The 53,917-nt window shown below is 68.6% G+C and carries 59 protein-coding genes and 1 tRNA gene (1 of these 60 cut by a window edge); 24 read left to right on the top strand and 36 right to left on the bottom strand.

The window, feature by feature from the left end; translation table 11 throughout:
- Positions 1-204, top strand: partial view of a hydroxysqualene dehydroxylase HpnE gene (gene hpnE, locus AC07XP_RS10785; RefSeq protein WP_495264632.1) — the end only. Its footprint begins 1,062 nt before the window's first position; only the last 204 of its 1,266 coding nucleotides appear in the window; the start codon falls outside the window, past its left edge; it ends in the stop codon at positions 202-204.
- Positions 201-509, top strand: a complete 309-nt coding sequence (locus AC07XP_RS10780) for a hypothetical protein (protein WP_095745072.1) — start codon at positions 201-203, stop codon at positions 507-509. The genes hpnE and AC07XP_RS10780 overlap by 4 nt, the downstream gene beginning before the upstream one ends.
- An 18-nt stretch (positions 510-527) precedes the next feature.
- Here the strand turns inward: AC07XP_RS10780 and AC07XP_RS10775 are convergent, their stop codons facing one another.
- Entirely contained in the window at positions 528-1,169 is a 642-nt protein-coding gene (locus AC07XP_RS10775) for a LysE family translocator (RefSeq protein WP_062475861.1), read from the bottom strand.
- 108 nt (positions 1,170-1,277) lie between these two features.
- Between AC07XP_RS10775 and AC07XP_RS10770 the strand changes: the two genes are divergently transcribed.
- Positions 1,278-1,583 (top strand): NIPSNAP family protein, encoded by a 306-nt coding sequence (locus AC07XP_RS10770; protein ID WP_062475864.1) that lies wholly within the window; start codon positions 1,278-1,280, stop codon positions 1,581-1,583.
- Positions 1,584-1,586: 3 nt separating this feature from the next.
- Here AC07XP_RS10770 and AC07XP_RS10765 read toward each other — a convergent pair whose 3' ends face one another.
- On the bottom strand, positions 1,587-2,318 hold the full coding sequence (locus AC07XP_RS10765; RefSeq protein WP_095947797.1) for an HAD family hydrolase: 732 nt from the start codon (positions 2,316-2,318) through the stop codon (positions 1,587-1,589).
- A 15-nt stretch (positions 2,319-2,333) separates the two neighbouring features.
- Between AC07XP_RS10765 and hemH the strand changes: the two genes are divergently transcribed.
- Positions 2,334-3,374: a ferrochelatase gene (gene hemH / locus AC07XP_RS10760; RefSeq protein ID WP_495264631.1), complete on the top strand. Its 1,041-nt coding sequence runs from the start codon at positions 2,334-2,336 to the stop codon at positions 3,372-3,374.
- A complete protein-coding gene (locus tag AC07XP_RS10755; RefSeq protein WP_495264630.1) occupies positions 3,371-4,222 on the top strand; it encodes a class I SAM-dependent methyltransferase in 852 nt (283 codons plus the stop codon). The genes hemH and AC07XP_RS10755 overlap by 4 nt, the downstream gene beginning before the upstream one ends.
- 6 nt (positions 4,223-4,228) lie before the next feature.
- Here the strand turns inward: AC07XP_RS10755 and AC07XP_RS10750 are convergent, their stop codons facing one another.
- From AC07XP_RS10750 to AC07XP_RS10705, 10 genes are all read right to left on the bottom strand, one after another.
- The gene (locus AC07XP_RS10750) at positions 4,229-4,735 is read right to left on the bottom strand and encodes a DUF1993 domain-containing protein (protein WP_495264629.1); all 507 of its coding nucleotides are present in this window, start codon (positions 4,733-4,735) and stop codon (positions 4,229-4,231) included.
- A gap of 51 nt (positions 4,736-4,786) precedes the next feature.
- Positions 4,787-5,659 carry an alpha/beta fold hydrolase gene (locus tag AC07XP_RS10745; RefSeq protein ID WP_495264660.1) on the bottom strand — a complete coding sequence of 291 codons (873 nt, stop codon included), beginning with the start codon at positions 5,657-5,659 and terminating at the stop codon, positions 4,787-4,789.
- A gap of 23 nt (positions 5,660-5,682) precedes the next feature.
- Positions 5,683-6,750, bottom strand: a complete 1,068-nt coding sequence (locus AC07XP_RS10740) for a branched-chain amino acid ABC transporter permease (protein ID WP_369632624.1) — start codon at positions 6,748-6,750, stop codon at positions 5,683-5,685.
- Positions 6,751-6,763: 13 nt separating this feature from the next.
- A complete protein-coding gene (locus AC07XP_RS10735) occupies positions 6,764-7,744 on the bottom strand; it encodes a branched-chain amino acid ABC transporter permease (RefSeq protein ID WP_070060451.1) in 981 nt (326 codons plus the stop codon).
- On the bottom strand, positions 7,741-8,469 hold the full coding sequence (locus AC07XP_RS10730; protein ID WP_095745068.1) for an ABC transporter ATP-binding protein: 729 nt from the start codon (positions 8,467-8,469) through the stop codon (positions 7,741-7,743). Before AC07XP_RS10730 ends, AC07XP_RS10735 begins: the two co-directional genes overlap by 4 nt.
- On the bottom strand, positions 8,466-9,230 hold the full coding sequence (locus AC07XP_RS10725; protein WP_062475886.1) for an ABC transporter ATP-binding protein: 765 nt from the start codon (positions 9,228-9,230) through the stop codon (positions 8,466-8,468). Before AC07XP_RS10725 ends, AC07XP_RS10730 begins: the two co-directional genes overlap by 4 nt.
- 49 nt (positions 9,231-9,279) lie before the next feature.
- On the bottom strand, positions 9,280-10,734 hold the full coding sequence (locus AC07XP_RS10720; RefSeq protein WP_495264628.1) for an extracellular catalytic domain type 2 short-chain-length polyhydroxyalkanoate depolymerase: 1,455 nt from the start codon (positions 10,732-10,734) through the stop codon (positions 9,280-9,282).
- A gap of 256 nt (positions 10,735-10,990) precedes the next feature.
- Positions 10,991-12,178 carry a substrate-binding domain-containing protein gene (locus tag AC07XP_RS10715; protein WP_070060448.1) on the bottom strand — a complete coding sequence of 396 codons (1,188 nt, stop codon included), beginning with the start codon at positions 12,176-12,178 and terminating at the stop codon, positions 10,991-10,993.
- A gap of 156 nt (positions 12,179-12,334) precedes the next feature.
- Positions 12,335-12,601, bottom strand: a complete 267-nt coding sequence (locus AC07XP_RS10710) for a hypothetical protein (RefSeq protein WP_095745066.1) — start codon at positions 12,599-12,601, stop codon at positions 12,335-12,337.
- Positions 12,598-14,139 carry a sigma-54 interaction domain-containing protein gene (locus tag AC07XP_RS10705; RefSeq protein WP_062475896.1) on the bottom strand — a complete coding sequence of 514 codons (1,542 nt, stop codon included), beginning with the start codon at positions 14,137-14,139 and terminating at the stop codon, positions 12,598-12,600. The genes AC07XP_RS10710 and AC07XP_RS10705 overlap by 4 nt, the downstream gene beginning before the upstream one ends.
- A 128-nt stretch (positions 14,140-14,267) precedes the next feature.
- Between AC07XP_RS10705 and AC07XP_RS10700 the strand changes: the two genes are divergently transcribed.
- From AC07XP_RS10700 to AC07XP_RS10685, 4 genes are read left to right on the top strand one after another with little or no spacing between them, the layout of a single operon-like run.
- Positions 14,268-14,984: a TetR/AcrR family transcriptional regulator gene (locus tag AC07XP_RS10700; RefSeq protein WP_495264627.1), complete on the top strand. Its 717-nt coding sequence runs from the start codon at positions 14,268-14,270 to the stop codon at positions 14,982-14,984.
- Positions 14,981-16,474: an efflux transporter outer membrane subunit gene (locus AC07XP_RS10695; protein WP_495264626.1), complete on the top strand. Its 1,494-nt coding sequence runs from the start codon at positions 14,981-14,983 to the stop codon at positions 16,472-16,474. The genes AC07XP_RS10700 and AC07XP_RS10695 overlap by 4 nt, the downstream gene beginning before the upstream one ends.
- Positions 16,471-17,646, top strand: a complete 1,176-nt coding sequence (locus AC07XP_RS10690; protein WP_495264625.1) for an efflux RND transporter periplasmic adaptor subunit — start codon at positions 16,471-16,473, stop codon at positions 17,644-17,646. Before AC07XP_RS10695 ends, AC07XP_RS10690 begins: the two co-directional genes overlap by 4 nt.
- Positions 17,647-17,666: 20 nt before the next feature.
- The gene (locus tag AC07XP_RS10685; protein WP_495264624.1) at positions 17,667-20,777 is read left to right on the top strand and encodes an efflux RND transporter permease subunit; all 3,111 of its coding nucleotides are present in this window, start codon (positions 17,667-17,669) and stop codon (positions 20,775-20,777) included.
- 30 nt (positions 20,778-20,807) lie between these two features.
- Here AC07XP_RS10685 and AC07XP_RS10680 read toward each other — a convergent pair whose 3' ends face one another.
- From AC07XP_RS10680 to AC07XP_RS10665, 4 genes are all read right to left on the bottom strand, one after another.
- Positions 20,808-21,143 (bottom strand): DMT family transporter, encoded by a 336-nt coding sequence (locus tag AC07XP_RS10680; protein WP_095745062.1) that lies wholly within the window; start codon positions 21,141-21,143, stop codon positions 20,808-20,810.
- Between the two features lie 208 nt (positions 21,144-21,351).
- Entirely contained in the window at positions 21,352-22,875 is a 1,524-nt protein-coding gene (locus AC07XP_RS10675; protein ID WP_495264623.1) for a tripartite tricarboxylate transporter permease, read from the bottom strand.
- 15 nt (positions 22,876-22,890) lie between these two features.
- Positions 22,891-23,442: a tripartite tricarboxylate transporter TctB family protein gene (locus AC07XP_RS10670; RefSeq protein ID WP_062482508.1), complete on the bottom strand. Its 552-nt coding sequence runs from the start codon at positions 23,440-23,442 to the stop codon at positions 22,891-22,893.
- A gap of 142 nt (positions 23,443-23,584) precedes the next feature.
- Positions 23,585-24,544 carry a Bug family tripartite tricarboxylate transporter substrate binding protein gene (locus AC07XP_RS10665; protein WP_070060440.1) on the bottom strand — a complete coding sequence of 320 codons (960 nt, stop codon included), beginning with the start codon at positions 24,542-24,544 and terminating at the stop codon, positions 23,585-23,587.
- A gap of 132 nt (positions 24,545-24,676) precedes the next feature.
- On the opposite strand from AC07XP_RS10665, the gene AC07XP_RS10660 reads away from it, so the two are divergent.
- Genes AC07XP_RS10660 through AC07XP_RS10645 form a run of 4 tightly spaced genes read left to right on the top strand, consistent with a single transcriptional unit; the run spans position 24,677 to position 28,138 of the window.
- Positions 24,677-25,357 (top strand): response regulator transcription factor, encoded by a 681-nt coding sequence (locus AC07XP_RS10660; protein WP_487847105.1) that lies wholly within the window; start codon positions 24,677-24,679, stop codon positions 25,355-25,357.
- 20 nt (positions 25,358-25,377) lie between these two features.
- Positions 25,378-26,796 (top strand): sensor histidine kinase, encoded by a 1,419-nt coding sequence (locus AC07XP_RS10655; protein WP_495264622.1) that lies wholly within the window; start codon positions 25,378-25,380, stop codon positions 26,794-26,796.
- Positions 26,797-26,815: 19 nt separating this feature from the next.
- Complete coding sequence (locus AC07XP_RS10650; protein ID WP_062481157.1) at positions 26,816-27,283, top strand: RNA-binding S4 domain-containing protein; 468 nt, start codon at positions 26,816-26,818, stop codon at positions 27,281-27,283.
- A gap of 48 nt (positions 27,284-27,331) precedes the next feature.
- On the top strand, positions 27,332-28,138 hold the full coding sequence (locus AC07XP_RS10645) for a PPK2 family polyphosphate kinase (protein ID WP_495261673.1): 807 nt from the start codon (positions 27,332-27,334) through the stop codon (positions 28,136-28,138).
- A 16-nt stretch (positions 28,139-28,154) separates the two neighbouring features.
- Here the strand turns inward: AC07XP_RS10645 and AC07XP_RS10640 are convergent, their stop codons facing one another.
- Positions 28,155-28,835, bottom strand: a complete 681-nt coding sequence (locus tag AC07XP_RS10640) for a hypothetical protein (protein ID WP_062481152.1) — start codon at positions 28,833-28,835, stop codon at positions 28,155-28,157.
- A 173-nt stretch (positions 28,836-29,008) separates the two neighbouring features.
- On the opposite strand from AC07XP_RS10640, the gene AC07XP_RS10635 reads away from it, so the two are divergent.
- Entirely contained in the window at positions 29,009-29,374 is a 366-nt protein-coding gene (locus AC07XP_RS10635; RefSeq protein WP_493192489.1) for a c-type cytochrome, read from the top strand.
- 8 nt (positions 29,375-29,382) lie between these two features.
- Here AC07XP_RS10635 and AC07XP_RS10630 read toward each other — a convergent pair whose 3' ends face one another.
- Together AC07XP_RS10630 and AC07XP_RS10625 are read right to left on the bottom strand one after the other, a co-directional pair.
- Complete coding sequence (locus AC07XP_RS10630; protein WP_307637023.1) at positions 29,383-30,090, bottom strand: winged helix-turn-helix transcriptional regulator; 708 nt, start codon at positions 30,088-30,090, stop codon at positions 29,383-29,385.
- A gap of 372 nt (positions 30,091-30,462) precedes the next feature.
- On the bottom strand, positions 30,463-31,488 hold the full coding sequence (locus AC07XP_RS10625; protein ID WP_062481146.1) for an AraC family transcriptional regulator: 1,026 nt from the start codon (positions 31,486-31,488) through the stop codon (positions 30,463-30,465).
- Between the two features lie 383 nt (positions 31,489-31,871).
- Here AC07XP_RS10625 and AC07XP_RS10620 point away from each other — a divergent pair, with 383 nt between their 5' ends.
- From AC07XP_RS10620 to AC07XP_RS10610, 3 genes are all read left to right on the top strand, one after another.
- Positions 31,872-32,522, top strand: coding sequence for a hypothetical protein (locus AC07XP_RS10620; protein ID WP_495264621.1), 651 nt, complete (start codon positions 31,872-31,874; stop codon positions 32,520-32,522).
- Positions 32,523-32,680: 158 nt separating this feature from the next.
- Positions 32,681-33,391 carry a Crp/Fnr family transcriptional regulator gene (locus AC07XP_RS10615; RefSeq protein ID WP_083259102.1) on the top strand — a complete coding sequence of 237 codons (711 nt, stop codon included), beginning with the start codon at positions 32,681-32,683 and terminating at the stop codon, positions 33,389-33,391.
- 46 nt (positions 33,392-33,437) lie between these two features.
- The gene (locus AC07XP_RS10610) at positions 33,438-34,172 is read left to right on the top strand and encodes an AP2 domain-containing protein (protein ID WP_495261677.1); all 735 of its coding nucleotides are present in this window, start codon (positions 33,438-33,440) and stop codon (positions 34,170-34,172) included.
- Between the two features lie 91 nt (positions 34,173-34,263).
- Here AC07XP_RS10610 and AC07XP_RS10605 read toward each other — a convergent pair whose 3' ends face one another.
- The 9 genes from AC07XP_RS10605 to AC07XP_RS10565 all read right to left on the bottom strand — a co-directional run bounded on the left by AC07XP_RS10605 (position 34,264) and on the right by AC07XP_RS10565 (position 41,456).
- Positions 34,264-34,518, bottom strand: a complete 255-nt coding sequence (locus AC07XP_RS10605) for a hypothetical protein (protein ID WP_495264620.1) — start codon at positions 34,516-34,518, stop codon at positions 34,264-34,266.
- 94 nt (positions 34,519-34,612) lie between these two features.
- A complete protein-coding gene (locus AC07XP_RS10600) occupies positions 34,613-35,224 on the bottom strand; it encodes an alkylhydroperoxidase domain protein (RefSeq protein ID WP_495264619.1) in 612 nt (203 codons plus the stop codon).
- 7 nt (positions 35,225-35,231) lie between these two features.
- Positions 35,232-35,855, bottom strand: coding sequence for a CMD domain protein (locus tag AC07XP_RS10595; RefSeq protein WP_495264618.1), 624 nt, complete (start codon positions 35,853-35,855; stop codon positions 35,232-35,234).
- Between the two features lie 12 nt (positions 35,856-35,867).
- Positions 35,868-36,938 carry a putative FMN-dependent luciferase-like monooxygenase gene (locus AC07XP_RS10590; protein ID WP_495264617.1) on the bottom strand — a complete coding sequence of 357 codons (1,071 nt, stop codon included), beginning with the start codon at positions 36,936-36,938 and terminating at the stop codon, positions 35,868-35,870.
- Between the two features lie 104 nt (positions 36,939-37,042).
- Entirely contained in the window at positions 37,043-37,612 is a 570-nt protein-coding gene (locus AC07XP_RS10585) for a hypothetical protein (protein WP_495264616.1), read from the bottom strand.
- A 38-nt stretch (positions 37,613-37,650) separates the two neighbouring features.
- Positions 37,651-38,409, bottom strand: coding sequence for a DUF899 domain-containing protein (locus tag AC07XP_RS10580; protein ID WP_495264615.1), 759 nt, complete (start codon positions 38,407-38,409; stop codon positions 37,651-37,653).
- Positions 38,410-38,437: 28 nt separating this feature from the next.
- Positions 38,438-39,130 carry a Vgb family protein gene (locus AC07XP_RS10575; RefSeq protein ID WP_070060429.1) on the bottom strand — a complete coding sequence of 231 codons (693 nt, stop codon included), beginning with the start codon at positions 39,128-39,130 and terminating at the stop codon, positions 38,438-38,440.
- Positions 39,131-39,178: 48 nt separating this feature from the next.
- Positions 39,179-40,399 carry a helix-turn-helix domain-containing protein gene (locus AC07XP_RS10570; RefSeq protein WP_495264614.1) on the bottom strand — a complete coding sequence of 407 codons (1,221 nt, stop codon included), beginning with the start codon at positions 40,397-40,399 and terminating at the stop codon, positions 39,179-39,181.
- A 61-nt stretch (positions 40,400-40,460) separates the two neighbouring features.
- Positions 40,461-41,456 (bottom strand): Bug family tripartite tricarboxylate transporter substrate binding protein, encoded by a 996-nt coding sequence (locus tag AC07XP_RS10565; protein WP_495264613.1) that lies wholly within the window; start codon positions 41,454-41,456, stop codon positions 40,461-40,463.
- Between the two features lie 104 nt (positions 41,457-41,560).
- Between AC07XP_RS10565 and AC07XP_RS10560 the strand changes: the two genes are divergently transcribed.
- Positions 41,561-42,490, top strand: a complete 930-nt coding sequence (locus tag AC07XP_RS10560) for a LysR family transcriptional regulator (protein ID WP_159272076.1) — start codon at positions 41,561-41,563, stop codon at positions 42,488-42,490.
- Between the two features lie 18 nt (positions 42,491-42,508).
- Here the strand turns inward: AC07XP_RS10560 and AC07XP_RS10555 are convergent, their stop codons facing one another.
- Together AC07XP_RS10555 and AC07XP_RS10550 are read right to left on the bottom strand one after the other, a co-directional pair.
- On the bottom strand, positions 42,509-44,356 hold the full coding sequence (locus tag AC07XP_RS10555) for a sensor histidine kinase (protein WP_495264612.1): 1,848 nt from the start codon (positions 44,354-44,356) through the stop codon (positions 42,509-42,511).
- A gap of 11 nt (positions 44,357-44,367) precedes the next feature.
- Complete coding sequence (locus AC07XP_RS10550) at positions 44,368-45,084, bottom strand: LuxR C-terminal-related transcriptional regulator (protein ID WP_495264611.1); 717 nt, start codon at positions 45,082-45,084, stop codon at positions 44,368-44,370.
- A 185-nt stretch (positions 45,085-45,269) separates the two neighbouring features.
- Between AC07XP_RS10550 and AC07XP_RS10545 the strand changes: the two genes are divergently transcribed.
- From AC07XP_RS10545 to AC07XP_RS10525, 5 genes are all read left to right on the top strand, one after another.
- Entirely contained in the window at positions 45,270-45,476 is a 207-nt protein-coding gene (locus AC07XP_RS10545; RefSeq protein ID WP_095745046.1) for a hypothetical protein, read from the top strand.
- A 138-nt stretch (positions 45,477-45,614) separates the two neighbouring features.
- Positions 45,615-46,052 carry a hypothetical protein gene (locus tag AC07XP_RS10540; protein WP_495264610.1) on the top strand — a complete coding sequence of 146 codons (438 nt, stop codon included), beginning with the start codon at positions 45,615-45,617 and terminating at the stop codon, positions 46,050-46,052.
- A 59-nt stretch (positions 46,053-46,111) separates the two neighbouring features.
- Entirely contained in the window at positions 46,112-46,645 is a 534-nt protein-coding gene (locus AC07XP_RS10535) for a nucleoside 2-deoxyribosyltransferase (RefSeq protein ID WP_495264609.1), read from the top strand.
- A gap of 131 nt (positions 46,646-46,776) precedes the next feature.
- On the top strand, positions 46,777-47,052 hold the full coding sequence (locus AC07XP_RS10530) for a hypothetical protein (RefSeq protein ID WP_307693824.1): 276 nt from the start codon (positions 46,777-46,779) through the stop codon (positions 47,050-47,052).
- Positions 47,053-47,082: 30 nt separating this feature from the next.
- Entirely contained in the window at positions 47,083-47,304 is a 222-nt protein-coding gene (locus AC07XP_RS10525; protein WP_062480937.1) for a hypothetical protein, read from the top strand.
- A 119-nt stretch (positions 47,305-47,423) separates the two neighbouring features.
- Here AC07XP_RS10525 and AC07XP_RS10520 read toward each other — a convergent pair.
- From AC07XP_RS10520 to cysS, 6 genes are all read right to left on the bottom strand, one after another.
- A tRNA-Ser gene (locus tag AC07XP_RS10520) sits at positions 47,424-47,516 on the bottom strand.
- Between the two features lie 27 nt (positions 47,517-47,543).
- Positions 47,544-48,812 (bottom strand): aspartate kinase, encoded by a 1,269-nt coding sequence (locus AC07XP_RS10515; RefSeq protein WP_062480939.1) that lies wholly within the window; start codon positions 48,810-48,812, stop codon positions 47,544-47,546.
- Positions 48,813-48,867: 55 nt separating this feature from the next.
- Positions 48,868-49,845, bottom strand: coding sequence for a tRNA lysidine(34) synthetase TilS (gene tilS, locus AC07XP_RS10510; RefSeq protein ID WP_495264608.1), 978 nt, complete (start codon positions 49,843-49,845; stop codon positions 48,868-48,870).
- 20 nt (positions 49,846-49,865) lie between these two features.
- Positions 49,866-50,846 (bottom strand): acetyl-CoA carboxylase carboxyltransferase subunit alpha, encoded by a 981-nt coding sequence (locus AC07XP_RS10505; protein ID WP_056582036.1) that lies wholly within the window; start codon positions 50,844-50,846, stop codon positions 49,866-49,868.
- Between the two features lie 157 nt (positions 50,847-51,003).
- A complete protein-coding gene (locus tag AC07XP_RS10500; protein WP_095745035.1) occupies positions 51,004-51,675 on the bottom strand; it encodes a DNA-3-methyladenine glycosylase family protein in 672 nt (223 codons plus the stop codon).
- Positions 51,672-53,048 carry a cysteine--tRNA ligase gene (gene cysS, locus AC07XP_RS10495; RefSeq protein WP_495264607.1) on the bottom strand — a complete coding sequence of 459 codons (1,377 nt, stop codon included), beginning with the start codon at positions 53,046-53,048 and terminating at the stop codon, positions 51,672-51,674. The genes AC07XP_RS10500 and cysS overlap by 4 nt, the downstream gene beginning before the upstream one ends.
- A gap of 196 nt (positions 53,049-53,244) precedes the next feature.
- On the opposite strand from cysS, the gene AC07XP_RS10490 reads away from it, so the two are divergent.
- A complete protein-coding gene (locus tag AC07XP_RS10490) occupies positions 53,245-53,835 on the top strand; it encodes a tetratricopeptide repeat protein (protein ID WP_062480948.1) in 591 nt (196 codons plus the stop codon).
- The last annotated feature ends 82 nt before the right edge of the window (positions 53,836-53,917 follow it).

Below are 53,917 nucleotides of genomic sequence, written 5' to 3'. Positions count from 1 at the left end.
GGGCAACCGGGGCTCACGCCGATCCAGACCGTCGTCGAGAAACGCGCCACCTTCGCCTGCACGCCCGGCCTGGCGCGCCCGCCGGCCGCCATCACGCCGGGGCTGCAGGCCTGCGGCGACTACACCGAAGGCCCTTATCCCGCCACGCTCGAAGGCGCGGTCCTCAACGGACTGGCCGTCGCGCGCGCACTTGCCACCCCATGACAACGACCCTGCGCTACCTGGACTTCGACTACAGCGAAGACACCGAAGACCACGGCACCTTCGACGCCATGGCCTCGACCCCGCCCGAGCGCACGCCCGAGGTGGAAGCCGAGATCGCGCAAGTGCTGGCCTGGGCCGAGGCCACCTTCCCCGGTGCGCGCGGCGCGCTCGACGACGGTGCGGTGTGGGACTGCGACGTGCAGCGCACGCGGGAAGACAACCCGCGCCTGGACACCCTCACGCTCTCGCTCAGCGGCACCGCCGATTTCTGCGCGGCGCTGCGCGAGCGTTTCGGGCTCGACTGAAGAAAGTCTGCGGCCTTTTCAGGCCGTCTTGTTGCGCAAGCGCAGCAGGCTCAACCCCAGCAGCACGAAAGCACCGCCCGACACGCGGTTGAACAGCTGCGCGCGCTTCGGGTTCGCGAACTGCTTCTTCAGCAGGCGCGCCAGCAGCACGTAGGAGCCATGCGCCAGCACCGAGCCGGCCGCGAAGGTCGTGGTGAGCACGGCGAACTGCGTGAGGATCGGCGCGTCGTGCGTGAGGAACTGCGGGAACAGCGCCGAGAAGAACAGGATGCCCTTCGGGTTGGTCAGCGCCACCGTCACGCCATGCCCGAACAGCCGGCGCGCGGAACGCGAAGGCGCCGGCGCGGCCGACGGCTGCAGCTCGGCGAACACGCTCGTGCGGCTGCGCCACTGCCGGATACCCAGGTACACGAGGTAGCCCGCACCCGCCACCTTCAGCACCATGAAGGCCGTGGCCGAGGTGTTGAGCACCACGCCCAGCCCGCCCATCGCGGCGGCTGAGACCAGGAAGAGCCCGCAGGCGTTGCCCAGCGAGCTGATCATCGCGCGGCGCGGGCCGACGGAGATGGCATTGGAGACCGCGAGCAGCACGGCCGGGCCGGGCGTGAAGGCGACGACCAGGGTCACGCCGCAAAAGAGGAGCCAGGTGGAGAGATGCATGGAAGGAAATTCGCGCGAAAGCAATGAAAGGAGGCCGTCGCAAAACTATAGTCCGGGCAGCCGCGCGCCGCTCGGGCCGCGCCGATAGTCCCCTGACATTCCTCACCCATGATCACCTGCTACCTGCGCTACATCGTCGATCCCTTCAAGCTCAAGGAATTCGAGCACTACGGCAAGCTCTGGATTCCGCTGGTCGAGAAGTTCGGCGGCCAGCACCACGGCTACTTCCTGCCGTCCGAAGGCGCCAACAACGTGGCGCTGGCGATGTTCAGCTTCCCGAGCCTGGCCGCGTACGAAACCTACCGCGCCGACTCGATGCAGGACGCCGACTGCCAGGCCGCCTTCCGCTACGCCGAAGAGACCCGCTGCATCGTCAGCTACGAACGCAGCTTCTTCCGCCCCGTGTTCCGCTGAGGTTCAAGCGCCCAGCGCGATGCACAGCGCGTGCAGGTTGGGCACGATCAGCTGCGGACGCGCGCCGTGCTCCCACGGGCGCTCGTCGCGCACCAGCCAGGCGGCCTGCATGCCGGCGTTGAGCGCGCCCACCACGTCGAGCGCGGCATCGTCGCCCACGTGCAGCACGTCTTTCGGCAGCAGGCCGACCGAGGCCGCCGCGGCGCGGAAGATCGGCGCATGCGGCTTGCCGCTGCCGAAGGCGCGCGCATTGAAGGCGGTGCGGAACCACCGGCCGACGCCGGTCTTGTGGATGTCGGCGTTGCCGTTCGACACCGCCACCAGCGGGTAGCGCTCGCTGAGCCACTTGAGCGCCGGCAGTGCGTCGTCGTACAGCGTGACGCGCTGGCGCTCTTCGAAAAAGGCGTCGAAGGCCGGGTCGGCCAGCGCCGGGTCTTCGCCCGCGCGCACGAGCGCCGTGCGGATCGACTCGCGGCGCAGCGCGCTCAGGTCGTGCGCGAGGTCGGAGCGCTCCTTGGCGGTGGCTTCGCGCAGCTCGCGCAGCACGCCCGGCGTGAGCAGCAGCGAGGCCGTCTTGGGCGCCTCGCGCAGCAGCCATTCGTGCAGCACGCGCTCGGCCCGCTCGATGGTCGGCCAGATCGGCCACAGGGTGTCGTCGAGGTCGAGCGTGATCGCCGAGATGCGCGAGATGTCGAGCGGCGTGGCGCCGCCGGGCGCCGGGGAAGCGGAAGTCATGCCCGAGAATATCGCATGCCTCTCGCCCCTCAAGACAGTCAGAACAGCAAGAACGACCGCACCGCCGTGCTCTGGTGCAACCTGGGTTCGCCCGATGCCCCCACCGCCGCCGCGGTGCGCCCCTACCTCGCCGACTTCCTGGGCGACCCGCGCGTGGTCGAGATTCCCAGGGCGCTGTGGGCGCTGATCCTGCACGGCATCATCCTGCGCACGCGGCCCGCCAAGTCGGCCGCGAAGTACGCCAGCATCTGGCTGCCCGAGGGCTCGCCGCTCAAGGTCTGGACGCAGAAGCAGGCCACCCTGCTGGCCGGCTGGCTCGGCGAACGCGGCCACCGCGTGACGGTGCGCGACGCGATGCGCTACGCCAACCCCTCGATCGCCTCGCGGCTCGATGCATTGCAGGCCGAGGGCGCGACGCGCGTGCTGGTGCTGCAGGCCTACCCGCAGTACTCCGCCACCACCACGGCCAGCGTGATCGACGCGGTGAACGCGTGGAGCCGCCGCCAGCGCCGCGTGCCCGAGTTCCGTTTCGTCAACCAGTACCACGACGACCCCGCCTACATCGAGGCGCTGGCCCAGGGCATCGAGAAGCACTGGAAGACCGAAGGCCGCGGCGAGCTGCTGGTGATGAGCTTCCACGGCATTCCCGCGCGCAACATCGCGCTGGGCGATCCCTACGAGGCGCAGTGCCTCGAGACCGCGCGCCTGCTCGCGGCACGGCTGGGCCTGGCGTCCACGCAGTACCGCACGACCTTCCAATCGCGCTTCGGCCGCGCCAAGTGGCTGGAGCCCTACACCGAGCCCACCCTGCGCGAACTCGGCGCGCGCGGCGTGAAGCACGTCGACGTGGTGTGCCCGGGCTTTCCGGCCGACTGCCTCGAGACCCTCGAAGAGATCGCCATGGAAGGCCGCGAAGCCTTCCTGCACGCGGGCGGCGAGCGCTTCGGCTACATCCCCTGCCTCAACGACAGCCCGGCGTGGATCACCGCGCTCACGGGCATCGCCGAACGCCACCTGGCGGGCTGGCCCACCCGACCCGACGCGACCACGCCATGAAGAAAGACCTGCACGAAGCCAACCGCCAGTCGTGGAACGCCGCCACGGTCGCGCACAACAGCCACAAGGGCGACCAGGCCGCCTTCTTCCGCGCGGGCGGCTCCACGCTGTTCCCCGAGGAAAGTGCCCTGCTCGGCGACGTGGACGGCCTGTCGGTGCTGCACCTGCAGTGCAACGCGGGCCAGGACAGCCTGAGCATCGCGCGCCGCGGCGCACGCGTGACCGGCGTCGACATCTCCGACGAGGCCATCGACTTCGCCACCCGTCTCTCGGCCGAGTCGGGCGTTGCGGCGCGCTTCGAGCGTGCGGACGTCTACGACTACTTCGAGGCCGCCGCCGCGCGCGGCGAGCGCCACGACCTCGTGTTCTGCTCGTACGGCACGCTGTGCTGGCTGTCCGACATCGGCGCCTGGGCCCGCGGCGTGGCGCAATTGCTGAAACCCGGCGGTCGCTTCGTGATCGTCGAGTTCCACCCGTTCGCGCTGGTGTTCGACCCGCAGTGGAAGTTTCACTACGACTACTTCAACGACGCGCCCGTGCCCGAGGAAGGCGTGGGCGACTACGTGGCCGAGTCGGGCGACGGCCTCGTGGCCGACGACCGGCCGATGCCCGGCGTGCAAGGCTTTCGCAACCCGCACCCGAGCTTCGAGTTCACCTGGGGCGTGGGCCAGGTGACGACTGCGCTCGCGCAGGCGGGCCTGGCCATCGAGCGCTTCGAGGAGTACCCGTACACCAACGGCTGGAAGCCCTTCGAGGGCATGCGCGAACTCGGCGGACGCCGCATGGCCCCGCCCGAAGGCATGCCGCGCATTCCGCTGATGTACGCGCTGGCGGCCCGCCGCGCCTGAACGGACTCAGAAGCGGCCGAGGTAGTCCAGCTTGCCGATGGGCACGCCCTTGTGGCGCAGCACGTCGTAGGCGGTGGTCACGTGGAAGAAGAAATTCGGCAGCGCGAACTGCAGCAGGTAGCGCTGCGCTGTGAAGTGCGCCTCGCCTTCGCGCGCCTTGATGGTCACGGGGCGTTCTTCGTGGCCGTCGATGAGCGTGCGGTCCACGCCGGCCAGGAAATCCTGCGTCTTCACGATGCGCGCCAGCAGCTCGTCCCAGGTCTTCTCTTCGTCGGGAAAGCTCGGGGCCGTGATGCCCGCGATGCGCGCCGTGCCCAGCTTGGAGGCGTCGCTCGCGCGCTGGATCTGGCCGGCCAGCGTGAGCATGTCGGGCGCCAGCCGCGCCTCGACCAGCGTCGCCGGGTCGATGCCCTGGGCCTTGGCGTGCGCGAGGCTCTTGTCGAGCAGGTGGGTGAGTTGCCCGAGTCCGCGGGTGAAAACCGGCACGGACAGGTCGTACATCGAGAGGGCCATGGCGAGGTGGTCTTGGAGTTGAGTCGGCCGGATTGTGATCCGGCCATGTCTTCAACGACCGGCCGCGCGGATAAACCCTTCGATCGGGTCCAGTTGTTCCGGCACGTTGAGCGCAGGCGCATGGCCGCAGCCTGGCACCTCGATCACCTGCAGGCGCCCGGCCGCGCCCGGCCCGCGCCGGTGCATCTCGTCGATCACCTCGGGCAGCACCAAGTCGGACTCGGCGCCGCGCAGGCACAGCACCGGCGCCTCGATCACGTCGTAGTGCGGCCAGATCAGGTAGTCGTTGTCGTGCGCGCTGAACTGCTTGACCATGGCCGGGTCGTAGTGCGGCGTGACGCGGCCGTCGGCCAGGCGGCGCGTGGAGCTTTCGGTCAACCGGCGCCACTGCGCGTCGCTGAGCCAGCCATAGGGCTTGTAGACCGTGCGAAAGAAGGCCTCGAGTTCGGCCACCGTAGCAAAGGCCGGCGGGTCGCCGGCATAGGCGCGGATGCGCTCGATGGCGGCCTGCGCGAGCTGCGGCGCGTTGTCGTTGAGCGTGAGGCTGGCGATGCGCGCCTTCATGCGCGGCTCGAACAGGCCCGACGCGCAGACCGTGCCGATCGCACCGCCCATCGAGGTGCCCACCCAGTGCACGCGGCCCAGGCGCAGTTCGTCGCACAGCGCGTTGGCCAGGCGCGCGTAGAACGCGAGCGTGTATTCGTCGTCGGGCGACGGGCTCCACTGGCTCAGGCCGCGCCCGAGGGTGTCGGGGCAGATCACGCGAAAGCCACGCGCCGCGAAGTGCTGCGCCAGCTCGTCCATGTCGCGGCTGGTGCGCGCCAGGCCGTGCCAGGCGATGACGACGGGGGCATTGGCGGCGCCCCAATCGAGCCAATGGATTTCACGGCCTGCGAGTTGCGCGTAGTGCGATGTCGGCGTCATGGTGCTGTTGTTGTTGCCGTCGCTCATCTCGCTGCCCTCGCCCTCAGCTTGCCGACGATGCCCGTGGGGAAGTAGTACACCGACAGCACGAACAGCACGCCCAGCCACAGCAGCCAGCGGTCGGGCGACAGCAGCGCCGCGAGCCACGGCAGCCCGCTGGCGGCCTCGTTGCCCAGGCGCAGCAGGTCCTGCAGGTAGCTCTGCGCCACCACGAACAGCACCGCGCCGATGGCCGCGCCGTAGATCGTGCCCATGCCGCCGATCACCACGATGAGCAGCACGTCGATCATGATCTCGAAGCTCAGCGAGGTGTCCGGCCCGTTGTAGCGCAGCCAGATGGCGAGCATCGCGCCGGCCAGCGTGGCGAACAGCGCCGACAGCACGGCCGCCGTGGTGCGGTACACGACCACGCGGTAGCCGATGGCCTCGGCGCGGAACTCGTTCTCGCGGATGGCCTGCAGCACGCGGCCGAAGGGCGAGTTCACGATGCGCAGCATCGCCAGCACCAGCACCACCGCCGCCACGAACAACAGGTAGTAGCACAGCAGGCGCCCGTCGAGCGAGACGCCGAGGAACGGCTCTTCGGCGAACTCGAAGCTCGGCGAGATCAGCTCGGGCAGCTTGAAGGTCAGGCCGTCCTCGCCGCCGGTGAAGTCCGACAGCTGCGAGGCCAGCGTCTGGAACGCCGAGGCCACGGCCAGCGTGATCATCGCGAAGAAGATCGCGCGCACACGCAGCGAGAACAAGCCGATGGCCAGCGAGAGCACGAGCGAGATCGCGAGCGACGCACCCAGCCCCACCAGCACCGCGCCCCAGTTGGGCCCCAGCCGCGAAGCCGAGATGGCGATGCCGTACGCGCCGATGCCGAAGAACATCGTGTGCGCGAAGCTCACGATGCCGGTGTAGCCCAAGAGCAGGTCAAAGCTCGCGACCAGCACCACGAACACCAGGATCTTGGCCGCGACGCTGAGCGCCTTCACGCCCGGGAACAGGAACGGCGCGAACGCCAGCGCCAGGAACAGGGCCAGCAGCAGCAGCGCCAGCAGGCGGCTGCGCGGCATGTCGTTGGAGAGAAGTCGTTTCAGGAACATGACGGCTTTCTCCTCAACGGTTCGCCACGGGGTACACGCCCTGCGGGCGCCACAGCAGCACGGCCACCATGAGGAAGATGCTCGCAAACTGCGTGAGCGTGGGCAGCAAGAAGCCGATGTAGTTCGTCATGAGCCCCACCAGCAGCGCGCCGAGCAGCGCCCCGCCGGTCGAGCCCAGCCCGCCGATGATGATCACGATGAAGATCAGCACGTTGACCTGCGCGCCCATCTGCGGCACCAGGTTCTGCTGGAACAGGCCCCACATCACGCCGCCCAGGCCGGCCAGCGCGCTGCCCACCACGAACACGCCGACAAACAGGCGCCCGATGCGGTAGCCCAGCGACTCGACCATCTCGCGGTCCTGCACGCCGGCGCGGATCAAGAGGCCGATCTTGGTGCGGCCCAGCGTCCAGGCGAGCACGCCGAACACCACCACGCCCACGGCCACCGCGAGCAGGCGGTACTTGCTGATGGCCGCGTCGCCCACCAGCAGCGAGCCGCGCAGCGCCTCGGGCAGCGGCAGCGGAATCTGCGCCGGGCCCCAGATCACCTTGATGAGCTCCTCGCCGATGATCATGCCGCCCATCGTGATGAGGATCTGCTTCAGGTGCTGGCCGTACACCGGCCGCACGATGAAGCGCTCGAAGGCCAGGCCGATGGCGCCGGCCACCGCCATCGCGGCGAGCATGGCCGGGAACACCGCCACGAGGTTGCGCCACAGCTCGCCCGAGCCGGTCCAGTCGCCCATGAGGCCGAGCACGCTGCTGGCCACGAAGGCGCCCAGCGCAATGAACACGCCGTGGCCGAAGTTCAGCACGTCCATCAGGCCGAACACCAGCGTGAGGCCCGAGGCGATGATGAAGATGATCATGCCCATCGCCAGCCCCGCCACCGTGAGCGTGAGCCAGGTCGAGACCGAGCCGGTGAGCGGCAGCGCGACGAGCGCGAGGATGGGGGCAAGAAGCAGAGGCTTCCAGTCGAAGTCGAGTTTCATAGGGCGAGTCCGAGCAGCGATTGCTGCAGTTGCGCATCGGCGGAGAACGCGGCCATCGAGCCGCTGTGCACCACGCGGCCGTTGTCCATCACCGCGACGGTGTCGCCCAGGCGCTGGGCGAAGTGGATGTTCTGTTCGACCAGCAGGATCGTCACGCCGCTCGCCTTGAGCTCGCCGAAGGCCTCGATCATGTTGTTGATCATCACGGGCGCCAGGCCCTTGCTGGGCTCGTCGATGATGAGCAGCTGGCGCGGCTCGACGATGGCGCGCGATACGGCCAGCATCTGCTTCTGTCCGCCCGACAGCTTGCCGGCCGGGTGGTTCCAGAATTTCTCGACCGCGGGGAAGAGCTTGAAGATCCACTTCAGGCGCGTGTCGTCGATGGCGTCGGCGTTCTTGGCGCCGCGCGCGGCCAGCACCATGTTCTCCTTCACCGTGAGGTCGGAGAAGATGCCCATGTTCTCGGGCACGTAGGCCACGCCGAGTTCGGCGATCTGCGGCGTGTGCAGGGCCGTGATGTCCTTGCCGGCGAACTGCACCCTGCCCTGCGACGCATGCCACAGGCCCATGATGGTGCGCAGCGTGGTGGTCTTGCCCGCGCCGTTGCGGCCCAGCAGCATGGTGAGCTGGCCCTTGGGCACGGCCAGGTCGACGCCGTGCAGGATGTGGTACGCCCCGATGTGCGTCTGCACGCCTTCGAGGGTCAGCAAATTTTCGGTGCTCATGCGGCCTCCTTCGCGATGCCCAGGTAGGCCTCCTGCACCACCGGCGAGGCGATCACCTCGGCCGGTTCGCCGTCTGCCACGAGCGTGCCGTTGTGCAGCACGATGATGCGGTCCGCGAGTTCGCGCACCACGTCCATCTTGTGTTCGACCAGCAGGATGGTCTTGGTCTTGTCCTGCTTGAGCTTGCGGATCAGGTCGAGGATGACGGGCGCCTCGGCCGCGTGCATGCCGGCCGTGGGCTCGTCGAACATGAAGACCTTGGGTTCGAGCGCCATCAGCAGCGCCACCTCGAGCTTGCGCTGGTCGCCGTGCGGCAGGCTGGCCACCGTGGCGTGGGCGCGCGGCTCGAGCGCCACGTCGGCCAGGATCTGCTCGGCGCGTTCGGTCAGCGCCTTGTGGTCGCTCCAGATGCTCCACAGGTTGAGCCCGTGGCGGTGCGCGCCAGCGCGCGTGGCCTGCACCGCGAGGCGCACGTTCTCCAGCACCGTGAGGTTCGGGAACAGGTTGGTGAGCTGGAACGCGCGCCCCAGCCCGGCGTGCGTGCGCGCCGACGGCGACAGGTGCGACAACGGTTGCCCGTCGAGCGACACCGTGCCGGCCGTGGCCTTGAGCTGCCCGGAGATCAGGTTGAAGTAAGTGGTCTTGCCCGCGCCGTTGGGGCCGACGATGGCCGTCAGCGTGCCTGGCGCGAATGCGCAGCTCACGCTGTTGACGGCCACGTGCCCTCCGAAGCGGATGGTCAGATCCCGGGTCTCAAGCATTGTGGAAAGGTCCTTGCGAATCGAAAAAATCAGTGCAGGGTGAACGGCCTCAACAGGTGCCGATCACGTAGTAGTTGGTGCCCGTCTGCTTCAGCGTGGTCATGGCGTAGATGTTCCACAGGCCCATCGACTGGCCCGAGCCGTTGGCATAGGTCAGGCCCCACAGCGCATAGGCGCGCCCGGCGATGGTGTGCGTGTAGTTGCTCGCGGTGTAGCAGGTTCCGCCGCCGCCCGGGCCCGCCGTCGTCGCGCCCGTGGCGGCCGCCGACATCGCGCCTTCGACGTTGCTCGCGTTCAGCGCGGCCACGGTCCAGCTGTAGGTGGTCGACGCGGCCAGGCCGGTGTCGGTGTAGCTGGTGCCCGTCACCGGCGAGGCGTTGACCTTGCTGCCGCCGCGGTACACGTTGTAGCCACTGGCGCCCGAGACGCCGGCCCAGCCGATCACCATGCTGCTGCTGGTCGCGCCCGAGGTGCCCACGCCGGTGGGCGCCGGCAGCCCGCCGCCGCCGGCCGAGCCGGTGACGCGGTCGATCATGGCCTTCATGGCGGCCATCTGCGGGCCCGACTTCTTGGCGTAGTTGGCGCTGTCGTAGCCCCACCAGTCCCAGCAGCTGTTGGTGGCCGCGGTGCTGGTCTGCGGGTAGATCAGGATGATGTTGTTGGTGTCGGCCCAGCGGTTGTAGCCCGTCTTCTTGACGTACTGGTCGCTCACGTCGGTGTAGTTCTGCTTGCAGCCGTGCAGCACCAGGTGCACGCGGCACGAGGTGGTGGTGCAGGCCTGCGGCACGTAGAGCCAGCCGGTGGCGGCCACGCCGTGGCCGGTGACGAACTCCGACTGGTTGAACTCGGTGAAGGTGCCGCCCAGCGCGCCGTTGTTGCGCGGGTTCAGCGGACCGTACAGCTGCGTGAGGATCTCGCCGGCGAGGTCGAAGCCGCAGTTGTTGATGTACGGCGCGGCCGTGGTGCTGCAGGCGCCGCCGTAGTCGTCGGTGACCATCGCGTGGCCCGCGCCGAGGTTGTTCTTGTAGACCGTGTTGGCGGCCGGCACGAAGCTCTGGTAGTACGTCTTCAGGTCGTCCATCACCGGCTGCTTGACGGTGTTGTCGGACGTGCCCGAGAACAGGTAGACCTTGGAATTGCTGAGGTTCGACACCGGGTCGATCGCACCGCTGGCGGCCCAGCTGTTGGTGGTGCTCACGAGCGTGGAGACCGGGATGCTGGTGCTGTGCGTCATGCAGCGCCCGGTGGCATTGACCACCGAGCCTTCGGCGCAGTAGTACGGACCGCCGGCGACCACGCCCGCGCCGCGCTTGAAGGTGGCCGAGTAGGCCACGTGCAGCTGCACCGCCATGAAGCCGCCGGCCGACAGGCCGGACACGCTCACCTCCGCCGGGTTAGCGCCCAGTGCCGGCAGCGGCACGGCCGCCGTCGCGGCCTGCGCCGCCGCCGTGATCACCGCTGCTGCGGCAAACCCCTTCCAGTTGTTCCATCGCATCGCTGGCATCGCTGTCTCCTTCTGTTGTGTTTGATCGAACGCTTGCTTGCAGACTGACGAATCGGCCGTGGAGCGCGGCAACTTGCGCGGACGCAGGCTGGCGCTTCGCCCGGCGGCCATCCGGGGCGAAAAGGGAAGCAGCGATTTCTGACTCGCCGCATGTTCAAGTGAACACCGCGGAACCGGCTTTGCCGGGCCGCTGGTGTTGCCCCCGGTAGGGGGTTGGCGTAGCGACACGAAGTGCGCGCAGCCTGGGGGCGAGCTCTTACCTCTTGTTCTTGATGGGAATGTCCATCTCTTCCGGCTTGATCTCGTGCACCAGTTCCGGCACGCCCCACGCGAACGCGGGGTCGGCCTTGATCTTGAAGTGGTACATCGACTGCATCGCCTGGTGGTCTTCCTTGCGGAAGGTCATCTTGCCCTTGGGCGTGTCGAAGCTCATGCCTTCCATGGTGCTGATGAGCTTGTTGGTGCCGGTGTCGCCGTTGGTCTTCTTCAGCGCCGTCACCACTGCCATCGCGGCCGAGAAGCCGCCGGCCGTGAAGAAGTCCGGCGGCGTCTTGAATTCCTTGTAGTGGGCCGCGACCATGGCCTCGTTCACCGGGTTCTTCGGGATGCCGAAGTAGTAGTAGGCCGCGCCTTCCATGCCCGGCAGCGACTTGTAGGCCGCCATGGCCGGCAGGATGTTGCCGCCGGTGGCGATCTCGATGCCGTAGCGCTTCAGGTCGAGGTCGACGATCTTGAACGGGTTGCCCGCGCCGGCCCAGACGATCCAGATGATCTTGCGGCCCGGCTGGTCCTTGAGCTTGTCGATCAGGCGCTGCGCACCGGCCGTGAAGTCGGTGGTGGCGGGCGGCAGGTATTCCTCGTGCGCGAGCTTGGCTTTCTTCAGCGCGGCGCCGAAGGCCTTCACGCCGTCGCGGCCGAAGGCGTTGTCCTGCGCCAGCGTGGCGACGGTGACGCCGGCCTTGTCGATGGCCACGGCGTTGGAGATGGCGTCCTGGCTCGAGTTACGGCCGGTGCGGAAGATGTACTTGTTCCACTTGTCGCCGGTGATCGAGTCGGCCACGGCGGGCTCGACGATCAGGATCTTCTTGTACTCCTCGGCCACCGGCAGCATGGCCAGCGCCACGCCCGAAGCGGTCGGGCCGACCGCGAGCGCGGCCTTGTCGTCGGAGTACGCGGCGGCCAGCAGCGACTTGCCCAGGTCGGGCTTGCCCTGGTCGTCCTTCTCGATGACCACCAGCTTCTTGCCGTTGACCATCATCGTGCCGCCGGTGGCGTAGTTCAGGCCCATCATCAGGCCGGTCTGCGTCTGCTTGCCGTAGGCCTCCAGCGCGCCGGTCTTGCTGTAGACGTGGGCGATGCGGATCTCGTTCGATTGGGCCCAGGCGGGCATGGTGGCAACGGTGGCGCCCAGGGCGGCCAGGGCGATGAGGTGGCGACGGTGCATGTCTTGTCTCCTGATAAAGGTGACTGAATATTGCACAGTTCGTGCCACCCGCCTAAGCCATTGATAACAAAGGCTTCCTCATTCGGGCGCAACCGGTTTCGCCTGATTTCAGTGCATTCGCGTTGTCTTGTTTTCAGACAACTGTCTGGTGATCAGTCAGGGTTTCCCAGCAGAGTCGCGGCGCGCCGCGAGCCAGCTTTCGAACTCGCGCTCGGCCCGCATCCGCAGCTCGTTGCGCGTGTGGTTGCACACCGCGTGCGCGAGGCGCCGGTGCTTCTGTTGGCGCACGCCGCCCATCGTGGCGTCGAGCAGGTGTTCGATGGTGGCCGACTCGGGCCGACCGTGCGGCTCGTCGAAGTCCATCGGCAGGCCGCACCAGTGGCAGTTCGGGCCGAAGGTGGAGCGCAGTGCCTTCACGCTCATGAGAGGCCCATCCCCGTCATGCGCTCGTACAGCGTGGCGCGCGAGATGCCCAGCAGCCGCGAGGTCGCCAGCTTGTTGCCGCCGGTGCTTTCGAGCGCGGCGGCGATCGCCTTGCGTTCCAGCTCGGCCACCTGCTGCGACAGCGGCCGAAGCAGCGCGGCCTCCTGGTCGACATCGCGCAGGCTGTGCGAGGTGTCGGGCGCCTCGATCTGCTCCAGCCCCGCCTCGCGCAGGATGCGTTCGAGCTGCGCCGCGTCGATGCGCTGCGAGTCGCTGCGCATCGTCACCTGCTCCAGCACGTTGCGCAGCTCGCGGATGTTGCCGCGCCAGTGCTGGCCGGCCAAGAGCGCGAGCGCGTCGGGCGTGAGCTCGGGCGGCGCCTCGCCGCTGCGCAGCGCCATGTCCTCGCCCAGCGCCTCGACCAGCGCCGGGATGTCGCTGCGCCGCTCGCGCAGCGGCGGCACGCGCAGCGGCAGCACGTTGAGGCGGTAATACAAGTCTTCGCGGAACAGGCCGCGGCGCACCAGCTCGGGCAGGTCGCGCGAGGTGGCGGCGATCACGCGGGCGTCGAAGGGAATCAGCTTGTTGGAGCCCAGCGGTTCGATCTCGCCCTCCTGCAGCGCGCGCAGCAGCTTGGCCTGCAGGCCCAGCGGCATGTCGCCGATCTCATCGAGGAACAGGCTGCCGCCGTCGGCCAGCTTGAACTTGCCCTCGCGCCCGCGTTTGTCGGCGCCGGTGAAGGCGCCGGGGGCGAAGCCGAAGAACTCGGCCTCGAGCAGCGTATCGGGCACGGCCGCGATGTTGACGCTGACGAACTGCCCCTTGGCGCGCGTGGACGACGCATGGATCGCATGCGCCAGCAGCTCCTTGCCGGTGCCGGTCTCGCCCAGCAGCAGCACCGGGCTGGTGGACTGCGCGGCGCGGCGCGCGTGGCGCTTCACTTCCACGGCCGCCGGGCTGCTGCCGATGAAGCTCGCGAAGGTGTACTTGGAACGGCGCTGGCCGTCGGGCGCGTGCTGGTACAGCGGGTTGTTGCGCTGGCTGGCCAGCTCGCGGCGTGCGTCGTCGAGGTCGCGCTGCAGCAGCGCGAACTTGCTGATGAGCGGCTGCAGCGTGGTCTCGGGCTGGTCGAACAGCACGATGCCGATGGCGCCGATGACCTTGCCCAGGCCCTCCCCGTCTTCGCGCTCCTCGCGCAACGGAATGCGGCTCACGACGAAGGTGCCGGCCTTGTTGGTCAGCAGGTCGATGAGGATCGGCTCGCCGGTTTCGAGCACGCGGCGCATCATGGTGTTGGGAATCACGTCCTCGACCATGTGGCCCATGAACTCGTCGATGGACGAAAAACCCAGCGCCGGCAGGAAGCGGCGGTAGCCCTCGTTCACCCAGACGATGCGCCCGCTGCGGTCGACCAGGAACATGCCCTGGCTGATGCTCGAAAACAGATGAAACATCGAGCGCGCGGCGAGCGCCAGGATGCCTTCGGCGTCCAGGGGCAAGGCGGGCGGCGGTGCGGCGGCGGAGGGAGCGACGGACATGCGCGGATCGTACTGTGTGCGGCCCCCGCCCCTGCCGCGCGCAGGCCCACATGCAACCAAAAACAAAAGCCTTCAGCAAGCCTTAAGTAAATCAATCGTTTGATTTCAATCATGCTCTAATCGCGCCGATGAACGCCAGGGACCCTCTCACGCCAACGCCCGTGCCCTCGCCGCGCCGCGCCCCGCGCAGCGACGGCGCCGAAGCGCGCCACCGCCTGCTGCACACCGCGCTGCGGCTGTTCGCCCAGAACGGTTTCGCCAAGACCTCGATCCGCGAGATCGCGCGCGAGGCCGAAGTGAACGTCTCGGCCATCAGCTACTACTTCGGCGACAAGGAGGGGCTGTACTCCGCCACCTTCAACGAACCGATGGGCAGCGATTCGAACGACCTGGTGGCCGCCTGCAACGTGCCCGGCCAGTCGCTCGAAGCCACGCTGCGCATCTGCATGGCGGCCATGATCGATCCGCTCAAGCAGGGCGAGATCGTGCGCCAGTGCATCCAGCTGCACATGCGCGAGATGCTGGAGCCCACCAGCCAGTGGGCCAAGGAACTGGAGCGCGACATCAAGGGCCCGCACCGCGCCATCGTCGAGCTGCTGTGCCGCCACCTGCAGGTGGAGCGCGCCGACGACGACATCCACCGCCTGACCTTCGCGATCACCGGGCTGTCGATGCAGCTGTACGTGAGCCAGGATTTCATCGAGGCCCTGCGCCCGTCGCTGCTGCGCACGCCGCGCGCCATCGACACCTGGGCCGACCGGCTCACGGGCTACGCGATGGCGCTGGTCCAGGCCGAAACCGCACGCCGCCGCCAGGTGGCCGCCGAGCAGAGAAAGAAGCCATGAGACGACTCCGACGGATTGCCCTTGTTCTGAGCCTGCCGCTGGGCCTCGGCCTTGCCGGCTGCGGCCTGACGCGCCCGCCCGCTTCGGTGCAGGCGCCCTTCCCCGCGCAATGGCACGCGCCCCTGCCCCACGGCGGCTCGCTCGCCGCGCTGGCCGAGTGGTGGCGCCAGCTGGACGACCCGCTGCTGGTCGAGCTGATCGCCGCCGCCGAAACCGCCAGCCCCAACCTTGCCAGCGCCGCGGCGCGCGTGGCCGAGGCGCGCTCCACGCGCGTGCAGGCCGGCGCGGCGCTGCTGCCCAGCCTGGACGGCACGGCGTCGGCCAGCCGCGGAGTTTCGGGCTCGTCGTTCGGATCGGGCGGTTCTTCGAGCAGCAGCAGCAGCGCCTCCACCGCGCCGGTCACCACGCTGCAGGCCGGCCTGCAATCGAAGTGGGAGATCGACCTGTTCGGCCGCCTGCGCGCCGACCGCGATGCGGCCCAGCAGAAGCTGGACAGCGCCACCGCCAAGTGGCACGACGCGCGCGTCGCCGTGGCGGCCGAGACGGCCAATGCCTACTTCGCCGAACGCGCCTGCCAGCAGCAGCTGAACGTGTCCGAATCCGACGCCAAGTCGCGCGGCGAAACGGCACGGCTCACCGACCTGTCGGCGCGCGCCGGCTTCACCGCGCCGGCCGACGCCGCGCTGGCGCGTGCCAGCGCCTCCGACGCCTCCGGCCGACTCACGCAACAGCGCGCCCTGTGCGCGGTGCAGCGCAAGGCGCTGGTGGCGCTCAGCGGGCTCGACGAACCCACGCTCGCGCAGAAGCTCGCGGCCTCGCCCACGCAGCGCGCGCTGCCGGTGGTCGGCGCCATCGCCAGCGTGCCGGCGCAGGCGCTCTCGCAGCGGCCCGACGTGTACGCGGCCGAACTCGGCGTGGCCGCGGCCAGCGCCGAGGTGGGCTCGGCCGAGGCCGAGCGCTACCCCAAGCTCACGCTCTCGGGTTCGATCGGCCGCATGCAGATCCGCACCAGCGGCTTTCGCGAATCGCTCGACACCTGGACGGTCGGGCCGCTGTCGCTCACCGTGCCGCTGCTCGACGGCGGCGCGCGCGCGGCCAACTCCGAGGCTGCCAAGGCGCGCTACACCGAGGCCGTGTCGCTCTACCGCGCCAGCGTGCGCCAGGCGGTGCGCGAGGTCGAGGAAGCCCTGGTGAACCTCGACGCCACCACCGCACGCAGCACCGACGCCGACAGCGCGGTGAAGAACTACCAGGCCTCGTTCGACGCCACCCAGGCCCGCTACAGCAGCGGCCTGGCCAGCCTGTTCGAACTCGAGGACTCGCGGCGCACGCTGTTCGCCGCGCAGACCGCGCGCGTCTCGCTGCAGCGCGAGAGCACCGAAGCCTGGGTCTCCCTGTACCGCTCGATGGGCGGCGGCTGGAGTCGCCCCGCCGAAGCATCGTCCCCAATGACCACCACCCCGTCCGCCAAGGTCGCGACGTCGCCATGAAAACAATGAAGCGTTCCACCCTTGTCCTCGCGCTGCTGGCGCTGATCGTCGTCGTTGGCGCGGGCCTGTGGCTCGCCCGCAAGCCGGCCGACGACAAAGCCGCGCCTGCGGCAAAAGGCCCCGCCCAGCGCCCCGCGCTGACCGTCTCGGTCGCCAAACCCGAGGCCACCGAGCTGACCGTCACGCTGGCCGCCAACGGCAACGTGGCGGCCTGGCAGGAGGCCGTGATCGGCTCCGAATCGAACGGCCTGAAGCTGGCCGAGGTGCGCGTCAACGTGGGCGACACCGTGAAGAAGGGCCAGGTGCTCGCGGTGTTCTCGCCCGAGACAGTGCAGGCCGACATCGCGCAGGCACGCGCCTCGCTGGCCGAGGCCCGCGCCTCGGCCGCCGACGCCGCTGGCAACGCCGCGCGCGCCCGCACGCTGCAGGCCACGGGCGCGCTGAGCCAGCAGCAGATCAACCAGTACCAGACCACCGAGCAGACCGCCAAGGCGCGCGCCGAGGCGGCCGAGGCCGTGCTGGCCGCGCAGCAGGTGCGCGGGCGCAACACGCAGGTGCTGGCACCCGACGACGGTGTGATCTCCGCGCGCACCGCCACGGTCGGCAGCGTGGTGGGCGCCGGCACCGAGCTGTTCCGCCTGATCCGCCAGGGCCGGCTCGAATGGCGCGCCGAAGTCACCTCGGCCGAGCTGGGCCGCGTCGCCGTGGGCACGCCGGCCTTCGTGGTCAGCGCCAGCGGCGCACAGGTGAAGGGCACCGTGCGCAGCATCGCGCCCACGGTCGATCCGCAGACGCGCGCGGCGCTGGTCTACGTCGACCTGCCCAACGTGCAGCAGAACACCGGCGTGAAGGCCGGCATGTTCGCGCGCGGCGACTTCGAACTCGGCCGCAGTTCCGCGCCGACCGTGCCGCAAAGCGCGATCGTGCCGCGCGACGGCTTCAACAACGTCTTCACGCTGCTGCCCGACGGCCGCGTGGCGCAGCTCAAGGTGCAGACCGGCCGCCGCCTGAAGGACCGCGTCGAAATCACCAGCGCACTGCCCGAGGGCGTGCAGATCGTGGTGCAGGGCGCGGGCTTCCTCAACGACGGCGACCTGGTGCGCGTGGTGGACGCCACGCCCGCGGCCGCCACTCCGGCGAAGGCGGGGGCATCCGCCCCTTCGCCTAAATAAGCCAACACAAGGAACACGCCATGAACGTTTCCGCCTGGTCCATACGCAACCCCATTCCGGCGGTGATGCTGTTCGTGCTGCTCACCTTCGGGGGGCTGCTGTCGTTCAACGCCATGAAGGTGCAGAACTTCCCGGACATCGACCTGCCGACCGTCACCGTCTCGGCCTCGCTGCCGGGCGCCGCGCCCTCGCAGCTGGAGACCGACGTCGCGCGCAAGCTCGAGAACTCCATCGCCACCATCCAGGGCCTGAAGCACATCACGACCAAGGTGCAGGACGGCGCCGCCACGCTGATCGTGGAGTTCCGCCTCGAGAAGCCCGTGCAGGAGGCCGTGGACGACGTGCGCTCGGCCGTGCAGAAGGTGCGCGCCGACCTGCCCGCCGACGTGCGCGACCCGGTCGTCACCAAGCTCGACTTCGCGGCCCAGCCGGTGCTGGCCTTCACCATCGCCTCGTCGCGCATGGACAACGAGGCGCTGAGCTGGTTCGTCGACAACGACATCACCAAGAAGCTGCTCGCGCTGCCCGGCGTGGGCGCGGTGAACCGCGTGGGCGGCGTCACGCGCCAGGTGCACATCGACCTCGACCCGGCCAAGCTGCAGGCGCTGGGCGCCTCGGCGGCCGACATCTCGCGCCAGCTGCGCCAGGTGCAGACCGAAAGCGCGGGCGGGCGCATCGACCTGGGCGGCAGCGAACAGCCGGTGCGCACCATGGCCACCGTGCAGTCGGCCGACCAGCTCGCCGACATGCAGATCGCGCTGAGCGACGGCCGCCGCATCCGCCTGGACCAGGTGGCGCGCATCAGCGACACCATCGCCGAGCCGCGCGCCGCGGCGCTGCTCAACGGCAAGCCCGTGGTGGGCTTCGAAGTGGCCCGCAGCCGCGGCGCCAGCGAAGTGGAAGTGGGCCGCGCCATTCAAAAGGCGCTGGCCGACCTGCGCGTGCAGCGCCCCGACATCGAGCTGACCGAGGCCTTCAACTTCGTCGACCCGGTGGAAGAAGAGTACGACGGCTCGCTGCACCTGCTGTACGAGGGCGCCATCCTCGCGGTGATCGTGGTGTGGCTCTTCTTGCGCGACTGGCGCGCCACCTTCGTCTCGGCGGTGGCGCTGCCGATGTCGGTGATTCCGGCCTTCATCGGCATGCACCTGCTGGGCTTCTCGGTCAACGTGATCTCGCTGCTCGCGCTCTCGCTGGTGGTCGGCATCCTGGTGGACGACGCCATCGTGGAGGTCGAGAACATCGTGCGCCACCTGCGCATGGGCAAGTCGCCGTACCAGGCGGCCATGGAGGCGGCGGATGAAATCGGCCTGGCCGTGATCGCCACCACCTTCACGCTGATTGCGGTGTTCCTGCCCACGGCCTTCATGAGCGGCGTGGCCGGCAAGTTCTTCAAGCAGTTTGGCTGGACCGCGTCGCTTGCGGTGTTCGCCTCGCTGGTGGTGGCGCGGGTGCTCACGCCGATGATGGCGGCCTACATCATGAAGCCCATCCTCACGCAGGAGAAGGAGCCCGGCTGGCTGCGCTGGTACATGCGCGCCGTGGAGTGGAGCACCCACCACCGCTTCAAGACGATGGTGATGGCCACCCTCTTCTTCTTCGGCTCGCTGGCGATGATCCCGCTGCTCAAGACCGGCTTCATTCCGGCCGACGACAACTCGCAGACGCAGGTCTACCTGTCGCTGCCGCCGGGCTCCACGCTGGCGCAGACCACGGCCGCGGCCGAGGAAACGCGCCGCCGCGTGATGCAGATCCACCACGTGAAGAGCGTCTACACCACGGTGGCGGGCGGCAGCGCCGGCGGCGACCCGTTCGCGAACTTCGGCACGCCCGAGACGCGCAAGGCCACGCTGACGATCCAGCTCGACCCACGCGGCGACCGGCCGCGCAAGCAGCTGATCGAGAAAGAGATCCGCACCGCGCTCGAAACCCTGCCCGGCGTGCGCAGCACCGTGGGCCTGGGCGGCTCGGGCGAGAAGTACATCCTGGTGCTCACCGGCGAAGACCCGGTGGCGCTGTCGGCTGCCGCCGGCGCGGTCGAGAAAGACCTGCGCACCATTCCCGGCCTGGGCAACATCACCTCGACCGCGAGCCTGATCCGCCCCGAGATCGCCGTGCGCCCCGACTTCGCGCGCGCCGCCGACCTGGGCGTGACCAGCTCGGCCATCGCCGAGACCTTGCGCGTGGCCACGCTGGGCGACTACGACCAGGCGCTGGCCAAGCTCAACCTCGCGCAGCGGCAGGTGCCGATCGTGGTGAAGCTCGAAGACTCGGCGCGGCAAGACCTCGACCTGATCGGGCGCCTGTCGGTGCCGGGCGCACGCGGCCCCGTCATGCTGAGCCAGGTGGCCTCGCTCACGATGGAAGGCGGCCCGGCCGTCATCGACCGCTACGACCGCTCGCGCAACGTCAACTTCGAGATCGAGCTGTCAGGCGTGGGCCTGGGCGACGCCAAGACCGCCGTCGAGGCCCTGCCCTCGATCCAGAAGCTGCCGCCGGGCGTGCGCATCGCCGAGGTGGGCGATGCCGAAGTGATGACCGAGCTGTTCGCCAGCTTCGGCCTGGCGATGCTCACCGGCGTGCTGTGCATCTACATCGTGCTGGTGCTGCTGTTCAAGGACTTCCTGCACCCGGTGACCATCCTGTGCGCGCTGCCGCTCGCGCTGGGCGGGGCCTTCGTGGGCCTGCTGATCGGGCAGAAGGCGCTGTCGATGCCCTCGCTGATCGGCCTGATCATGCTGATGGGCATCGCCACGAAGAACTCCATTCTTCTGGTGGAGTACGCCATCGTGGCGCGCCGCGACCACGGCATGAGCCGCTGGGACGCGCTGCGCGACGCCTGCCACAAGCGTGCGCGGCCGATCATCATGACCACGCTCGCCATGGGCGCCGGCATGCTGCCCATTGCCGTGGGCTTCGGCACCGCCGACTCGAGCTTCCGCTCGCCGATGGCGATGGCGGTGATCGGCGGGCTGATCACCTCCACGGTGCTGAGTTTGCTGGTGGTGCCGGCCGTGTTCACCTACGTGGACGACATCGAGCACTGGATCCGCCGCACCGTGCGCAAGGTGCGCGGGCAGCCGGCCGATCCGCACATCGACGACGACCTGGTCGAGGCACCGCAGCGCTGAAACCTCTGGGCGCGGGCAGCGGTGGACCCGCTACCGCGCCTCGATGTTCAGCACCACCACGCCCGCCACGATGGCCAGCAGGCCGACCACGCGGGTCAGCGTGACCGCTTCACCGAACCAGACCATGCCGGCGACCGCGATCAGCGCGGTGCCGGCACCGGCCCAGACCGCGTAGCCCAGCCCCACATCCAGTTCGCGCACCGCGAGCGACATGAGCCAGATCGCGCCGGCATAGCAGGCGGCGGTGAGCAGCGATGGCAACAGGCGGGTGAAACCTTCGGCATGGCGAAGGGCGATGGTGCCGGCGACTTCCGCCGCCACGCTGGCCGCAAGCAGCAGCCAGGCCAGAGTCTGTGGACTCTTCATGGGAATACCTCGTCACACCCCTGCCGTACCGGGCATGGAATGCGGGCGATGCAAGCGGTACCCCGAACGAAGCCGCCATTCTGGGGATATGCGGCGACGCGGTGATGACTGCGCAGTCAAGCCCCTTGGCGCCGCAGGCGCATTCAAAAAAAATGCCGCGGGCGCCAATCGCCCGCGGCATGTGAACCGAAAAAGAGGGTCGGTTGCGTCAGGCGTCCAGCTGCGCCAATCGCTTCAGCTTGCGTTCGCTCATGCGCTTGGCCAGGCGCGGCAGCACCAGCACGGCGACGATGGCGATGATCACCACGATCGACTCGGGGCGCTGGAAGAACACGATCGGGCTGCCCTGCCCCATGGCAATCGCGTTGCGCAGGTTGGCTTCGGCGAGCGGGCCGAGGATCATGCCGACCACCACGGGGGCGGTCGGGAAGTCAAAGCGCCGCATCACCACGCCCAAGAGGCCAATGCCGAACAGCAGGAACAGGTCGAAGGTGTTCTGGCGCATGCCGTAGGCACCGACGGTCGCGAAGATCAGGATGCCGGCGTACAGCTGCGGCTTCGGGATCTTGAGCAACTTGACCCACAGGCCGACCATCGGGAGGTTGAGCACCAGCAGCATCAGGTTGCCGATGTACAGCGAGGCGATCAGCGCCCAGACCAGCGCGGCCGAGGTGATGAAGAGCTGCGGGCCCGGCTGGATACCGTAGTTCTGGAACGCGCCCAGCATGATGGCCGTGGTGTTCGACGTGGGAATGCCCAGCGTGAGCAGCGGGATCAGCGCGGCGGTCACGGTGGCGTTGTTGGCGGCCTCGGGGCCGGCCACGCCTTCGATGGCGCCGGTGGTGCCGAACTCGGCCTTGTTCTGCGGGTCTTTCGCGAGCTTCTTCTCGGTGGCGTAGCTCAGGAAGGTCGGGATCTCGGTGCCGCCGGCCGGAATGCAGCCGAAGGGCGTGCCGATGGCCGCGCCGCGCAGCCAGGCGGGAATGGAACGCTTCCAGTCGCGCGAGGTCATGTGCACGCGGGTCAGCTTGTTCTGGCCCTCGACCACGCGGCCTTCGTACAGCACGGCGTACAGCACTTCGGCCACCGCAAAGAGGCCCACCGCCACCAGCACGATCTCGATGCCGTCGAGCAGCTCGGGCATGTTGCCGGTGTAGCGGCCCTGGCCGGTGATCTGGTCCAGGCCCACGCAGCCGATGGCCAGGCCGACGAACAGCGCCGTCATGCCGCGCAGCGTGCTCTTGCCGAGCACCGCGCTCACGGTGGTGAAGGCCAGCAGCATCAGCAGGAAGTACTCGGGTGCCGCCAGGCGCACGGCGTAGTCGGCCACGAAGGGCGCGAACAGCGTGACGACCACGGTGGCGATGGTGCCGGCCACGAAGGAGCCGATGGCCGCGGTGGCGAGCGCGGCGCCCGCGCGGCCGCTCTTGGCCATCTTGTTGCCTTCCATGGCCGTGACCATGCTGGCGGTTTCGCCGGGCGTGTTCAGCAGGATCGAGGTGGTCGAGCCGCCGTACATGGCGCCGTAGTAGATGCCCGAGAAGAAGATCATCGAGGCCGTGATGTCGACCTTGCCGGTGATCGGCAGCAGCATCGCCACCGCCACGGCGGGGCCGATGCCGGGCAGCACGCCCACGGCCGTGCCCAGGGCACAGCCGATGAGGCACCACAGCAGGTTGATGGGGGTGATCGCGGCCGCGAAGCCGGTCATCAGTGCGTTGAAGATATCCATTTGGCGTGGCTCCGCTCAGATCCAGCCGGTGCTGGTGAGACCCGGCAGGCTGATGGCCAGGAACTTGGTGAACATCCAGAAGACCGGGGCCGAGATCGCCAGGCCGGTCACCAAGTCGGTGACCCAGGTGGCCGGTGCGTTGACCTTGGCCTGCCCGGCAGCGCGGCGCAGGCCCTGCACGGCCAGCAGGTAGCACAGCGCGCAGCTCAGGATGAAGCCGATGCTGGTGATGAGCGCCGCATTGAGCAGCAGGCCCGCCGCCACCCAGATGAAGCCGGGCCAGTAGGCGGTGTCGGCGCCGGAGGGCGCGTCGAGCTCGCGGAAGCCGCCGCTGAACGCTTCCCAGGTGATCCACGCGCCGCAGACCATCAGGACGATCGAGACCATCCAGGGCAGGAAGTTGGGGCCGACGCCGCCGTAGCCGGCTTCGGAAGAAATGCCGATGGCGCCGAAGGCCAGCGCAGCGCCGGTCAGCAGCACGCCGAGGCCGACGACGTATTGCGGCCAGCGGGCCGCGCCGGAGGTGGCCTCAGCGGAATGTGAGACCGAGGATTCTGGAGTTGTCATTTTTTGCTCCCGCAGTCGTGGGGAAAAAGAAGGCCCCTTCCAGAAACACCGCAAGCCGGCTTTGCCGGGCCGCGGGTGTTGCCCCCGGAAGGGGGTTGGCGTGCACGACACGAAGTGCGCGCAGCCAGGGGGCGACTCAAACTCAGACCATGCCGGACTTGGCCATGATGGCGCGCAGGCTGGCGAAGTCGTCGTCGACGAACTTGGCGAACGCGTCACCCGACAGCACGGCCGGCGTCCAGTCGTTCTTCTTGAGCGACTCGGCCCACGACGGGCTCTTGAGCGCGGCCAGCACCATGTCGGTCAGGGCCTTGCGCTGCTCGGCCGAGATGCCGGGCGCGCCGTACACGCCGCGCCAGTTGCCGATCTCGACGTCGATGCCCTGTTCCTTCAGGGTCGGCACATTGATGCCCGGCAGGCGCTGGGCGGAGGTGACAGCAATGGGTTTCATCTTGCCGGCGGCGATGTACTCGGCGAACTCGCTGTAGCCGCTGCCGCCGATGGTGACGTTGCCGCCCAGGATGGCGGCGGTGGCCTCACCGCCTCCGCGGAAGGCCACGTAGTTGATCTTCGACGGATCGGCGCCGACCTTCTGCGCGATCATGGCCGCGGCGATGTGCTCGGTGGAGCCGCGCGAACCGCCGCCCCACTTGACGCTGCCCGGGTCCTTCTTGAGCTGCTCGACCACGTCCTTCATGGTCTTGAAGGGCGAATTCGACGGCAGCACGAACACGTTGTATTCGGTGGTCAGGCGCGCGATGGGCGTGGCCTGCGACAGGTTGACCGGCGGCTTGCCGGTGATGATGCCGCCCAGCATGACCGAGCCCATGACCATCAGCGCGTTGGCATCGCCCTTGGAGCCGTTGACGAACTGGGCCAGGCCCAGCGCACCGGCGGCACCGCCCTTGTTGTCGTAGGCGACGGTGTCGGCCACCTTGGCGTCGGTCAGGGCCTTGCCGAGCGCGCGGCCGGTGGTGTCCCAGCCGCCACCCGGATTGGCCGGGATCATCATCTTGACGTTGGCGGCAGCGCGCGCCGACAGCGGCAAGGCGCCGGCAGCGGCCAGTGCGGCCAGGGACTTCAAAAAGGTATCGCGACGCATCGTTGGTGTCTCCTGAGAACTTGGGAACGGATGGAACCTGACTTGGACCTGAGCCGCTATCATGCGCCGCCCCGCTGTCAGTTGGCTGTCCACCAGACTGGGGAAAACACCGAAGTACCGACCCCTGCCCGTATGAAGCTGCTGCTCGTCGAAGACGACCCCTCGATGCAAATCACCCTGCAGCGCACCCTCGGGCGGCGCCGCATCGACGTGCGCATCTGCGGCGACGGCGCGCAGGCGATCGCGCAGTGGCGCGCCGTCGAGCCCGACGTGGTCGCGCTCGACCTGAGCCTGCCGCACGTCGACGGCCTGCAGGTGCTGGCCCAGGCGCGCGCCGAGGGCCTGCGCACGCCGGTGCTGCTGCTGACCGCGCGCGGCACGGTGGGCGACCGCATCATGGGCCTGAACGCCGGCGCGGACGATTACCTGCCCAAGCCCTTCGACCTGGACGAGCTCGAGGCCCGCATCCGCGCGCTGCGCCGGCGCAGCCTGAGCGCGGGGCCCGACCCCACGCTGAACCCGCTGGAGGTCGGCAGCCTGCGCTTCGAGCCCGACAACGGCGCCGTCTACCACCGCTCGGAACTGCTCGAGCTCACGCCGCGCGAACTCGCGCTGCTCAAGGCGCTGATGATGAAACCCGGCCACGCGGTCACCAAGGAGCGCCTGTTCGAGCTGGTGTTCCCGGGCGAATCCGAAGTGCAGTACGAGGCCATCGAGGTGGTCGTGTACCGCCTGCGCAAGAAGCTGGTGGGCACCGGCACGGTGCTGATGACGATGCGCGGCCTGGGCTATCTCTTGCGGGCCGAGGCTTGAGGGCGGCCCTGCGGCGCACGATGTCGTCCCTGCGCGCGCGGCTCCTGCTGGGCATCCTGGTGCCGGTGGCGGTGTTCGTCGTGATCAACAGCGTGAGCCTGTACCGCCAGAGCCTGGCGGCCGCCACCACCGCCTACGACCGCACGCTGCTGGCCTCGGCCAAGACCATCGGCGAGCAGCTCGACGTGGAAGGCTACGACGACATGGCGCGGCTGCGCGCGATCGTGCCCTACTCCGCGCTCGAGGCCTTCGAGGCCGACAACCGCAGCCGGCTGTTCTACCGCGTGTCGGCGCTCGACGGCGAGATGGTCTCGGGCTTCGCCGAGCTGCCCTTCTGGCGCGGGCGCATCCCCGACCGCGGGGCGTACGCGGCGCTGGTCGATTTCTACGACGCCGAGTTCCGCGGCCAGCCGGTGCGCGTCGCCGTGATGCTGCAGCCGGTGGCCAGCGCGCGCGGCCGTGGCATGGCCGTGGTGCAGGTGGCCGAGACGCTGGAGCTGCGCGAGACACTCGTGCGCAAGCTGCTGCTCGACATGCTCTGGCGCCAGCTGCTACTGATGGGCGTGATCGCGCTGGTCACCGTCGTCGTCGTGCAACGCGCCACGCGGCCGGTGCGCGAGCTTGGCGAAGCCATCGAGCGGCGCCCCGAAGACGACCTCTCGCCCATCGACGCGCCCGGCGCCCCGGCCGAGCTGCGCCCGCTGATCGACGCCACCACCGAGGTCATGGGCCGGCTGCAGCGCCTGCTCGACCACCAGAAGCGCTTCGTGCGCGACAGCGCCCACCAGCTGCGCACCCCGCTGGCCGTGCTGAAGGCGCAGGTGCAGTCGGCGCGCCGCGGCGACGTGGCGCCCGAGCAGGCGCTGGTCGAGATCAGCCAGACCGTCGAGCGCGCCACCACGCTGGCCAACCAGATGCTGTCGCTGGCCAAGGTGGAGCAGCTGCGCCAGCAGCCCGAGTCGGCGCTGCTCGACCTGGGCGACGTGGTGCGCCACATCGCACTCGACCTGTCGCCGCTGGTGGCCGACAAGGCGCTCGATTTCGAACTGGCCGCCGACGACGCCGTGACCGTGCGCGCGCACCAGTGGATGCTGCAGGAGCTCACGCGCAACCTGCTGCACAACGCCATCAAGCACAGCCCCACGGGCGCGCCGCTCTCGGTGCGCGTGCATGCCGAGGGCGACGAGGCCGTGCTCACCGTGCGCGACGACGGTCCGGGCATTTCCGCCGAGCTGCGCCAGCGCCTGTTCGCGCCGTTCTCGGCGGGCAACACCGCGAGCGGCTCGGGCTTGGGCCTGGCGATCTGCCGCGAGATCGTTCTGGCCCTGGGTGGACGCATCAGCCTCGACAACCGCACGGTACCCAACCCCGGCGACACCGACCGCGTGACCGGGCTCGACGCTGTGGTGCGGCTGCCGCTGTCGCGCCACAATGGCTGACCTTTCTTTTCCGACCTTCATGGACCGTCTGCGCATCGACAAGTGGCTCTGGGCCGCCCGCTTCTTCAAGACCCGCTCGCTGGCCGCGGACGAAATCGGCAAGAACCGCATCCAGGTGAACGGCGAGGTCGCCAAGGCCTCGCGCGAGGTCAAGGCCGGCGACACCGTCGCGATGCGCCTGGGCCCGCTCACGCGGACCGTGACCGTGCGCGGCCTCAGCGGCCAGCGCGGCCCGGCGCCCGTGGCCCAGCAGCTGTACGAGGAAACGCCCGAGAGCCTGGCGGCGCAGGCCGCCTTTCGCGAACAGCGCCGCATGGGCAGCGAGCCGGCCCTGGCCATCGAGCAGGGCCGCCCGACCAAGCGCGACCGGCGCGAGATCGACGGCGTGCGCCACCAGGCCGAGTGGGACAACCGCTGGAGCGCATCGATCGACGAAAGCAACGGCGACGACGACCACCCGCCTCCACGCGGGCGCCCGCAGCGCTGATTCGCGTACCCTGCGGGCTTCGTTTCTTTTTTGACGGAGCGCCCGCAGATGTCCAAGTTCAAGAAGTACCGCGTCGGCAGCAAGTTCAAGCTCTCGCGCATCGACCCCGACGATTCGCCCTTTCTCACGGGTGACGAGTCGGCCCAGCGTGCCGAGCTCGACACCCTGGCCGTCGAGCTGGACGAACTGCAGGACGTGCTGCACGCCGAAGGCCGGCGCAAGGTGCTGCTGGTGCTGCAGGGCATGGACACCAGCGGCAAGGACGGCACGGTGCGCTGGGTGTTCTCGCGCACCTCGCCGCTGGGCGTGCGGGTGACGGCCTTCAAGGCGCCGAGCGAGGACGAACGCGCGCACGACTACCTCTGGCGCTGCCACGCCGCCGTGCCGCGCACCGGCGAGATCATGGTGTGGAACCGCAGCCACTACGAGGACGTGCTGGTGCCCGTGGTCGAAGGCTGGATCGACGGCGACGAGGCCCGCCGCCGCTATGCGCAGATCAACGACTTCGAGCGGCTGCTCACCGAGACCGGCACCGTCGTCGTCAAGTGCATGCTGCACATCGACAAGGACGAGCAGCGCGAGCGGCTGCAGGCCCGCATCGACACGCCCGGCAAGCAATGGAAGTTCAGCATGGGCGACCTCGAGGTGCGCACCAAGTGGGCCGACTACCAGAAGGCCTATCAGAACGCGCTGGCCGCCACCTCGAGCGACCACGCGCCGTGGCACGTGATTCCGGCCAACAGCAAGCGGCACCGCAACATGATGATCGCGCAGCTGCTCGTGAAGACGCTGCGCGAGATGAAGCTCAAGCCCCCGCCGCCGGACCCGGCGCTCAAGGGCATGGTCGTGAAGTGAGCCCGGAGGGGCCGGCTCAGGAGCGGCGCACGGGCGCCGTGGGGCGCATCGGCGTCTGCGCCAGCACGCGGCAGTTGCCGAACTCGCAGCGCACGGCCCAGGCCACGCCGGTGGTGCACGGCACGCTGTAGCTCTCGTAGCCCGGGCCCTTGGCCGTCAGCTCGGCACGCGGCTGCACGTTGCAGCGGCCGGCCTTGGCCAGGCGCTCGACGTTGTAGGTGTCGATGCCCGTGCGGCGCGGCTTGAGCGCCAGCACCGGGTTGAATGTGTTGCCGTAGAACGTGTCCTGCACGTTCGGGTCGAGGTTGCGGTAGCCGCGCTTGGCCATGCAATGGACGATGGCGATCTGCTGGTGCTCGGCGATCAGCGCGCTGCTGGGGCGGGTGTTCCAGTCGATGACGGCGGCGCTGATGCCGGTGTAGGAGGCCGCGGCGACGATGCCCTGGCCGTGCACCGTGATCAGGCCCAGGCCCAGCGCGGCCCACATGGCGTCACCCGATTCGCTGCGCGCGGTGATGCGGGTGGCGGCGGTGCGGCAGTCGGCCACGTCGCTGTCGTAGCGCACCTTGTCCACGCCTTCCATGGCCACCATCGGCACGTACGACATGCCGGTGCCCTGGCCGGGCCCGGGCGGCGGTGCGCTGGCGCATCCGGCCAGAACCACGGTGGCCAATGCAATGCTGAGCGGCAGCTTCATGGGAATCCCTCGTCCTCTTCGCGGTAGTTGCGAGGGATTTAACCATACATATAGTTACTCTTGAATCGACTTGTCGCGAATGAGAGACGACCTCCAGACGGGGCATTCGGGCGGCCATCCGGGGTCTGCGACAGGGCAAGGTACAGTTTTCACCCCTCCCCGGTTTCCCCTCCATGCCCTGTATTCCCCGGCTTTCCGCTCCCCACTTTCTCTCGATCGCACTCGCTGCCGCATCCTTCGGTGCCGCAGCCCAGCAGCCGCAACTTTCCGCTGTCGACCTGGCCCGCAAGAACGCCTGCATGGCCTGCCATGGCCTGGTGCACAAGCAGGTCGGGCCGGGCTTCGCGCAGATCGCCGAGCGCTACCGGGGCGACGCCGCCGCGCCGGCACGGCTGGCCGAGAAGATCCGCAACGGCAGCGTCGGCACCTGGGGCCGCGTGATCATGCCGCGGCAGTCGCTGGTGTCGGAGGCCGACGCGCAGGTGCTCGCGCGCTGGGTGCTGGCGCAGCCGCCACAGCAGCCGTCGCCCGCGCGCTGAATCGCCGCTCAGGTCGACAGCTGCGACGGCGCGGCCGACGCCACCCGGAAATCCGCCGGGAACGTCCAGGTGCCGGGCGCCTCGCGCTTGCCCAGCTGGCTCAATTGATAACCCATGCCCCACACCGCGTGCAGCGACAGGCCGTGCGGCTGGTCGACATACAACCCGAGCTTGCGGCGCAGCTTCGACACGTTGGCGTCCAGCGTGCGCGAGCCGGCGGCCACGCCGCTTTGCCAGCCGATCATTTCCAGGTGCTCCCGGTCCAGCGGCCGGTTCATGTGGCGGAAGAATTCGGCCGCGAGGTCGAATTCGATCGGCGTCAGGCGAATCTCGGTGCCGGCCACGTCGACCATGTCGAACGGCGACAACAGGCTGAATTCCTGCCAGTCGAGGCTGCGCGGCACCACCGGCCGATTGCGCTGGCGCAGGAAGAATTCGAGCATGAAGTACATCTCCTCGAAGGTCGACGGCTCCGGCAGCACGGCGTCGTCGGGGCCGGCATGCAACAGCGACAACCCGCGGATCTGCCGCTTGCGCGCGCTCATGATCAATGGCGTGTGATAACGCAGCGTTTCACGCACCTGGCCCACGAGTTTTTGCACGTCGTCGGGCGCCGACGGAATTGAAAGCAGCAGCGCCTCGAAATTGCCGCTTGGCGCCACCTGCGAAATCAATTCGTCGACATGCGCAAATGCGACGGGCGTATAACCCAGCATCTTGACGGCACGACTGGCGTGCCACCGCGTTCGGGGAGAGGGGTCCAACACTGCAATGTGCGGGGAGTTTTGCTCAAACATTGAAAATTACCTTGCACACCGTGGCGTCACAAACTTCTATTTTTGCCCCGTTGGCGGGGAAATCGACTTTCATCATTCAACCCTTCAGGAATAAATTGCTCTGAATTGTTGAAGGCAGACGCATTTTTTTACGAATGCATTTCCGGCCGACGCAATTCCTTGGGAAGTGAATCTATTCCCAAATAAATTTCACAGGTATGAATGAAGTGAACAGAAATATGAGGATCGGGCACGGCGGCCACGCCATGCACCCATCCACCGGCCAGGGCGACCGGGCCGGCGGCGCGTCGGTCAGCTGACGAGCAATGTGCCGTCTGCCGCGGCCTGCCCCTGCTGCAGGGCAAAGGTGCGCGGCGTGCAGCCGTACTTCTTGCGGAAGACCAGGCCGAAGTAGGCCGGGTCCGCAAAGCCGCAGTCGTAGGCGACCTGGGCGACGAACCTGCGCGCGCCCTCGGGGCTGCGCAGCATGCGGGCCGCGGCCTCGAGCCGGTCGTTCTGCAGGGTTTCGAGAAAGGTCATGCCGCGCGCGGCCTTGGCGAACACCTTGTGCACGTAGCGCACCGACACGTTGAAGCTGGCGGCCAGCTTCTGCGCATCGATCTCGGTGTCGGCGTGGTGCTCGCGAATCCAGGCCCGCATGCGGGCGTGCAGATCGCCGTCGCGCGGCGACACGCGCTCGCCCAGCGCACCCGGCTGCGCCCTCAGCCCGTTCTGTTCCAGCGAGAACGACAGCATCGACATCAGGTGCTCACCGAGCAGCTGGCGCTGTGCGGGGCTCTGGATGCTGCACAGGTGCTCCACGTCCAGCGCCCGCAGGTAGCCCGACAGCATCCCGGCCCAGCCCTTGGCGCCGGCCAGCCGCAGGTCGGTGGACTGGTCCGCATGCGGCAGCCAGCGGTTCACCACCGCTTCCGACAGGCCCAGCGTCCATGAGTTGGTGGCCTCGGTCGAGCGCAGGCGCAGCGGCTGCCAGGAGTCGATCAGGACCATGTCGCCCGCAGCCAGTTCGATGCGCTGGCGCTGCTCGCTGATGGCCAGGCCGCCGTCGAGCTTGATCAGCAGGTGATAGGGATAGACCTCGGCCCCCATGAGCTGGCTCGGGCCCGTGCGCTCGATGGTCGCGCCGCTGCCGTGCACCCGCATGAAGGCCATCCCGGCCGTGTCGACGATGGTGAGTTCCTGCTGGAAGTGGCTGCGCTCGGGGCTGTCCAGCCGCCCCACGTGCGGGCCGATCTCGTCGGCCCAGAAGGCGAACCCGTCTTTGCGCGACACCATGCCGGTGTGAAAGCGCTGGATGCGACTGTCGGTGTCGGACATGCGGCACGCCCCTCTTCCTCCATGCAGCCGGCGCCACGCCAGAAGCCGCGGGTCACGAACGGGAACTCCCGATTTTTTCCTGACAGGTCCGCGTGGACCTCGGATAATTTTTACAAACGATAACAGAGATAACAGCCCGGGTGTTCGGGGGGATGACGCACCGCGCCCACTGGCGCAAGCCACGGTTCCAGGCCTTGCCGATCGCCGGTCGGCAGGTCGGTCCGGGCCCGCTTCGCCCTTCGGCCGGCGCACGCGGCGGGCAATTGCATCCGGATGTGACTCGCGACACATCCGCGCCGCGAAAGCGAATGTCAAAGAAGGGCGCGATTCGTAGCATTCCTTCGGATCGAACGTCAACCGGAACTCTCTCTACTGGGGATGAAATGGCTGCCTTGTTTTTCACGGAACTCGAACCTTTCGGCACGCGATGGCGCGCAGCGCTGGCGTCCTGCCTGCCAGCGCTGCGCCGCGATGCCGAAGTGGTGCGGCCTTCGTCTCCCCCACCGGCGGACCGGGTGTGTGCGCTGGTCTTCATCGCCAACCTGGCGCAACTGGCCGACACCGACGGCCCGGAGGTGGCGGCGGGCGTGAGCCGCGAGATCCGGCGTCGGCTCTTCGCGGCCTTCCCGCCGTCGGGCGACACCGACCTGAGCTGCCTGCGCGACGACTGCTTTCTGCTGCGAACCCGCCATGCGCGGCTGGACGACCTGCTGGCCGCGCTCGAGCGGGAGCCGATCCTCGTGAAGGGCATCGCCGCACAGCCGCAGCTGCATGCCGACTGGATCGCATTGCGCGACAGCGGGCCGATGAGCCCGGCCGAGATCGAACTGGCACTGTGGGCCGCACAACCGCATCCCGCGCCCACGGCCAGGGGGCGGCCTGCGAGCGACGTCGTGGTGGACGACATCGAGCACGTGTACGACCTGCGCATCGCGCGGCAGGGAGATGCCCTGTGGCTGCGCGAGCGCTGTCTGCGAGGCGCCGAGGAACGGGCCCGGATCGACACGCTGTTCGCGCAGCTCCAGCCCGGCTGAGATGGCCTTGCCGTCTTCAGCCCATCGCAGCCCGGCCCGGCGAAGGGGCGCCCGATGGCGAGTCGCCCCGGGGGCGCCGCACCGTCCTGTTCCTTGACCGCCGCCCGTGGATTCGCCCATGAGAACGAACCGCCGATGGTCTCGCAACCCCCTTGGCCATGTATCTCCATCCCCTGATCGCCAGCGTGCCGCCCGACGAGCGCGCCGCCTTGATTCGCAGCAGCGCGCTGCATTCCTACCGGCGCAACGAGATCGTGCTGCAGGCGGACACGCACACCGACCGCATCTACTGCGTGGCCACGGGCCTGCTGCGCGCGGTCGACAGGGACGTGACGACCGACTTCATCCGCCGGGGCGATTTCTTCCTCGGCCCCTCGCTGGGCGAGAACAGCTACCAGGCCACCTCGACGCTGGTGGCCGCCCTGCCCTCGTCCGTCTACCACCTGCCGGTGGCCGCGGTGCGCCGGCTGTGCGCGCTGTACCCCGAGGTGACCATGGGCCTGCTGGAGATCGCGATGAAGCGCGTCGCCATGGTGCGTGGGCAGCTGCGCCGCATCTCGTCGCTGTCGTCCGAAAGCCTCGTGAGCCGCGTGCTGCACGAGCTGACGCAGCTGGCGCCGGCCGCCACCGGCGGCTACGACAAGCGCATCACGCAGGCGGTGATCGCGTCGTACTCGGGGCTCTCGCGCGAGGTCGTCAACAAGACCATGCGCGACATGGAAAGCCGCGGGCTGGTGCGCCGCGACGACCAGGGCGTGCACGTGCCGCCGACCTTCGCCTCGACCGATTTCGGCAGCCTGCCGCCGCAGGCCCACGAGCTCTCCGACGAGCTCTGCGCCTGGAACGGCGACAGCCCCGAAGCGCCATGACGCGCCGCCTTCACCTGCCCTGACTGCAACAAGGACAGCACCGACGATGCCCAAAGGAATTCCGAACCCCGTCGACATGTATGGCATTTCGCCCCGCCCGTGGGGCTTCGAGGTGTCGCTCGTGCGAAACGGCGTGCGCTACGCGCGCCTCTTCGGCCACGCCAGCTACGGCGGCCCCCAGCAGGCGCTGCGACGCGCCCAGGCCTGGCGTGACACCATCGTGAAGGAGCATCCGCCGGTCGCGCGCAAGGACCGCGCGCAGACCCTGCGCAGCAACAACAAGACGGGCGAGCCCGGCGTCTTCAGCCGCTTGTCAGCGCAAGGCAAGCCGGTGGCCTGGCTGGCCAAGACCTACCTGGGCAACGAGGAGATCCTGCGCGCCGAATTCGACCTCGCCGACTGGGGCCCCGCGGCCCGCGCACATGCCATCGGCGAGCGGCAACGCCAGCTCGGCCGCATGGTCGGCCTCGCGCGGCTGCACCCCGCCGAAGAAGCCATCCGCCGGCGCCCACCGCCCGACGACGAAGCGGCGCTGCCGCCCAAGCGCTCGAAGTCGGAGATCGTGCGACGCAACAACACAAGCGGCGTCAGCGGCGTGCAATTCAAGACGCCGCGCGCGGGCCATCCCGGCTACTGGGTGGCGATCACCTACTCGGCGGGCAAGGGCAGCGTGAGCCGCTCGTTCTCGGTGCGCACGCTCGGCTACGAGGTGGCGCGCGACATGGCGATTGCCGAACGCCAGCAGCAGTTGCAGGCGAAGACGTCGGACGACGACGCCTGAGCGCCAGCAGCGTCCTGGCGAGGATTTGCAACGCCGCCCTGGCGTGAAAAGCGCGATTTCATGCCCAGTTATTTGCGGGACACCACACCAGCTAACGCTGGTTCTGTTGCTCGCTCCTGTGCGCAATGACCGCGTCGCGCACCGCGCGCTTCGGCGCCAGTTGCGGCTTGCCGCAACTGCTGCAGCGATAGAAGCGCAGGCCGGGCAGGAACTTCATCCACGACCGCCGGTGGATGCGTTCCAGGCCGGCCAGTCCGCATCGGCAGCGGAGGAAAGGATTGCCGAATGCCGGGCCGGGCGCGCGGCCGTGGCGTGTCGTTGCGTACCCAGGAGCGTCGGTGTGCATGCGGGTCATCGTGCCGACCCACGGGCACGCCGCACGCCCGACTGTGATCCCGCTCACTTGCCGCCGCAACAAATCTGCGCGCGGCCGCGCGGGCCTACGCGGCAGCAGGCGCCTGCGGTTCGCCCAGCGAGAGCATCAGGCGGTTGGCCCAGTTGAAGAAGGCCGCGCCATGCACGACGTCGGCAATCGCCAGGTCGTCCAGCCCCTGCGCGCGCAAGGCATCGACGTGCGCAGGCCCGAAGGTCGATGGCGTGGCCGACAGCGCGACCGACGCCTGCACGATCGCATTCCAGCGCGCGCCCAGGTCGGCCTGCACGCCCTCGTCGAGCAGGCGCTGCACGTCGTCCGTGCGCTGCGAGAAATGCGAGGCGAAGCGCGCATGCACCGAGGCGCAGTAGATGCAGCCGTTGAAGCGCGAGGCCGCGGCGGCCGAGAGCTCGCGCTCGGCGCGCGGCAGGCCGGCGTCGGGGTTGTAGAAGATGTCCTTGTCGGTGCGCGTGCGCGCGCCGAGGATGTCCGGGTCGCGCGCCAGCAGGCGGAAGTACGGCGACTTGGCGCGCGAGGCGTCGACGAGGCCCGCGTAGTGGCGCTCGGTCAGCTCGTCTTCCGGCAGCGGTTCGAGCCAGGGCAGCCATTCGAGCTGCGCCTGCGTGAAGCTGCGCGGGTGCGTGTTGCCGGGATGGGTCAGGGTCGATTCAGTGCTCATGGGACGCTCATGCAGAAGGGGTGGCCAGCGCACGCAGGCCGATGACGACGCGGATCTGGAACGCGAGGAACGCCACCAGCTGCGACAAGGTGACGATCTCCGTGGTGCGCCATCCCGCGTCGAGCAGCGCCTGAAGTGCCGCCGGGCTGGCGTCGCGCGGGTGGAAGACCAGCAGGTGCGCGTGTGCAAGGCCGGCCGACAACCGTTCGCCCAGCACCGCGCGCTGCGCCGCATCGACGGCATAGACCGGGCCGGCCTCGTCTTCCACGCTCAGCGGACCTTCCGGATAGTGGCCATACGGCCCTTGCGTGGCACCGCGTGTGACCTCGGCCTCGACGGCCCTCGCCACGCCCTGCCCCGCCAAGGCTTCGGCATAGAAGCGCGCCACGTCGGGTTGCCCGTGCAATCCGGCGACGAAGGCCGCGACGGCGAAACGGTCTGCGATCTCGAAGTGGCCGGCCACGGGCTCGGCCGGCGCGAACAGCGCCAGGTAGCTCTGCTGCGCCTGCGTGCGCGCCTGCTCGCGCTGCGCGCGCAAGCGGTCGAGCGCACTGCCGGGCGCGATGCCCACCAGCTGGTCGATCACGTCGACAGCCTCGGGAACGGGAGAAGAAGAAACAACGGCATTCATGGAGACAACAGCCTAGAGAAGCGCAAGCGATTGAAGGTCCGGCACGCCCGTGTCGCGCGCCCAGCCCAGGGCCGGAGCGACGACCGTGGCGGTCAGTTCGATGGAACGCAGGATGGCCGCGTGCGGCGGATCGACCGAATGCACCTGGCACACGAGGTCGGTCACGCGTGCGAGCGTGCGGTCGGCGCGCAGCGAGGCGATCACGTCGTCGGGCGCGCCGACATGCACGTCGTACGCGGCGATCAGCTGTTCAAGCGGCGCATCGGCGCGGACGCGGTCGGCCAGGCCGATCTGCCCCGTGACGGCGGCCTGCACCACCGCGCGGCGCAGCCCGGTCTCGGCCAGGCGCAGCGCCTCCTTGCGGGTGTCCGCCACGAACACGCTGCGCGAGCCCACGATGCGCGGTGTGCGCCCCGGCGGCAGCGCGGCCAGGTAGGCGTCGATGATCGGGTCCTGCAGGTCGGCCAGCGATGCATCGGGCGCCTGCGCGGTACGCGGCTGCGTGCGCGAGAGCATCAGCCCGTCGCCGGCCGTGCCCGCGCGCGTGCCGCCACTCACCGAGAACGTGGCCTGCCAGAGCCGGCCGAGCAGTTGCGCGCCCGCCGGGTACAGCGTGTCGCCGCCGGGCAGCGGCCGGCCGGCCCAGGCGTCGCGCACCGTGGCGAGCTGCCGTTCGAACAGCGCCGCGCGGTCGTCGCTGTCCAGCCCGAAGGCCGCGAAGGACGCGGGCGTGCCGCCCGTGCCGACGCCCACTTCGAGCCGACCGCCCGAGAGCAGGTCCAGCACGATCGCATCTTCGGCCGTGCGCACCGCGTTCTCCAGCGGCAGCGTGACGATGCCCGTGCCCAGGCGGATGCGCCGCGTGCGTGAGGCCACGTGCGCGAGGAAGACGAAGGGCGACGGCAGGCCGCCCTCGTGTTCATGGAAATGGTGCTGCGCCACCCAGGCGGAATCGAAGCCGAAAGCCTCGGCATGGGCGATCTGCGCGGTGACGAGGCGATAGCGCTCGGCGGCGGGGGCATCGTCGAGCAGCCGGCTGAAGAAGCCGAGCCGCTTGCGCGGGGAAGTGAAGGTACCGGGCATCCGAAGGCCTGTGGGGTCGAGAGCCTTCGAGTGTTGCGCCGCAGGCGGCTCGAATGGAACGCCGGTTTTCGCGTTTGCTTATGCGCTTTGCGCGCATCGCGCGTTCAGTGCGGCATCGCAGGTGATCGCCGTGTGAAGCGCCGCAGCCAGCCCACGCCCGCCCCGGCGCCGACGGCCATCAGCCCGGTGGTGGCCAGCATCGCCGCCGTGTGGAGCGCGACGGCCGCGAACGCCAGCACGAGCGAGCCACTCGTCGCGCCCTTCGCTGCATCGCCCATGCAAAGCGGGATCAGCGCCGGCACCAGCATCAGCCCGGCACCGTGCGCGGTGGACATCATGAAAGACCACAGCGCCAGTCCCGCATGCCCCGCCGGCGCACGCGCCATGGCGGGCAAGCGGCCCGACAGGTGAACGAGCACGACCACCGCGAACAACCCACCGGCCAGCCACTGCAGCAGGCCCCGGTCCATCGACAGGCCGAAGGCCACCCCAACGACCACGAACACCACCGAGGCGACGTGCCCGACGCCGATCGGCCACAGCGCCCGCAGCGCCTGCGCCCGGTCGTGCGAGCGCAGGCCCCACGCGGCGGCGAACATCCAGCCGGTGGTGGGGTTCAGGCCGTGCAGGACGCCCATTCCCGCCACCGCCAGCCAGGGCCAGAGGCTTGCCATGGTGCGGACCGATCGGCACGCCAGGTCGCGCGTTTTTCTTAGGACTGCGCGTGGCAGCAACCACCCGCCGTCGCAACGGGCGCGGGCTCGTAGCGGTCGTGGTGACGGATCCAGTCCATCGCGTAGGACGGGTTGTGCTCGTCGCGGCCCTTGGGCACGAGGTCGAGCATGTTGTAGGTGCCCATCATCACTTCCACGCCGCGACCGTAGGTCGAGTAGGTGTGGAACACGTCGCCGGCGTCGTCCTTGAAGAACACGCTGACGCCGGGTGCCTCCTCGCTCGGGAACGGCTGCTTCACGTAGTTGTAGGCAACGGCGCCGCTGGCCATTTCGTCGGGCGTGAAGCTCACGCCGAAGTCGTGGTTGAAGTCGTTGTCGTGCGACGAGACCCAGGCGAACTGCCAGCCCATGCGACGGCGGAAAGCCTCGATGCGGGCCAGCGGCGCACGCGACACGGCCACCAGCGTGACGTCGCGGTGCGCGAGGTGCACGCGCATGCCGTCGGAATGGTCGGCCATGAACGAGCAGCTCTGGCAGCCCTGCTCCCAGTCGGGGCCGAACATGAAGTGCTGCACCAGCAGCTGGCGGCGGCCTTCGAACAGGTCGGCGAGCGGGCGGCGGCCCTGGGGCGTGTCGAAGACATAGGCCTTCTCGACGCGCGTCCACGGCAGCGCGCGGCGCTCTTCGGCGATCCGGTCGCGCAGCTGGGTCAGTTCCTTCTCGCGCGCCAGCAGTGATTTGCGCGCGTCGATCCAGCGCTCGGGGGTCACGACGGGGTGATTCACTGGGGTGTTCATGGTGTGTGCTCCTTGGCTTGCGTTTCGTTCAGGCCGTGGCCGTCTTCGGGCGCCGCACCGCGCGGACCTTGCTGGCCCGGCCGTCGCCGGCGTAGAAGAGCCCCGCGCCGTCGGACTCCAGGCCGCTCACGCCGACGCCGCTGGGCATTTCCAGCCGCGCGATCACGTCGCCGCTGGCGGGGTCGATGCGGCGGATGTCGCTCTGGTCGCCTTCCCAGGTGCCGTGCCAGAGTTCGCCGTCGACCCAGGTCACGCCGGTGACGAAGCGGTTCGATTCGATGGTGCGGCGGATCGCACCGGTCGCCGGGTCGATCTGGTGGATCTTGCGGTCACGGTACTCGCCCACCCAGAGGCTGCCTTCGGCCCAGGTGAGGCCCGAGTCGGAGCCGTTGCCGGGCGCGGGAATCGAGGCCAGCACCTTGCCGGTGGCGGCGTCGATCTTGTCGATGCGCGCCTCGACGATCTGATAGAAGCAGGTGCCGTCGAAGGCGGTGCCGGCGTCGCAGGCGACGTCGATGCGGCGCGTGGCTTCGCCGCTCGCGGGGTCGAAGGCGACCAGTTGCCCGCCGGTGGCGGCCCACACCTGGTGGCCGTCGTGCGTCACGCCGTGGATGCGCTCCACGCCCTCGAACGGTCCGTACTCGCGCACGATCTGCGCGGCCTGCACCGCGCCTTCGAAACGGTCCTTGCCTGCCTTCTTGCTCTGACTGCTGCTGCTCATGGTGGGCTCCTGTAGGTGCGCCACAGGGGGTAGCGCATGAGCCCGACTCTATTCAATCGGCAGCGCGGCGGGGAGTAACAAGATCGTCGTGAATCCCGCCAGCGGCGGGGCCAGCCAGCGGCGCGCCCTGGCCTGCCCGATGGCACGCACACGCCTCTCGGCCTCGAGCTCGGCCAGCGCGCGCTGCACCGTGCGCTGGCTCGCGCCCAAGGCCAGCGCAAGCGCCGAGGTCGACCAGGCCGCGCCGTCGGACAGCAGCGCCACCAGCGAAGCCTGCTCGCCATCGATGGGCGGTGCCAGCACCACGACCGGACGCGCATCCAGAGGTTGGAGGATGAAGCCCTGCGGCGTGGCCTCGATGCGCGCCATCGGCTTGACGAGCGCGCGCAGGCGGCCGATCTCGACGCGCAGGCGCGCGCGGTGCGTCTCGTCGGGGTCGCGGGTGCGGAAGGCGTCGGCGATCAGCACGTCGCGGTCGACATCGCCGGGCCAGGCCGCGGCCAGCGCGCGAGCCAGCGAGAACAACACGGGCCGGCGCGCGAGCGAACGCCAGGTGTCGCCGCCCCCGACACCGCGGCGGCAGGCATCGACGACGAGCGCATCGGACGCGAGCAGCGCCTCGACCTCATCGAGGCGCAGGGCCTGTTCACCGCCGGCAGCGATGCGCCGTGCGGCGGGACGTTCGAGCGCGCCGCGCGCTTCCGCCACCTCGGCCAGCAGCGCCGGCACGCGCGCACGCCAGGCCGCATCGTGCGCGCGGTCGAGCGCCGCGCGTGCCGCGGCGGTGCGCAGCGAACGCAAGGCCAGCTCGGCCGATGCCAACTCGGCCACCGCCGACAGCAACGGCGGCAGGCTGTGCCCGTCGAGCAGCGACAGCGCGGCGGCGGCCTCGTCGAGCCGGCCGAGCAGCAGCAACCGGCGCGCCGCGATGAGCCGCGCCTGCAGCGCATTGGCCACGTCGTCGCGCGCCTCGAGCGTGGCCGCCGCCGCGATCAGCGCGCGCGGCGAACCGCCCAGGTCGCGCATCGCGAGTGCCACCTCGGCCTCGGCGACGACGCAACGTGCGCGCGCCAGTTCTTCGTGCGCGCCGAAGCCGCTCGCGGCACGCCGCAGCAGCTCGCGCGCACGCGGGTGCTCGCCCAGCTGGGCCATGGCGATGCCGCGCAGCGCGAGCGCCGGCGGGTCGTCGCGCAGGGCCACGCGCTTGAGGGCACCCAGCGCGTCGCCGGCAGCGAGCGCGCGCGCGGAGGCGGCGATGAGGGAATCCATGGGGCGACAGGCTACAACACCGCCGGTGCGCCGCGGCCCGCCTCCTCACGAGGCGGCGTCTTCAGTCCAGCGAGATGCCGCGCTCACGGATCAACGCGTGCCACTTCTTCGTCTCGGCGAAGGCATAGGTCTTCATCAGCACGCTGTCGCTCGGCACCGGCTCCCAGCCGCCTTCCTGCAGCTTCTTGCGCACGCTCTCGTTGCCCACCGCCGCCTGCATCTCCTTCGAAAGGCGCTCCTGGATCGCGGCGGGCGTGCTGGCGGGCACCACCAGCCCTTGCCACGCGTAGGCTTCCGAGTCCTTGAAGCCCTGCTCGCCCACCGTGGGCACGGCGGGCAGGATCGGCAGGCGCTTGGCGCTGAACGCCATCAGCGGAATGACCTTGCCCGACTGGATGGCGCTGAGCCCCGACGAGGTGTCCACCACCATCAACGGCACCTGCCCGCCCATCACGTCCTGCAGCGCAGGTGCGGCGCCGCGGTACGGCACGTGCATGGTCGACAGGCCGCTGCGGCTCAAAAACAGCTCCATCGCCAGGTGGTGCGGGCTCCCGTTGCCCGGCGAGGCGTATGACAGCGTGCCCGGCTTGCTTTTCAGTTGCTCCATCAGGGCGCCGATGGTCTTGAGGTTCGTCGAGGGCGCCGCCACCAGGACCAACGGCGTGCGGGCCATCAGGCCGAGCATCGCGAAGTCGCGGTCGACGGCGTAGGGCAGCTTCTTGTAGAGCGCGGGGTTGTACACGAGCACGCCGTTGTCGGCCGTGAACACGGTGTAGCCGTCGCCCGGCGACCGGGCCGTGACCTCGGCGCCGATGATGGCGCCGGCACCGGCGCGGTTGTCGACGATCACCGGCTGGCCAGCCTGGACCGACATCTGCGCGCCGATGGTGCGGGCCAGGAAGTCGCTGCCGCCGCCGGCGGGGTAGCCGACGATCCACTTGATCGGCTTGGACGGAAAGGCCTGCGCCTGCGCTTGCGCGGGAGCCCCCGCGAAAGCAAGGGCAGCGGCCGCGAGCGAAAGAAAACCGCGGCGCGCAAGGCGATGAGAAACGGGCATGAACGATGTCTCCTGGCAGTGGTTGTTGTGATGGCGCTGCGATTGGATGCGAGCTTCATTCATGGTTCAATCAGATATTTCTTTCCCACTTATCGGACAAACCGATGAATGTCACGTTGCGCCAACTGCGCGCCTTCATCGCGGTGGCCCGCGCCGGCAGCGTGACCGAGGCCGCCCTGCGGCTGCACATCACGCAGTCGGCACTGAGCGGCCTCATCAAGGACCTGGAATCGAACCTGGGCGTGCAGATGCTTCACCGCACGACGCGCAAGCTGCAGCTTTCCAGCGCGGGCGAGGTGTTCCTGCCGATGGCCGAGCGCATCCTCCAGGACCTGGGCATGGCGCTCGATGCGGTGTCCGACCTGCGCGAGCTGCGCACCGGCACCGTGCGCATCGCGGTGCCGCAGGTGATGGCGTGCACGGTCATGCCGGAAATCATGGCCGCCTTCGCCCGGAAGTACCCCGGCATCCGCGTGCGCCTGCAGGACTCGATGGTCGAAAGCGTGCTGGGCCGGCTCATCAACGGCGACGTGGACCTGGCCATCGGCCCCGAGCGCGACGCCCCTGCCAACGTCGTGGCGCGCACGCTCTTCACCCTGCCCTTTCTGGCGGTGCTGCCCCCGGGGCATCCGCTCACAAAGAAGCAGCGGGTCGCGTGGAGCGACCTGGTCCGCTACCCCGTGATCTCGCTGCAGGGCGAGTACACGCAGCTGCTCAGCGCCGAGCTGTATGCGTCGCCGGGCCGGCTGGAGTTCAGCCCGACGCATGAAGTCGCCTTCCTGACGACGGCCTTGAGCATGGTCGAGCACGGACTGGGCGTGACCACCTGCCTGCCGTATGCCGGCGAGTTGCTGCAGCGTCAGAAGCTCGAGTTCCGCCCGCTCGTCACGCCCGTGCTCAGCCGCAAGTTCCAGGTGTGGCTCAACAAGGACCGGGGGCTCTCGCCGTCGGCGCAGGAGTTTCTCGACTTCCTGCTGCAGCACATCGAAGACCACCCGGCGCCCGAGGTGCGCGCGTTCCGCAAGGCGCGCTGATCACGCGCGCAGCGCGCCTCAGCTGCTGCCAGCGCCCATCACGGGCGCCTGCACCCTCGCCGCCAACCGCGTGCCCCCATCGTCCGCATCGATCTGCAGCGTGCCGCCGATGCGTGCCATGCGCGCCTGCATGCTGCGCAGGCCCAGCCCGCCGATCGATGAGGCGACCGTCACCGCATCGAAGCCCACGCCGTCGTCCTCGACGCTCAGCAGCACGCCCGCCTCGCCGTCGGCCAGCAGCTGCACGCGCAGGGTCCGCGCGCGGCTGTGCTTCACCACGTTGGCCAGCGCCTCCTCGAGCAGGCGCGTGAGACCCAGCACCTGGCGCGCGGACAGCGCGCAGGGCCAGGCCGCAGGCGTCTGCCAGTGGCTGCGCACGCCCATCTCCTCGAACAGGCGGCCGAAGCGGTGGCGCATGGGTGCCAGCCATTGCGTGGGCGTGGCGGCCACCGGGGCCGCGCCACCGCTGTGGGTGTCGATGATCTGGCGCAGGTCGTCGCGCAGCGACTTGAACATCGACAGGTACTGCGGCCGCTGCAGCGCCTCGCCCGACTGCTCCACCAGCGCGATCGAGCGCACCAGCGAACTGCCCAGGCCGTCGTGCAGGTCGTGCGCCACGCTCAGGCGCTCGTGCAGCCGCACGTTGTCGAGTTCGAGCCGATGCTCGCGGCTGAGCGTGTCGGCCAACTCGGTGCGCGCCCCGCGCACTTCGCGCGCGAGATCGTCGTTGAAGCTCTCGACACGGCGCAGGCTGCGCGTGAAGCCGCCCGCCAAGATGAGCGACATGCCGATCATGATCAGCGGCGCCGTGACCACGGTGTAGCCGAAGCGGTCATCGATGACGCGCAGGATCATCAGCGCGTCGTGCACCGCGGCCACCAGGAAGCCGAAGGCGCACAGGGCCAGCAGCAGGTGCTCGGTCTTCTTCGTGTCGAGCGCGCGCAAGATGAACTGCACGCACACGGCCATGAAGAGCAGCGAATACACGATGAACACCGCCAGCGTCGCGACCGACAGCGCAGGCTGCGGCAGCAGCGCGATCGCCGCCACGGCCAGCGCAGCCACCGCCCACAGCGCGCGGCTCAGCCGCGGAAAGCGCTGGCCGCCGAAGTGCCACATGAACATGCAGAAGCAGCTCACGTACAGGACCATCCAGGCCGTGATCCAGCGCGACCAGGCGTCGGTGGAGGCGAACGGCCACGGCAAGGTGCTGACCACGGTGTTGCTCGCGAACACCAGCCAGGCGATGGCGCTGAGCGCGTACCAGCCGTAGGCGACCTCTTGCCGGCGCATGAGCCACAGCACGAGGAAGAAACAACCCAGTGTGATCGAGATGACGAGATTGACCGCGGGCAGCACGCGCGCGAACAGGCGGCGCTCGTCGTGGTACGCCACCGCCGCGTCCGCCGGGCCGAGCACCACGCGGCCCAGCCCCGAGCCGTACATGCTGCCGCCCACCACCTGCACCCACAGCGTGTTGGCGCCTGGGTTCAGCGCGGCGGCCGGCAGGAAGAAGACGCGCGGCGTGTTCCAGCTGCGGCTCAGCGGTTCGACCAGGCTGGCGTCGCGCCAGAGCAGGTTGTCGTTCAGCGAGATCGCGCCGGCCATGCTCAGGTAGTCGAAGGCCACGCCCAGCTGCGGCGCGTCGTCGCGGCCCGCGCAGGGGCGCTGCCAGTCGATGCGGTACCACACGATGCCCTCGAAGCCGGACCAGCGCGAGGCCCAGTGGTCGGGCAGCGTCACCGGCTGCCAGCCGTCGATGGGCGGCGGTGCTTCAGGCCCCGCGCCGGCGGTGGCGCGCACGGCCCGCACGCTGTCGATGTGCGGTGCGCACGCCTCGGCCGCCGCAGCCGCGTGCGCGAACAACCACCACAGGCTCAGGCCAGCAAGCCACGCGAACGCGCTGCGAAAACGGCGCGCGTGCGCGAGGAAACGGTGAGCTTGCGGTAGATGTTCTTGATGTGGCATTCGACGGTGTGCCGCGACAGGAAAATCTGCTCGGCTATCTCGCGGTTGGTCAGGCCTTCGGCAACCAGCTGGAGGATCTGCAGTTCGCGCGCGGTCAGCACATCTTCGCCGACGCGCCCCGGCGTGGCCGGCGGCGCTTGCGTCAGATCGAGGATGCGCCGCGCGATGAACGGATCGATCGGCGCCCCGCCGCGCAGCACGCTGCGGATCGACAGCAGCAGCTCCAGGTCGTCGCGCTCCTTGAGCACGTAGCCGGTGGCGCCGGCGCGCAGCGCGTTGAGGATCAGGTCGTCGGTGCTCCAGGCGGAGATCACAAGGATGCCGGGGCCGTCATCCGCATTCATCGATGCACTCATCTGAGTGATCAGCTCCACGCCGTTGCCGTCGGGCAGGCCCAGGTCGACGAGCACCAGCGCAAACGGCTGCCGCGCGAGTTCGACGCGGGCATCGGCCAGCGTACCCGCCAGAACCAGCACCTCGCGGGCATAGCCCAGCTGGGCCAGGATGTCGACGATGCGCCGCTGCATCAGCGCGTCGTCCTCGACGATGAGCACGGGCGCCGGCAGATCGGGGCTGGGCGGCGGCGTCATCGCCGGACCTTCGGGCTGGGGAGAGAAAGCGGACATCAGGACGGTTCGGACAAGGTGGGAAGCATGCCCGAATCATCACCCAGGCTTCGCGCGCGAGGCTGCAGTGTCCCCTCGCGGCGGCGCTGCGGCCATCACCAGATCTGGGGGTTCTGACGACGCGGCGCGGCATCGGTCGGCCTTCGCCTACAGACAGGCGCCATGCGAGCGGACATGGTGGGGCCATGACACATCCGATCGAACTCATCATCGACGAGCCGGCGCCCGGATCCTTTGTCTGGCGGCTGCTCGAAACCGACACCGACGGTGCGCATCCCACCGTCCTTCGCTGCGCCTTCGACCCGGTCGAGAGCTACGAGCTCGCCCTGGCCTCGGGACAGCGGGCCCTGCGCAGCGAGATGCGCGCGCAGGCTACAACGGAAGGCCACTGAGCGTCAGCATGCGCTGACGGCGGCTTCGCGAGGCGTCCTACCGCTGTCGCGCCGTCGGTTCCTAGGATGGTTTTCGGGCGCCGGTTCTCTTGCGCTTGTCGCAACGAGGCAACCGCCGGCGCCTTCAAGGAGATGACCATGCAAAGAAAGCTCATGTGGATGTGCGCCGTTGCCGTGTCCTGTCTCACGGCCGTGTCGGCGCAGGCGCAAGTGAACCCGCCGCCGGCGGCCACGGTCGACCCGGCGGTCGCCGAATACAAGGCGGCCCGCGACAAGATCTCGGCCGACTACAAGACCGACCGCGCCGCTTGCGATGCCATGAAGGACAACGCCAAGGACGTCTGCGTCGAGGAAGCCAAGGGCAAGGAAAAGATCGCCAAGGCCGAGCTCGACCAGAAGATGAAGCCCAGCGACGGCAATGCCCGCAAGGTGGCCGAAGCCAAGGTGGAAGTCGCCTACAGCATCGCCAAGGAAAAATGCGACGACCAGAAGGGCGAGGCCAAGTCGACCTGCGTGAAGCAGGGCAAGGCCGATGAAAGCAAGGGCATGGCCGAAGTCAAGGCGATGAAGAAGTAACCAGCCGGGCCGCAGCCCTTCCCGTTGGCGCTGGCCGGGGGCGGTCGCATACTCGACAGATGCCCTCCTCTTCCACGCGTCCACGGGTCTACCTTGCCGGCCCCGACGTGTTCCGGCCCGACGCCGCGCAGTACTTTGCCGCGCTGGCACTGGCCTGCGACGCGCTCGGCATGACGGCCGTGCCGCCGTTCGACGGCAAGGCGGCTGGCCCCGACCCCGCGCGCCGGATCTACGAAGAAAACATGAAGCTGCTGCGGTTGGCGGATGGCGTCATTGCCAACCTCGCGCCGTTTCGCGGGCTGGAGCCCGACTCGGGCACGGTGTTCGAGGTCGGCGTGGCCATTGCCCTGGGCCTTCCGGTGGCCGCCTACGGCGTTCCGCCGGGCACCTATGCGCAGCGCGCCGCCACGGCGGGCGTCGTCGGCCGCGACCCGGACGGCAGCCTGCGCGACCCCGAGGGCACGCTGATCGAAGATTTTGGGCTGCCGCTGAACCTCATGCTGGCCTGTTCGGTGCGCTTTGCGGACCTGGCGACCGACGCCTTGCGGGTGCTGGCCGAGGTGTTGGGGTCTGCGCCTGCCCAGCGGCAGTGAGTCGAAATTCGTGAAATAAGTCACAAATCGAAGGCGGTACATCACCAATTCTGGGGAGCGATCCCTCTCGAAGTAAGCCTTTCAGCCTCTTTTTGCGTTGGACATGCCAACGCCCCAAAAAGGAGGCCCGGATGCCCCCCTCAGATCAACAAGCAGTTTTCGAAGCGGCGGGCCGCCTGGGTTCCATGGAGGTCCTGACCACGCAGACCAGCGCCGTCGTCTCGATGCTGCGCGCGCTGTACGCCGCGCACCCCGAGCCGGCCAAGGTCCGGTTCCACTTCGACCGGCTGATCGGCCAGTTGCTGACCAGCCCCTACCTCGGCCACGACCCGGATCACGCGCTGATCCTCCAGGACACGGCCGCGACCCTCGTGCGGCCACCGCTCGAACCCGACCCGGTGCGCTGAGCATCGGATGCACACCCAGGAGACATTGAAATGAGTTTTGAAAAAATCAAGCTCCGGTTCGGCCGGTCGTTCCGTCGCGGCGATCGCGTCGTCTGCGAAGGCCGGCTCGGCACCATCACCGGAGCGACCTATCCGCATGTGCGGGTGCGCTTCGACGGCCGGCAGATTGCGGTGCCTTGCGATCCTTGCGAACTGCATGTGGGCACAGCGCCGATCGCGACGCTGTCCGCGCTCGAACCGCAGCCGTCCTGAAGACATCGCCTCGCCTTTTCGGCAGGCCGCCACGCATTGCGAGCAGACGCAAAAAAGCCCCGACTGGCGGGGCTCTTTTGGGCTGTTTGATCACTGCAAGGTGATCAGGAAGCCAATCCTGGCGGAACCGGAGGGATTCGAACCCTCGATGAGGCTCTACACCCCATACTCCCTTAGCAGGGGAGCACCTTCGGCCACTCGGTCACAGTTCCTGAAAGCAACCGCAATTATGCCATTACTTAAGCGCTCGGTTGGTCCAGATCGAACGCTTTATGCAGTGCGCGCACCGCCAATTCCATATATTTTTCGTCGATCACGACCGAGGTCTTGATTTCGCTGGTCGAGATCATCTGGATGTTGATGCCCTCTTCGCTCAACACACGGAACATCTTGCTCGCCACACCCACGTGGCTGCGCATGCCGATGCCCACGATGCTGACCTTGCAGATCTTGGTGTCGCCCACGATTTCGGTGGCGCCCAGCGAGGGCATCACCTTCGACTCGAGCAGTTCGACCGTGCGCGCGAACTCGTTGCGATGCACGGTGAAGCTGAAGTCGGTCTTGCCGTCCTTGCTGAGGTTCTGGATGATCACGTCGACTTCGATGTTGGCATCTGCCACGGCACCGAGGATGTGATACGCGATGCCCGGCTTGTCGGGCACGCCGAGCACCGAGATCTTGGCTTCGTCGCGATTGAATGCGATGCCGGATACGACGGCTTGTTCCATGTTTTCGTCTTCCTCGAAAGTGATCAGCGTGCCGGACTTGGCCTCTTCATTGATGTCGATGTCCCATGCGGTGAAGCTCGAAAGCACACGCAGCGGCACCTTGTACTTGCCAGCGAATTCCACCGAGCGGATTTGCAGCACCTTGGAGCCGAGGCTGGCCATCTCGAGCATCTCTTCGAAGCTCACGGTGGTCAGGCGGCGCGCATCGGGCTCGACGCGCGGGTCGGTGGTGTAGACGCCGTCGACGTCGGTGTAGATCAGGCACTCGCTGGCCTTCATGGCCGCCGCGATGGCCACGGCCGAGGTGTCGCTGCCGCCACGACCCAGCGTGGTGATGTTGCCCTCGTCGTCCACACCCTGGAAGCCGGTGATGACCACCACGCGACCGGCTGCGAGGTCGGCACGCACCTTGGCGTCGTCGATGCTCTCGATGCGGGCCTTGGTGTACGAGTTGTCGGTGCGCACCGACACCTGCCAGCCCGCGTAGCTCACAGACTCCACGCCCTCGGCCTGCAGCGCCATGGCCAGCAGTGCCGACGACGCCTGTTCGCCGGTGGAGGCGAGCATGTCGAGTTCGCGGTGATAGGCCACGCCGGGTTTGCCCGGGGAGAGCTCCTTGGCAAGACCGAGCAGGCGGTTGGTTTCGCCGCTCATGGCGCTGGGCACCACGATCATCTGGTGACCCGCACGCGCCCATTTGGCGACGCGCTTGGCGACATTGCGGATGCGCTCGGTCGAGCCCATCGACGTGCCGCCGTATTTGTGAACGATCAATGCCATGGATGAAATCAGAGAAAGATAAAGGGCCGCCTGGAAAGCGGCGCCCTGCAAGCCGTCAGAGCGAAGTCTTCAGCGAGGGCGGGGCATTGTACCAATGCAGCCGCTCTCCCCTGCGCTCGGCGAAGCCCGCGCCCACCTTGAGGTGGATGCGGTGGCCGCGCGTGGTGCAGGCGCGGACCTGGTCGAGCAGCTGGTCGAGCTGCGCCGCGCTCGGTGCGCAGCCGTGCGACTGCATGAGCCAGTGGCGCAGCACGTTGGCCTGCCGCGCGCGGGACAGCGCCTGCAGCGGCCGGATCTGCGGCGGCTCTCCCACCGCGGCAAGGTCCTGCGCGGCCAGTTCGCCCAGCAGCTGCTGGGCCTGCGCCGCGTGGCCAATGCTGCGCGCGAAGGTAGCGCGGAACTGCGGAAAGGCTTCTGCCAATGCAGGCAGCAGCACGGCGCGGATGCGGTTGCGCGTGTAGCGCGCGTCGGCGTTGCTCGGGTCTTCGATCCACGGCAACTGCTTGTGCGCAAGCCAGTCCCGGATATCGGCCGCCGGCACCGCGAGCAGCGGCCGGTGGATGTTCAATCCGTCGCGCACGGCATGCGCCGGCATCGCGGCCAAGCCCGGCAGGCCGGCGCCGCGCGACAGCGCCAGCAGCAGCGTCTCGACCTGGTCATCGGCATGGTGCCCCAGTGCGATGGACGACACCGCGGGCCGCGCGCCGTCGGCCCGTGCCATGGCCGCATACGCGTCATAACGTGCGCGCCGCGCGGCATCCTCTGGGCTGTCGCCCGGCGCATGCCGCGCATCGACCCGGTGCGTCACCAACGGCACACCGAGCCGCTCGCAGACCTGCGAGCACTGCCGCTCGAAGTCGTCGGCCGCCGCCTGCAGGCCGTGATGCACATGGAAGGCGATCACCTGCCCCGGCCATCGCGCCGCGCAGGCCGCGAGCAAGGCGGTCGAATCCGCACCGCCGCTGAAGCCGACGGCCAGCGGCAGGCTCGCCGGTTCGAACGCGGCCATGGCGCGTTCGAAGGCTTCGCTCATGATGGAAAAGGGAAAGCCGCTCAGCGGCTGTTGTCGGCCTTGGTGTCGTTGAACCGGCCGTAGCTCTGCAGGCGCTCGTAGCGGCGGTCCAGCAGTTCCTTCGTCTTCAGGTCGCTGACCTGGCGGAAGGCGTCGTTGAGCGCGCGCTTGAGGAACGCGGCCATCTGGCGATGGTCGCGGTGCGCGCCGCCGACGGGTTCGTTGACGATCTTGTCGACCAGGCCCAGCGCCTTCAGGCGGTGCGCCGTGATGCCCAGGGCATCTGCGGCTTCCTGCGCCTTGTCGCTGGTCTTCCAGAGAATGGACGCGCAGCCTTCGGGGCTGATCACCGAGTAGATCGAGTACTGCAGCATCACGAGCTGGTCGCCGACCGAAATGGCCAGCGCGCCGCCCGAACCGCCTTCACCGATGATGGTGACGATGATGGGTACCTCGAGCTGCGCCATCTCGAAGATGTTGCGGCCGATGGCTTCCGACTGGCCGCGCTCTTCGGCGTCGATGCCGGGGTAGGCGCCGGGCGTATCGACGAAGGTGAACACCGGCAGCTTGAATTTCTCGGCCGTCTTCATGAGACGCAGCGCCTTGCGGTAACCCTCGGGCTTGCTCATGCCGAAGTTGCGCGCGGTGCGCTCCTTCGTGTCGCGGCCCTTCTGGTGACCGAGCACCATGCAGGGCACGCCATTGAAGCGCGCCAGGCCGCCGACGATCGACAGGTCGTCCGAGAAATGGCGGTCGCCATGCAGCTCGACGAAGTCCGTGAAGATTTCGTTGACGTAGTCGAGCGTGTACGGGCGCTCCGGATGCCGCGCGATCTTGGTGATCTGCCAGGGCGTCAGGTCGCTGTAGATGTCTTTGGTGAGTTGCTGGCTTTTCTTGCCGAGCTGATCGATTTCTTCCGAGATGTCGACCGCCGATTCGGTCTGTACATAACGCAGTTCTTCGATCTTTGTTTCGAGTTCAGCAATGGGCTGCTCGAAGTCGAGGAAGGTTCGTTTCGCCAACGTCTTCTCCTGTTTATTTCATCAATTGACCGGCCATCCGGCTCTTTTGCATTTATTCCAGAAACACCGAGGAACCGGCTTTGCCGGGCCTGCGGTGTTGCCCCCTCGAAGGGGGTTGGCGAAGCGACACGAAGTGCGCGAAGCCTGGGGGTGATCCTTAGTAAACGACCGGCACGGGGTCCAGCGATCGCCAAATATACCAAGTCGCCACGCTGCAATACGGCGCCCAGGCCACGGCGACATCGCGGGCATCGCTGCGGCTGACCGGGTCGCCCGAAAAATAGTTCACGCTGATGCCATTGAGCAGGCCCTGGTCGTCGACCGGCAGCACGTTCGGGCGCATCAGGTGGAAGATGAGGAACATCTCGGCGGTCCAGCGGCTGATGCCGCGGATGGCCACGAGCTCCTCGATGATGAGCTCGTCCGACATGTCTTTCCAGCGGTCGACGTGCACGGTGCCTGAATCGAAATGCAGGGCCAGGTCGACCAGGTACTCGATCTTGCGCGCCGACAGCCCGGCGCCGCGCATGTCGTCGACCTTGAGCTTGAGCACGTTGGCCGGCGTCAGCTTGCGCGGCAGCGCCGCGAACTTGTCCCAGGTCGACTGCGCGGCCTTCACCGAGATCTGCTGGCCCACGATGCTGCGCGCCAGCGTGGTGAAGGCGTCGCCGCGCGATTCGAGGCAGGCCTCGCCGAACTTCGGAATGAGCCGCTTCATCACGCGGTCTTTCTTGGCCAGGTGCTTGCAGGCTTCCTCCCAATAGTCCGGCGTGTAGATGCGCACGCTGGTCTGCTGGGTGGCGGGTACGGGGTTCGTCGTTCCGTTCACTGTGCAGCCGCCCAGGTCGTTCCCGTGGGCGAATCCTTGAGCACGATGCCCTGCTCGAGGAGTTCCTGGCGGATGCGATCGGCTTCGGCGAAATTCTTCGCCGCCTTGGCCGCCGCGCGTGCATCGATCTTCGCCTGGATGGTGGCTTCGTCGAGCGTGGTGCCCGCCTGCAGGAACGCTTTCGGATCGCCTTGCAGCAAGCCCAGCGTGCCGGCCAGCGCCTTGAGCAGGCCAGCGGTGTCTGCGGACTTGGTGCGGTTGACTTCGCCGGCCAGCTCGAACAGCACGGCGATGGCTTCGGGCGTACCGAAGTCTTCGTCCATCGCCGCCTTGAAACGCTCCGCGTGGGGCTGCGTCCAGTCGATGACCACGGTCGCGGGCGCCACCAGGTCGAGCGCGGTGTACAGGCGCTTGAGCGAGTTGCGGGCGTCGTCGAGGTGCGCGTCGCTGTAGTTCAGCGCGCTGCGGTAATGCGTGCGCACGAGGAAGAAACGCAGGCTCTCGGCGTCGTACTTCTGCAGCACTTCGCGGATGGTGAAGAAGTTGCCCAGGCTCTTGGACATCTTCTCGTTGTCCACGCGCACGAAGCCGTTGTGCACCCAGAAGCGCGACAGCGGCTTGCCGTTGGCGCCTTCGCTTTGCGCAATTTCGTTCTCGTGGTGCGGGAACTGCAGGTCGGCACCGCCGCCGTGGATGTCGAAGGTCTCGCCGAGCGTGGCGCAGCTCATGGCCGAGCACTCGATGTGCCAGCCCGGACGGCCGGTGCCGAAGGGGCTGTCCCACTTGGCGTCGTCGGGCTCGGTCGGCTTGGCGGATTTCCAGAGCACGAAGTCGAGCGGGTCCTGCTTGCCGTCGAGCACCGCGACGCGTTCGCCCGCATGCAGTTCGTCGAGCGACTTGCCCGAGAGCTTGCCGTAGCCGGGGAACTTGCGCACGGCGTAGTTCACGTCGCCGTTGTCCGAGCGGTAGGCCAGGCCCTTGCGTTCCAGCGTCTCGATGATGCCGAGCATCTGCGGCACGTATTCGGTGGCGCGCGGCTCGATGGTCGGCGGCTCGATGCGCAGCGCACCGATGTCCTCGTGCATGGCCGCGATCACCTCGTCGGTCAGCGCGCGGATGGTGATGCCGCGCTGGACCGCGCGGGCGATGATCTTGTCGTCGATGTCGGTGATGTTGCGCACGTAGGTCACGGCATAGCCGCTGGCGCGCAGCCAGCGCTGCACCACGTCGAACGCCATCATCATGCGGGCGTGGCCGATGTGGCACAGGTCATAGACGGTCATGCCGCACACGTACATGCGAACCTGTCCAGGTTGCAGGGGGGAGAAATCCTCCAATTCACGCGACAGCGTGTTGTAGATGCGCAGACTCATGGGACTCGGAAAGCGTTGATTCGCGCACGTGCGGTACGGGCGAACAACGGTGTATTTCAGGGGTGACGGGGGGCGTGGCTACGAGGGGTTCGACGTGGCCCCTCGGCTACAATGCGACGCAGTATAAACGGCTGCCGCCGCGCAGCATCCGGGTGTTCTCCAGGCCCCCGCTCTCCCCCAATCCTGCCGAGGCTTCATGAAGCACGCCGCGTTCTCCAGACTCCCCATCGCCTTTGCACTGCTCTTCGGTCTGTGGGGCTTCGCCGCGCACGCCAACGACTACGACGACGTCAACCTCCTGCTGCGCCAGGGCAAGTCCGCCGAGGCGCTGGCCAAGGCCGACACCTACATCGCCGGCAAGCCGCGCGACCCGCAGATGCGCTTCCTGCGCGGCGTGATCCTCACCGAGCAGAACAAGACCGCCGACGCGATCACCGCGTTCACGCAGCTCACGCAGGACTTCCCGGAACTGCCCGAGCCCTACAACAACCTCGCGGCGCTGTACGCGTCGCAGAGCAAGTTCGACCAGGCCCGCGCCGCGCTCGAAACCGCGCTCAAGCTCAGCCCCAACTACGCCACCGCGCACGAAAACCTCGGCGACGTGTACGCGCGCCTGGCGGCCCAGGAATACCAGCGCGCCCAGCAGTTCGCGACCACCAACGCGAGCGTCGCGCCCAAGCTCGCGCTGATCCGCCAGATCTTCACGCCCAAGGCCGCGGCCGATGCGGCCGTGCTGCCGGCCGCGCCGCCCGAAGTGCGCAAGCCCGTGGGCCGCACGACCAAGTAACAGCCTCTTGCAATCCGGCGGTGCGCACACAGTTGCCTCCCAACCTGCACCATCGCAGGCCCACCGCCCTCCCCTCCCCCCG

It is taken from the genome of Variovorax sp. GW531-E2 (assembly GCF_059423125.1).
Note: the sequence above shows the minus strand (reverse complement) of the source record. Positions and strands in the feature narration are given on the sequence as shown.

Bases quoted from the DNA above. Each gene is read 5' to 3' on its own strand.
- AC07XP_RS10720 (WP_495264628.1), bottom strand. From the start codon at position 10,734: ATGCCAGCGATGCGATGGAACAACTGGAAGGGGTTTGCCGCAGCAGCG.
- AC07XP_RS10730 (WP_095745068.1), bottom strand. From the start codon at position 8,469: ATGAGCACCGAAAATTTGCTGACCCTCGAAGGCGTGCAGACGCACATC.
- AC07XP_RS10540 (WP_495264610.1), top strand. From the start codon at position 45,615: ATGCAAAGAAAGCTCATGTGGATGTGCGCCGTTGCCGTGTCCTGTCTC.
- AC07XP_RS10695 (WP_495264626.1), top strand. From the start codon at position 14,981: ATGAGACGACTCCGACGGATTGCCCTTGTTCTGAGCCTGCCGCTGGGC.
- AC07XP_RS10765 (WP_095947797.1), bottom strand. From the start codon at position 2,318: ATGACTTCCGCTTCCCCGGCGCCCGGCGGCGCCACGCCGCTCGACATC.
- AC07XP_RS10770 (WP_062475864.1), top strand. From the start codon at position 1,278: ATGATCACCTGCTACCTGCGCTACATCGTCGATCCCTTCAAGCTCAAG.
- AC07XP_RS10580 (WP_495264615.1), bottom strand. From the start codon at position 38,409: ATGAACACCCCAGTGAATCACCCCGTCGTGACCCCCGAGCGCTGGATC.
- AC07XP_RS10565 (WP_495264613.1), bottom strand. From the start codon at position 41,456: ATGCCCGTTTCTCATCGCCTTGCGCGCCGCGGTTTTCTTTCGCTCGCG.
- AC07XP_RS10515 (WP_062480939.1), bottom strand. From the start codon at position 48,812: ATGGCATTGATCGTTCACAAATACGGCGGCACGTCGATGGGCTCGACC.
- AC07XP_RS10570 (WP_495264614.1), bottom strand. From the start codon at position 40,399: ATGGATTCCCTCATCGCCGCCTCCGCGCGCGCGCTCGCTGCCGGCGAC.
- AC07XP_RS10735 (WP_070060451.1), bottom strand. From the start codon at position 7,744: ATGAAACTCGACTTCGACTGGAAGCCTCTGCTTCTTGCCCCCATCCTC.
- AC07XP_RS10675 (WP_495264623.1), bottom strand. From the start codon at position 22,875: ATGGATATCTTCAACGCACTGATGACCGGCTTCGCGGCCGCGATCACC.
- AC07XP_RS10575 (WP_070060429.1), bottom strand. From the start codon at position 39,130: ATGAGCAGCAGCAGTCAGAGCAAGAAGGCAGGCAAGGACCGTTTCGAA.
- AC07XP_RS10705 (WP_062475896.1), bottom strand. From the start codon at position 14,139: ATGTCCGTCGCTCCCTCCGCCGCCGCACCGCCGCCCGCCTTGCCCCTG.
- AC07XP_RS10525 (WP_062480937.1), top strand. From the start codon at position 47,083: ATGAGTTTTGAAAAAATCAAGCTCCGGTTCGGCCGGTCGTTCCGTCGC.
- AC07XP_RS10660 (WP_487847105.1), top strand. From the start codon at position 24,677: ATGAAGCTGCTGCTCGTCGAAGACGACCCCTCGATGCAAATCACCCTG.
- AC07XP_RS10535 (WP_495264609.1), top strand. From the start codon at position 46,112: ATGCCCTCCTCTTCCACGCGTCCACGGGTCTACCTTGCCGGCCCCGAC.
- AC07XP_RS10550 (WP_495264611.1), bottom strand. From the start codon at position 45,084: ATGTCCGCTTTCTCTCCCCAGCCCGAAGGTCCGGCGATGACGCCGCCG.
- AC07XP_RS10740 (WP_369632624.1), bottom strand. From the start codon at position 6,750: ATGTTCCTGAAACGACTTCTCTCCAACGACATGCCGCGCAGCCGCCTG.
- AC07XP_RS10665 (WP_070060440.1), bottom strand. From the start codon at position 24,544: ATGCGTCGCGATACCTTTTTGAAGTCCCTGGCCGCACTGGCCGCTGCC.
- AC07XP_RS10600 (WP_495264619.1), bottom strand. From the start codon at position 35,224: ATGAGCACTGAATCGACCCTGACCCATCCCGGCAACACGCACCCGCGC.
- AC07XP_RS10630 (WP_307637023.1), bottom strand. From the start codon at position 30,090: ATGCTGGGTTATACGCCCGTCGCATTTGCGCATGTCGACGAATTGATT.
- AC07XP_RS10595 (WP_495264618.1), bottom strand. From the start codon at position 35,855: ATGAATGCCGTTGTTTCTTCTTCTCCCGTTCCCGAGGCTGTCGACGTG.
- hemH (WP_495264631.1), top strand. From the start codon at position 2,334: ATGCCTCTCGCCCCTCAAGACAGTCAGAACAGCAAGAACGACCGCACC.
- AC07XP_RS10610 (WP_495261677.1), top strand. From the start codon at position 33,438: ATGCCCAAAGGAATTCCGAACCCCGTCGACATGTATGGCATTTCGCCC.
- AC07XP_RS10545 (WP_095745046.1), top strand. From the start codon at position 45,270: ATGACACATCCGATCGAACTCATCATCGACGAGCCGGCGCCCGGATCC.
- AC07XP_RS10590 (WP_495264617.1), bottom strand. From the start codon at position 36,938: ATGCCCGGTACCTTCACTTCCCCGCGCAAGCGGCTCGGCTTCTTCAGC.
- AC07XP_RS10560 (WP_159272076.1), top strand. From the start codon at position 41,561: ATGAATGTCACGTTGCGCCAACTGCGCGCCTTCATCGCGGTGGCCCGC.
- AC07XP_RS10725 (WP_062475886.1), bottom strand. From the start codon at position 9,230: ATGCTTGAGACCCGGGATCTGACCATCCGCTTCGGAGGGCACGTGGCC.
- AC07XP_RS10745 (WP_495264660.1), bottom strand. From the start codon at position 5,659: ATGACGCCGACATCGCACTACGCGCAACTCGCAGGCCGTGAAATCCAT.
- AC07XP_RS10655 (WP_495264622.1), top strand. From the start codon at position 25,378: ATGTCGTCCCTGCGCGCGCGGCTCCTGCTGGGCATCCTGGTGCCGGTG.
- AC07XP_RS10530 (WP_307693824.1), top strand. From the start codon at position 46,777: ATGCCCCCCTCAGATCAACAAGCAGTTTTCGAAGCGGCGGGCCGCCTG.
- AC07XP_RS10750 (WP_495264629.1), bottom strand. From the start codon at position 4,735: ATGGCCCTCTCGATGTACGACCTGTCCGTGCCGGTTTTCACCCGCGGA.
- AC07XP_RS10620 (WP_495264621.1), top strand. From the start codon at position 31,872: ATGGCTGCCTTGTTTTTCACGGAACTCGAACCTTTCGGCACGCGATGG.
- AC07XP_RS10670 (WP_062482508.1), bottom strand. From the start codon at position 23,442: ATGACAACTCCAGAATCCTCGGTCTCACATTCCGCTGAGGCCACCTCC.
- AC07XP_RS10715 (WP_070060448.1), bottom strand. From the start codon at position 12,178: ATGCACCGTCGCCACCTCATCGCCCTGGCCGCCCTGGGCGCCACCGTT.
- AC07XP_RS10490 (WP_062480948.1), top strand. From the start codon at position 53,245: ATGAAGCACGCCGCGTTCTCCAGACTCCCCATCGCCTTTGCACTGCTC.
- AC07XP_RS10690 (WP_495264625.1), top strand. From the start codon at position 16,471: ATGAAAACAATGAAGCGTTCCACCCTTGTCCTCGCGCTGCTGGCGCTG.
- AC07XP_RS10700 (WP_495264627.1), top strand. From the start codon at position 14,268: ATGAACGCCAGGGACCCTCTCACGCCAACGCCCGTGCCCTCGCCGCGC.
- tilS (WP_495264608.1), bottom strand. From the start codon at position 49,845: ATGAGCGAAGCCTTCGAACGCGCCATGGCCGCGTTCGAACCGGCGAGC.
- AC07XP_RS10625 (WP_062481146.1), bottom strand. From the start codon at position 31,488: ATGTCCGACACCGACAGTCGCATCCAGCGCTTTCACACCGGCATGGTG.
- AC07XP_RS10640 (WP_062481152.1), bottom strand. From the start codon at position 28,835: ATGAAGCTGCCGCTCAGCATTGCATTGGCCACCGTGGTTCTGGCCGGA.
- AC07XP_RS10755 (WP_495264630.1), top strand. From the start codon at position 3,371: ATGAAGAAAGACCTGCACGAAGCCAACCGCCAGTCGTGGAACGCCGCC.
- AC07XP_RS10680 (WP_095745062.1), bottom strand. From the start codon at position 21,143: ATGAAGAGTCCACAGACTCTGGCCTGGCTGCTGCTTGCGGCCAGCGTG.
- AC07XP_RS10710 (WP_095745066.1), bottom strand. From the start codon at position 12,601: ATGAGCGTGAAGGCACTGCGCTCCACCTTCGGCCCGAACTGCCACTGG.
- AC07XP_RS10585 (WP_495264616.1), bottom strand. From the start codon at position 37,612: ATGGCAAGCCTCTGGCCCTGGCTGGCGGTGGCGGGAATGGGCGTCCTG.
- AC07XP_RS10635 (WP_493192489.1), top strand. From the start codon at position 29,009: ATGCCCTGTATTCCCCGGCTTTCCGCTCCCCACTTTCTCTCGATCGCA.
- AC07XP_RS10650 (WP_062481157.1), top strand. From the start codon at position 26,816: ATGGACCGTCTGCGCATCGACAAGTGGCTCTGGGCCGCCCGCTTCTTC.
- AC07XP_RS10605 (WP_495264620.1), bottom strand. From the start codon at position 34,518: ATGCACACCGACGCTCCTGGGTACGCAACGACACGCCACGGCCGCGCG.
- AC07XP_RS10685 (WP_495264624.1), top strand. From the start codon at position 17,667: ATGAACGTTTCCGCCTGGTCCATACGCAACCCCATTCCGGCGGTGATG.
- AC07XP_RS10775 (WP_062475861.1), bottom strand. From the start codon at position 1,169: ATGCATCTCTCCACCTGGCTCCTCTTTTGCGGCGTGACCCTGGTCGTC.
- cysS (WP_495264607.1), bottom strand. From the start codon at position 53,048: ATGAGTCTGCGCATCTACAACACGCTGTCGCGTGAATTGGAGGATTTC.
- AC07XP_RS10780 (WP_095745072.1), top strand. From the start codon at position 201: ATGACAACGACCCTGCGCTACCTGGACTTCGACTACAGCGAAGACACC.
- AC07XP_RS10645 (WP_495261673.1), top strand. From the start codon at position 27,332: ATGTCCAAGTTCAAGAAGTACCGCGTCGGCAGCAAGTTCAAGCTCTCG.
- AC07XP_RS10615 (WP_083259102.1), top strand. From the start codon at position 32,681: ATGTATCTCCATCCCCTGATCGCCAGCGTGCCGCCCGACGAGCGCGCC.